The organism is Enterococcus sp. HMSC061C05 (assembly GCF_001814765.1).
Taxonomy (GTDB): Bacteria; Bacillota; Bacilli; order Lactobacillales; family Enterococcaceae; genus Enterococcus_B; species Enterococcus_B lactis.
Genome location: NZ_KV817726.1, coordinates 1 through 44,680, shown reverse-complemented (window position 1 = coordinate 44,680; position 44,680 = coordinate 1). Strand labels below are relative to the sequence as shown.

Here is a 44,680-nt window from a genome sequence, read left to right as displayed (position 1 = left end):
CGAGAAACTGGCTTTTGAACACCGTTTATCTAGAGGTTGTAAGCCTACCGTTTAACTCTAAGTCACAAGAAACGATTTCAAAAAACAGCTTTTCATGTTTTATGAGTAGTGTGACTTGTGACTGAGGAGTTGGTAGGAGAGCGCCGGTTACCCAATAGATAGGCCCTTTATGGTCTATCTATTTTTTTATCCAAAGAACACCGTAATGAAAGAAAATCACTTGTTTTGTTGAAAAAATGGGTCTACTGGGATAAACTGAAATCAGCAAACTATATTTAGGAGTGACGCAGTTGGACGCACGTTATGCAATTATTTTGGCGGCAGGGAAAGGTACCCGCATGAAGTCAAAATTATATAAAGTTTTACATCCCGTCTCTGGTAAACCTATGGTAGAACATATAATCAATCGGGTTAGTGAAACGAAACCAGATGAAGTGATTACCATCGTTGGACACGGAGCAGAACAAGTCAAAGCACAACTAGGAGAGCGCAGTAAATATGCGTTACAGGCGGAGCAATTGGGAACAGGACATGCTGTTTTGCAAGCCGCTTCTTTCTTGGAAGGAAAAAAAGGAACGACGTTAGTTATCAGTGGCGATACACCATTATTGTCTACTGAAACGCTGAACAATCTTTTTGAATATCACCAAGGAAAAAATGCAAGTGCGACGATCTTGACGGCACAAGCAGAAAACCCAACAGGATATGGTCGGATCATTCGTGACCATATTGGGATCGTAGAAAAAATCGTGGAACAAAAAGACGCAACACCAGAAGAAGCACTTGTACAAGAAATCAATACAGGAACATACTGTTTTGACAACGAAGCTTTGTTCGATGCGTTAAGCAAAGTCGGAACAAACAATGCTCAAGGTGAATACTATCTGACAGATATCATCGAAATCTTAAAAGAAGAAGGCAATACAGTTGCTGCTTATCAAACAGATGATTTTGAAGAATCAATGGGAGTCAATGATCGGATCGCGTTAGCTAAAGCAAATGAGATCATGAGAAAGCGGATCAACCAGATGCATATGGTCAATGGCGTAAGCTTTGTCGATTCAGCAACGACATACATCGATGCAGGCGTAGAGATTGGTCCAGACACATTGATCGAAGCAGGTGTACAAATCCAAGGCAATACAGTCATCGGTTCTGATTGTGTCATCGGGGCACATTCAAAAATCGTAGACAGTAGGATTGAGGATCACGTCGTCATTGAAAACTCAGTCATTGAAAGCAGCCATGTCAAGAAACATGCAGATGTGGGACCTTATGCACATTTACGACCAAAAGCTGAAATTGGCGAAAACGTTCATATCGGAAACTTTGTGGAAGTGAAAAATGCTCAAATCGGCAAAGGAACGAAAGTCGGTCACTTGACTTATGTTGGTGATGCTACGTTGGGAGAAGAGATCAATGTCGGATGTGGTGTTGTCTTCGTCAACTATGATGGAAAGAACAAGCATCATACGACTGTCGGCGACCACAGCTTTATTGGTTCTAGCACGAATATCATCGGACCTGTCGAGGTAGCTAAAAACAGTTCGATTGCTGCCGGGTCAACAATTACAGACGATATTCCAGAATATGCGCTGGCAATTGCGAGAGCAAGACAAGTCAATAAAGAAGGATATGCAAAAAAACTCCCTTATCTAAACTAAGACTTTTGCAAAATCACTTGATTTATTTAAAAAATATGACTACTATTTATTAGGTAGAATTCTAGAGTTGTGAAAAAGAAAGTGGAGGTCCCCATGTCAAAACATTACTTTGACCCAAGATTAAAAATTTTTGCGTTAAATTCCAATCGCCCATTAGCAGAGAAAATTGCAGCAGCAGTCGGTGTCGAGTTAGGAAAATCATCTGTTACTCAATTTAGTGATGGAGAAATTCAAGTAAACATTGAAGAAAGTATTCGTGGATCGCATGTCTATGTGATCCAATCAACGAGCAGCCCAGTCAATGATAACTTGATGGAGTTGCTGATCATGATTGATGCACTGAAACGAGCAAGTGCAAAAACAATCAACGTAGTCATGCCTTATTATGGTTATGCGCGTCAAGATCGTAAAGCACGTGCACGGGAACCAATCACAGCGAAATTAGTAGCAAACATGATCCAAAAAGCCGGTGCAACACGAATGCTGACTTTGGACCTTCATGCAGTCCAAATCCAAGGTTTCTTTGATATTCCAGTCGATCATTTGATGGGTGCGCCACTTATTGCTAATTATTTCTTGGAAAAAGGAATCAAAGGCGATGATGTTGTCGTTGTTTCACCAGACCACGGTGGCGTTACACGAGCACGTAAATTAGCGGAATTCTTGAAATCTCCGATTGCGATCATCGACAAACGCCGTCCAAAAGCAAATGTTGCAGAAGTAATGAACATCATTGGACAAGTCAAAGGCAAAACTTGTGTACTGATCGACGATATGATCGATACAGCAGGTACGATCACATTGGCTGCCAATGCTTTGAAAGAAGCTGGTGCAACAAGTGTGTATGCTTCATGTACCCATCCAGTATTATCTGGTCCTGCTTTACAAAGAATAGAAGATTCAGCTATCGAGCGACTAGTTGTCACAGACTCGATCTATCTTCCAGAAGATCGTAAAATCGATAAAATCGATGAAGTAAGTGTTGGCGGACTAATGGGAGATGCAATCAAACGTATCCATGAAAACAAACCAGTTAGTCCATTATTTGAAACAAAAAATAAATAATAAATAAACTCACAAAGGGGAGTCCAATTGGGCTGAGATTGAATCTACTTCTAAACCCTTCGTACCTGTTTCGGTTATGCGAGCGTAGGAATTGTGAAAAAACAGCTGTTTGAAAATTTTCGAAAGCTGCTTCCTCCTTTGTGACTTTTTTATTCAAAGGAGGAAGTTTTTTTATGGGAAAAAATAGAGTTTGGGTAGAAGGAACGATTGTTGCAGCGTTAGCGATGGTCCTGTCATTGATACCAATCCAGATCGGCAGCAGCTTTTCTATTTCATTGGGGCAGATTCCGTTGACGCTTTTTGCGTTAAGAAGAGGGACAAAGGCAGGGATGCTGGCAGGTTTCATTTGGGGGATCTTACACTTTCCGTTGGGACAAGTTTATTATTTAAGTGTCGTTCAAGTGTTGATTGAGTATCCGATTGCTTATACTTTTGCAGGTGCAGCAGGGCTCATGGCTTCAAATGTCCAAAAAAGCTATGCAGATGGAAATACGAAACAAATCAGAAAAAACATAGTGTTTGGTGCATTGATTGGCGCACTTTCCAGATATTTTTGGCATTTTATTGCGGGAGTTGTTTTCTGGGGAGCCTATGCACTATGGGGGATGAATCCTTGGCTCTTTTCTTTCGTAATGAATGGTGCTAGCGGGTTGAGCACAGCGATTGTGACGATGATCGTTTTATTAGGGATCCAACAAACGATTCCATCGCTTTTTGTGCCAGATAAACGACAGAATCTTTAAATAAAAAAGGAAACAAAAAACTTGAGACAGAATCATGTCCTAAGTTCCTTGTTTCCTTTTTGTTTTTCGGTAAGAAATAGATTCACTTCAATGGCAGATAAGAAAGACCGGCATCTTCTACCAATTGCCAGCGCCGATCGTTGACAGAGTAGATTAAAGTAGCGACGACTTCTTCTTCCCGATACCGAGTACCTTTCAATTTCCAAATATAGTCCTCAATCACATAAATAGGAATACGGTATTCGTCATCGATCAAACCAACTTGATCAAAAGAAAAAATGATCCCTTCCTGCATTAAATTACGCATTTCTTTCAATAATTCCACACTGATTTTTTCAACAGGAGTTTCCTTTTTAAAAAAGGATTTTTTTACATTGATCTTATCTGACAGGATAGAACTTAATTTACTAGCAAAAATCCTGTAAAATTCATCTAAATAGCGATAATAAATTCGGTTCAATTGATCGTTCAGATCGAAGTACACGAAATTATTTTGTAGCTTATAAAAAAATGGTGAGTGGAGATGTGTTTTCATATGGCCAAAATATAACAATTCTGAAATTTCTAAAGGTGTCAATTCTTTCAGCATCGTTAAATCAGTAAAGTCGATCCACTTCAATTCATCGAATCCACGCCTGTTTCGAGAAGAGGAAAAGAAACGCTGGATATTTTCTGTACCACGGATTACTTTCAGTCCTGTATGAGATTCGTATTCTCCAGCAGAAGCAGATGGATCAAGCAAGAGCAAGTTTTGAGGAAAATGCACGATACTGTTCGCAAAATCAGTAGCAGTCAGTCCTTTTGTTAAAACAGCATTACTTGTGGTATCAATATGTACATAAACTGACTCAGTCATCATGTTCCTCCTCTTATTTCCTCTTAATCTCTTTTATTTTACAACATTTGCATAAAAAAAGCTTGTTTCTTTTATTTTAAAATTCCATTACAAAATCACGTTTTCATTGAAAATACTCTCATTTTCAATTAATTTTTGTATTTTTTATTTAAAGGCGGTTTTATGAATTGTTTTCTTATGGAATATCCAAAGTCGAATACGATACTCATGAACTTTTTTCGACGTACTGGTATACTTGAAGAAAAAGGAGAAAGCGATGGAGATAAAAAAAGTTTACTTTTCACAGAAAATGTCGCTGTATTCGCGTATCAACCAAGCAAAACAACCTCTTCCGTTTTTTCAAAGCCATCAAGAAAGTAGAGAAGCATTTTGGCGTTCTGCAAAAAAGCAATGTGCCTTTGAAGCAGTATCAAAAAAATATACCATCTATTTTACTATTGATAAAAGTAGAGAAGATGTTATTTTTAATAACTTGCTGATCGAAGGCGAAACTTTTGAATGGCAAAAACTTTTTCAGCATATGGAAGCTTGCGCTCGTTTTTTTATTAAAGAAAACTGTTGTTTTTTATTTCAATCTCCTCTATCAGAAGAATGGTTGCGTATTTTTCATAAAAACGGCTATCAAGGAACCATGCAACTAAATAAAAAGCTGGTCTATCACACAGCACTTGTATTAGGAGGAGGGGGAGCACACGGTGCCTATCAGATTGGTGTATGGCAGGCGCTGAAGGAACATAACATCCAATTTGAAATCATCACTGGGACCTCGGTAGGTGCGCTGAACGGCGCATTGATTTTACAAGGAGACATGGAAAAAGCTGTGGGTTTATGGAAAAAGCTATCAACCAGACAAGTGCTTGCGTTACCAGAAATGGCTGACGTAGAAGACTTGCGTGAACGTTTCTATCAAGAAAGACGCCAAATGACGAAAACGGCACTAGTTGAAGGTGGGGTTTCGTCTGCGCCATTGGAAAAGCTGGTCAAGGAAAATTTAGATTTGTCTTTGCTCAAATACAATTCCAAAATACGTTTATACACGGTGTCTACTAAATTGCCAGAACTAGCAGAAGTAGTGACTGCTATCCAACAAACAAAAACAGAAGAAATACCAGATTGGATACTTGCCTCTGCTTCATTTTATCCTGCTATGGCTTACCGAAAGATCGGAAAAAATAAATATGCAGATGGTGGATATCGTAACAAAATTCCTATTGACATCGCGATTAACGAAGGCGCAACAGAGGCGTTTGTCGTGGATGTGCAAGGACCAGGGCCAGCGAAAAGAATCCGTGTGCCAGATACGTTTATCCATTGGAAATGTCAAACATTGTGGACGCTTGGCAGCTTTCTGCTTTTTGATAGCCAAAGAAACCAATTAAATTTACAATTAGGCTATCTGGAAATGAAAAAACGATTAGGCTGTTACTACGGGAATTGGTATACATTTGATTCTGTCAAACAAGCAGGAACATGCTGGCGTGGATTTTTATCTTACTTAATAAAAGAACTTCAGTTAGAGCTATCTTTTTTCAAAACCATAAAATTTTGGCAAAAACTGCGTAATATATATAAGAACAGGGCCGAACCAGAAACATGCGGACTGGCGATGCTGGAACTTTTAGCAAAAAAACATTTTTTATTGCCAAACAAAGTCTATGAAGTAGATTGGATGTTTCAAATGATCTGCCAACAAGATAGAAAAAGTATGCCAGACGATTTATTAGCACAAGTTGGTCAATTAAGTACAGAAGAATGGCGGAGGTATCGAAAATATCAGCAGAAAATACAAAATGAACGCACGAAAGCCGTTTATTTTGAAAAACTGCTGCAAGAAAAATGTAAGGATCGTTTGCAGCGTGAACTGCTTGAACAGCCAGTTGACACATTACTGATCCTATATTTATATTATCTCAAGGAGGAACAACCATGGCACAAGAATTTTCATATGAAATCGTAGAAGAAATCGCTGTTTTATCAGAAAACAACAAAGGATGGCGTAAAGAGCTGAACTTAGTCAGCTGGAATGGTCGTCCGCCGAAATTCGATCTTCGAGATTGGGCACCCGACCATGAAAAGATGGGGAAAGGGCTGACACTGACGAACGAAGAGTTTGAACAACTGCAAAAAGCAATAGAAAATATGTAATGAGGAAGGACCCTGTCGAATGAAAAGTATGACTGGTTTTGGCAAAGCCATCCGCGAAACAAAAGCATATCAGCTAGATATCGAAATAAAAAGTGTCAATCAGCGTTTTCTAGATGTCCAAATACGAAGTCCTAAAATCCTGAACTTTATTGAAAACGATTTTCGTCAGCTTATCAAACAGCAGTTAAGCCGCGGACGGATCGAGGTATTTGTGAATCTAGCTTATATTGGCAAAAACGAAAAGCAGATCGTCATCAACTGGGAATTGATTGATTCACTTATCACCCAATTGACAGACGGGATTCAACAACGATACGGGAGTCAAAATCAAGTGTCAATTCGTCGGCTGGCGGAACGCTTCGCGCTGGATGAAAACTTCGTAACGGTAGAAGAAAAACCGGAAGAGAGCATGGAAGAATTGGCACAGTTAGCTCTAGATACATTGAAAAGTGCACTTGATTCTATTGAAGCCAGTCGAGAAAAAGAAGGACAAGCCTTAGCTTCAGTGCTGAAAAAGAACACGGAAGAATTCAAACAAGTACTAAAAAAACTCAATAGTTTTGTAGACATCTATGAACAGGAATTTCAATTAAGGTATCAAAAAAAGCTGGAGGAATTTCTTGGAGCGAAAGTGGATGAGCAACGGTTGCTGACGGAGTTGGCTATCTTGCTGGAACGTGGAGATATCCACGAGGAACTGGACCGTTTGGCGATCCATGTCCAAAAACTAGATGAACTTATCGAGGCGCAATGTCCTGTAGGGCGAGAATTAGATTTTTTGATCCAGGAAATGAATCGGGAAATCAACACGATCGGTTCCAAATCTAATGCAATCGAAATTAAAAATCAAGTCGTCCAATCCAAGACGATCTTAGAGAAAATCAGAGAACAGGTCCAAAATATTGAATGACGAAAGAGGTAGAGACAATGAAATACTATGACGTAACGTTCCACGAATTAAGTGGAAAAACTGTTGTTAAACGGGATATCCCTTCTGAAAAAAACGGCTTTGACGTATGGAAAGATGCCTGTGCAGACTATAATGAGAACGAACTGTTTATTTTGATCAACGACGGTGCTTACGTGACGATGAATCGGAAATTTATTGTTCGAATCGACACAGAAGAGGTAGAAGATCCGACAGAAAAAGCACGTTCTCGAAAAGATGAGATCATGGGTGTAGTGAATACTTTGTCCAATATGGGCTTTTAGCAAGGACGTTGAACAAAGAAATACAATAAATAATCAGAATTGCATTTCTACGCTTAGCTTCTTTGCTCTAGGAATACATTTAAAGGTTGTGACAAAATTCGTGTCACAACCTTTTTTTATTTTGAATAAGTGATGTTCAAAAACCATTTTCTCGGTATGAAGCCAAATTTATGCAAAAATGTGAGAAGCCATTTTTATTTGGCTGTTCTTATTACTTGATGCAGGGTAGCTTTTTTGCCAATTTCTAGCTATAATTAAAGATAACCTTGAAAGTTGCAGAAAAAAAGTGCAAAATAAACGATAAGTACAAAAAGACTAGTTGAAAGGACGTCGTCATGTCAGAGCGTGGATTATTAATCGTGTTGTCTGGTCCATCCGGTGTAGGAAAAGGCACAGTACGAAAAGCAATTTTTGAGAGTGAGGATAATGATTTTCAGTATTCAATCTCAATGACTACCCGTAAAATGCGTGAAGGGGAGGTCGAAGGCGTTGATTATTTCTTCCGAAGCAAAGAAGAGTTTGAATCAATGATCGAAGCTGGAGAGATGCTGGAATACGCAGAATATGTCGGGAATTATTATGGAACGCCTTTGTCATATGTCAACAAGACATTGGATGAAGGAAAAGATGTTTTCTTGGAGATTGAAGTCCAAGGAGCAAAACAAGTCAAAGAAAAAGTGCCCGATGGTGTATTTATTTTTTTGACTCCGCCAGATTTAGCGGAATTAAAATCACGGATCGTAGGCCGAGGAACAGATGCAGATGAAGTAATCGAAGAACGAATGAAAGTTGCAAAAGAAGAAATCGAAATGATGGCTCTTTACGACTATGCTGTTGTAAATGATGAAGTGCCGCTAGCAGTTGAACGAATCAAACACATTATTGCCAGTGAACATTTTCGAGTAGATCGCGTAATCGGTAAATATATTAAAATGTTAAAGGAGATGTAGTCTTATGATGTTAAAACCTTCAATTGACTCACTATTAGATCGTGTAAATTCAAAATATTCTCTAGTAATTTTAGCAAGCAAACGCGCGCATGAGTTGGATGCAAGTGCACAACCTACACTAGATTCTTTTGATTCAGTAAAAAGCGTTGGTCAAGCTTTAGAAGAAATCGATGCAGGGAATGTAGTCAATGATCCCCATCCTGAATTAAAACGTGAACGTTTGAAGATGGAAGAAGAGGAACGTCAAGCTCAAAAAGAGCGTGAACAACACGAATTGGAATCACGTATCCGCGAAGAGCAAAAAATGTAATAAAGAAAAGTAGAGCGAGCATCTAAAAAGAAAAGCAAACCCAGCTGTTTCCTTTTCAAACATTCGCCTCTTATTGTCTGGTAGAAAAGGCTGTGTCTGAACTTTTTGACACAGTTCTTTTTTTTCTTATCCGCTGTTAATTTTTTGTTAGGATTTGGCAGAAAATAAGACAAATCCAGCGATCTCTAGTAAAATAGGCAAGGAACTTTTTGTCGCTTGATATGAAAAGACAAAAAAAGGAGGAAACGAACCATGACATTAACAGCTGAAGTCATTGTGGACGTACCTACTATGCAGACCGATCAGCCATTCACCTATCTGGTTCCCTCTGAAATGGAAACAGCTTTGCAAGTCGGGATGCGGGTAGAGGTCCCTTTTGGTAATGGCAATCGTCATGTCCAAGGATTTGTTATGGCTGTCCAAAAATCAGAAGAATCAGCTAACCCATCGTTGAAGGCAGTGATCCGTTTGCTGGACCTTGCCCCAGTGGTCAATGAAGAATTACTTTCATTAGCTGATTATATGAAAAAGATCACTTATGCATTCAAAATCACTTGTCTACAAACGATGCTTCCGAGTGTGATGAAAGCAGAATATGATAAATTGATCTATCCTTTGGCAGATACACCAGAAATTCAGGCATTGTTTGGTCAACGGGAAGTGATTTCCTGGAAAGAAGCAGAAGAAGAAGGCAGCCTTTCTCAGTTGATTCGTTGGCGCCAAGAGCAATTAGTAGATATCAAATACGAAGTCCATACACGAAATAAAGTAAAAACGATTCGTTTGGTCCGTTCCCTATTAACTGAACAACAAATCGAAGAAGAATGGGCAAAATTACGGCAAAATGCCAAGAAACAAAAAGAGCTTCTTTTGTGTTTATCTGAACTGAGCCAAGAAGAACCAATCGCTTATTTCAAAGATAAAGAAATCAGTACTGCTGTCTTGAATCAAGGAAAAGAAAAGGGCTGGCTGGAGTTTGTAGAATCAGAACGTTATCGCGACCCTTATCAGGACCGAGTATTTGACCAAACGACGGCATTGGAACTGAATGCAGAACAAAAAAATGCTGTCGAACAAATCATCACAGCAGGTCAGCAACAAAAAGATCAGGTCTTTTTGCTAGAGGGAATCACCGGTAGTGGAAAAACAGAAGTATATCTTCAATCAATCGCTGATGTTTTGTCAGAAAATAAAACGGCTATAATGTTAGTGCCTGAAATCGCATTGACTCCGCAAATGGTCGAGCGATTCAAAGGACGCTTCGGTGAATCAGTTGCGGTCTTACATAGCGGACTTTCCCAAGGTGAAAAATATGATGAATGGCGCAAGATCGAGCGGGAAGAAGCACAAGTAGTAGTAGGCGCACGCTCTGCTATTTTTGCTCCGCTGAAAAATATAGGATTGATCATTATCGATGAAGAACATGAATCAAGTTATAAACAAGATGAGACGCCGCGTTATCATGCGAGAGATTTAGCTATTTGGCGTAGTAAGTACCATCATTGCCCAATAGTCCTTGGAAGTGCGACACCCTCTTTGGAATCAAGAGCACGAGCTCAAAAAGGCGTTTATCAGTTATTGCAATTGAATCACCGAGCTAAAGTAGCTGCACAACTTCCAGCTATTGAGATCGTAGACATGCGTGAAGAGTTTCAGAATCATCGGACCTCTACTTTTTCTGCTAATTTGCAGGAAAAGATACAAGATCGGTTAGACAAAAAAGAACAAACTGTCCTACTGCTCAATCGTCGAGGATATTCGTCTTTTGTGATGTGCAGAGACTGCGGATTTGTTCTCCCATGCCCTAATTGCGATATCTCTCTTACCTTGCATATGGATACACGTTCGATGCGCTGTCATTATTGCGGACACGAAGAACCTATTCCTAATCGCTGTCCCAATTGTGGGGGCAACAAAATCCGCTACTATGGGACAGGCACCCAAAAAGTAGAAGAGGAACTCCGAGAACTTTATCCGCAAGCTAGGATTTTGCGTATGGATGTAGATACCACCCGAAGAAAAGGGGCACACGAACAGATTTTACAAAAATTCGGTGCAAAAGAAGCAGATATTTTATTAGGGACACAAATGATCGCTAAAGGCTTGGATTTTCCAGAAGTCACATTAGTTGGCGTGTTGAATGCTGATACCTCCCTGAATTTACCGGATTTTCGTTCTAGCGAGCATACATTCCAATTGCTGACCCAAGTTTCAGGACGAGCAGGACGAGCGGAAAAACCAGGCGAAGTCGTGATCCAAACGTTCAATCCTCAGCATTACGCTATAGAATTGGCTAAAAAACAAAACTATGAACAGTTTTATCAGCAGGAAATGCATGTACGGCATCGTGGAGGTTACCCTCCGTATTACTTTACTGTGAAAATAACTGCCAGCCATCCTGAAGAACAAGTGGCGGCAAAGAAAATCTTTCAGATTGCCAATCAGCTAAAAGAAGTATTAAGTCCTCAAAGTTTGTTACTAGGACCAACACCCAGCATGATTTTGAGAGTGAAAAATCGATACTATTATCAACTGATCATCAAATATAAACATGAGCCGAATCTTCCTCATGTTTTGGATGAAATCTTGAATGGAAGCCAGAAAGAACAGCGGCAAGGTCTTTTTGTGGCAATTGACAACGAACCATTAAACTTTATTTAAGAAAGGACCAACTTATGCGCTATCCTATATTGATCCACCCTAATGATAAATTAAAAAGACCTGCTCAGCCAATCGACGTGATCACGGATGAAACGATTGCTTTGTTAGACAACTTATATGAGACGATGATTGCGAATGACGGAATAGGGATTGCTGCTCCTCAAGTAGGAAAAAACAAGAGAATCGCTGTGATCGAAGTAGATGAAGGCGAAAAATTCGAACTGATAAACCCAGAAATCATTGAAGCAAAAGGTGAAAGCATGGACGTAGAAGGCTGTCTCAGTATTCCGCATGTCTATGGAACAGTCAAGCGAGCAGATGAAGTGACTGTACGCTATTATGACCGCGATGGAGAAGAGATAGAAGTGACAGCTTTCGGCTATTTAGCCCGTGCCTTCCAGCATGAAATCGATCACTTAGACGGTATTCTGTTCATTGAGAAAATGGTACAGCAGATCCCGGAAGAAGAACTTGAAGAATATATGGAGGAACATCTTGATGACTAAGTTAGTATTTATGGGCACACCTGCTTTTTCTGTGCCAATTCTTGAAGGGCTGATAGAATCAGGCTACGAGATCCAGGCAGTAGTCACACAGCCCGACCGTCCAGTTGGGCGGAAACGAGTAATTACGCCGACACCGGTAAAAGAAGCTGCTCTAAAGCACGGTATCCGTGTGTTGCAACCAGAGAAAATCTCCGGTTCGCCAGAAATGGAAGAAATCATTGAATTGGCGCCTGATTTGATCGTCACTGCGGCGTTTGGTCAATTCTTGCCTGAAAAGTTATTGCAAGTGCCAAAATTAGGGGCAATCAATGTCCATGCTTCTTTACTTCCTAAATATCGGGGAGGTGCGCCTGTTCATTATGCCATCATGAGCGGGGAGAAAGAAACTGGTGTAACGATCATGGAAATGATCAAAAAAATGGATGCAGGCGGAATCTATGCGCAAGAAAGCATGCCAATCACTAAACAAGATGATGTGGGGACGATGTTTGAAAAGCTCAGCCTTTTAGGAAGAAAGCTATTGCTAGAAACATTGCCTAATATTTTGAATGGACAAAAACCAGTTCCTCAAGACGAGTCAAAAGCCACTTTTTCGCCAAACATCACACGTGAACAAGAAGCGGTCGATTGGCATAAAACTGCAGAAGAAATCGACAACCAAGTACGCGGGATGCGTCCTTGGCCGATTGCATTCACGACCTATGAAGGTACACGCTGGAAATTATTATCGGTTGATGTACTGGCAGAAAGTACAGACGAAGCACCAGGCACGATCATCCGAAAAGACAAAAAAAATCTATGGATTGCTTGCGGTAAACAGACCGTATTAGCCATCAATGAATTACAGCCAGCTGGTAAAGGAAAACAAGCCGTACACGATTTTCTTAACGGAAGCGGTCAGCAAGTTCAGATTGGTCAGCAGGTGAAATAATGAAAAAAATCCCTAAAAAAATGAAAAAATCTGTACGATATATGGCATTACTGACATTAGAGCGAGTGAACAAGGGCGGCGCCTACTCGAATCTTTTGTTGAATGAGATGATCAAACAAAGCGAGCTAAATCAAAAAGATGTGGGTCTATTTACAGAATTGATCTACGGTACGATTAGCCATCAGCGACTATTGGAATTTTACGTTGCACCATTGATCGCTAAAGCAAAAAAAGTGGATGACTGGGTCAAGACGCTTCTTTATCTTTCTGTATATCAATTAGAATTTTTAGATAAAGTCCCTGCACATGCTATTTTAAACGAGGCGGTCGAAATCGCGAAAGTAAAAGGAAATCCTGGGACAGGAAAATTTGTAAATGGTGTTTTGAGGAATTATCAGCGTCAAGGAGCACCAGATCTGCAAGGCATTACTGATCCTATCGAAAGACTTTCTGTCAAAATCAGCCTGCCTCTATGGATGACGAAGCGGTTGGTGGATCAAATCGGTTACGAAGAAACTGAAAAGCTCGGTTTATCGCTATATCAGCCTAGCCATGCTAGTGCCCGAATAGATACACGCCGACTTTCCAGAGATCAGGCCATCACTGTTTTGCAAGAAGAAGAGATCACAGCTGAAAAAAGCCAAGTCAGTCCATACGGTATAGTAGCGAAAAAAGGGCATTTAGCTTCTAGCTCATTGTTCCACGATGGCGTCATGACGATCCAAGATGAAAGTTCGATGCTTGTAGCGCCGTCTATGCAAATCGAGCCTGAACATCATGTCTTAGATGCCTGTGCAGCACCCGGAGGTAAGACGACACATATTGCTTCTTTTTTGGATCCTTCATGTGGTGGGGAAGTGATTGCTTTAGATGTACATGAACACAAAGTCAAACTCATTGAAGAAAATGCAACACGTCTGGGTGTCTCTTCTGCTGTTTACGCTCAAAAGATGGATGCTAGAGAAGTCAGCAAGCAGTTTGAACCAGAGCAGTTCGATCGGATTTTAGTAGACGCGCCTTGTTCAGGTCTAGGGCTCCTTCGGCGAAAACCAGATATCCGTTATAAAAAACAGCCGGATGATTTAGCGAATTTACCAAAAATCCAATTGGAAATTTTAGAAAGCTGCGCACCAGCTTTAAAGTCTTCCGGTATTCTGACTTATAGTACTTGTACGATCTTAAAAGAAGAAAACCAAGACGTTGTTTCTGCTTTCTTGGAAACACACCCTGATTTTGAGAGGATTGATGTTTTGACCGATCCTATGCTACAATCATCAATCGTAGAGAAAATGTTGACTTTGTATCCGCATCAGTTTTACACAGATGGATTTTTCATTTGTTGTTTGCGCAAAAAGTAATGAGGTGAAAAAATGCAGATTGAATATCAATCAGATGTAGGAAGACGACGTAACACCAATCAAGACTATGCCAGTGTATTTACTAGCCGTTCAGGTCTCAAGCTTGCTGTATTAGCAGATGGGATGGGTGGGCACCGTGCTGGAGACATTGCCAGTCAAATGGCGGTAACAAATCTAGGCGAAGCTTGGGAAGAACAAGAAGCTGCCGACGATGAAAAAATCGCCCAGTGGTTCATTCAATCGATTCAAGAGGAAAATGTGCTGATTTATCAGCGAGGACAAGAACAGCCGGAATATAACGGTATGGGAACAACAATCGTAGCGGCAGCTCTGTCAGATGACTGGTTCACGATTGCGAATGTTGGCGACAGCAGAGCGTATTTGATTCGCGAAGATAAAATCATGCAATTGACAGAGGATCATTCTTTAGTTAACGAACTAGTCAAATCAGGGGAAATCAGCGAAGAAATGGCAGTGAACCATCCAAGAAAGAATATTTTAACACGTTCTGTCGGCATGCCAGGAACAGTCGAAGTAGATGTTTCTACTCATCTTTGGCAACTAAAAGATCGCTTGCTGTTATGTTCAGATGGCTTGACGAATATGCTATCTGAAGAAGAAATAGGAACGATCATTAATCAAGAAGGCCCGTTATCCCATAAAGTAACTGAGCTGATTGATCGTGCCAATGAAGCAGGCGGAGCGGATAATATCACCGTTCTTCTTATCGAATATAAGGAGGACAGTGTATGATCGAGTTGGGAAAAAAATTAAATGGCCGTTATCAAATCACGGGGAATATCGGTAGTGGTGGTATGGCTAATGTATTTTTGGCGCACGATTTGATCTTGGATCGAGATGTAGCAGTCAAAGTCTTACGATTCGACTTTCAAAATGATCAAACCGCGATTCGACGATTTCAGCGAGAAGCTTTAGCAGCAACAGAACTCGTTCATCCAAATATTGTCAGTGTTTACGATGTTGGTGAAGAAGACAATATGCAGTACCTAGTGATGGAATACGTCAAAGGAATGGACTTGAAACGATATATCCAAACACATTATCCTGTTCCTTATGAAACAGCAGTAAATATTATGCAGCAGATTCTTTCTGCTATTTCTTTAGCTCATAACCATCAAATCATCCACCGAGATTTGAAACCCCAAAACGTATTGATCGATAACGAAGGTGTAGTAAAAATCACGGATTTCGGGATTGCTATTGCTTTATCTGAAACATCGATCACACAGACGAATACGATGTTGGGATCTGTTCATTACCTATCTCCTGAGCAAGCAAGAGGGAGTATGGCAACGAAGCAGTCAGATATTTATGCTTTAGGGATCATTCTTTATGAGATGCTGACAGGTAGCGTGCCGTTTGACGGTGAATCTGCTGTGACGATTGCTTTAAAACATTTCCAAGATGATCTTCCATCCATAAAGGCACTTGATCCAAATGTACCGCAAGCACTGGAAAATGTGATTTTACGGGCGACGGCTAAAGAACCTGCAGACCGTTACAAGTCAGCCGAAGAAATGTCTGATGATCTTTCTACAGTATTATCACCAGCCCGTGCAAACGAAGAAAAATGGCAACCTCATGCGATGGATAACGAAACAAAAGTTATCACACCGCTTGCGGCAGATACACCAATGCCGGATTCATTCAAATCTATGCCTCTGCCAAAAGACGAACCGAGAAACGAAACATTGCCGGAAGAGGAAGAAGTTCTGCCTGACCCTAAAAAGAAAGGACAGAAAAAATGGTGGCTGATCCTGTTAGCTGTCCTCGCTGTTTTAGGAATCGGAACAGCTGTATTCTTTGCTTCTGGCGGACGGGGAGAAGTTGTTGTTCCTGATGTTTCTGATCTTTCTGAAGCTTCCGCCAGAGAAACACTCGCAAAAGCGAAATTAGAAGTAGCAACAAAAACAGAAGAAATTGCAGATGACAAAATCGAAGAAGGCAATGTGGTGAAGACAGACCCGGCAGCGGGAACGACAGTCAAGCAAAAACGCGAAGTCACTCTTTATATCAGCAGTGGCACGAAAAAAATCAAATTAGATGATTACAGTGGTAAAAGTTATGAAGATGCTGAAGCAAGTTTGAAAGAATTAGGATTTTCTGCTGATTTGATTCAAAAAGAAGAGGAATTCAGTTCAGAGGTAGAAAGCGGAATGATCATTTCGCAATCTCCATCAGAAGATACAGAAGTCGATCCTAAAACAGACACGATTACTTTCACAGTCAGCAAAGGACCAGAAACAGTGACTTTGAGTAGTCATGTAGGAGAAAACTACGAAACTATCCGTAATTGGCTTGTTACACAAGGATTCAATATCAATAACATTAGTGCTACTTATGACTATAGCGACACTGTGCCATCGGGTTCGATTATTAGTCAGGATCCAGCCTCAGGTGAAGTTGTAGCAGAAGAAACTTACATCAGTTTTGTCGTAAGCCAAGGAACAGAACCTAAACTGAATGACATCTCCGGCTATACAAAAAGCGAAGCACAAAGTTATTTGGCTAGTATTGGTGCAGAATATATCGGTCATGAGACTTCTGAATATTCAAGCACGGTGGATAAGGACAAAGTAATCCGTACAGTGCCAGGGGCAGGTACGACGATTACCAAAGGAATGGTTGTAAACGTGATTTACTCTAAAGGACCAGACCCAGCGTCTTCTAGTTCTGAGAAAGATTCTTCAGACAGTTCTAGCAGCTCAAGTAGCTCTAGCAGTACGAGCAGCTCTTCCAAAGAAGAATCTTCCAGCACCACAAGTTCATCAGATAGTACCTCAGAAAGCTCAAAATAAGTTTTTAATAAAATAGAACAAAGAGGTTGTGACAGAAGCTACTTCTGGAACACCGTTTATTCGAAGGGACTGTGTCGCAGTCCCTTTTTTGTGTTTTCTATCCCTTTTGATTAGTTTTCAAGCCTTTTACTTTGAGAAGTTTGCGTGGAACGACACCTACTTTCCTCTTCATATGGTAAAATAAACAAAAACGGAGGTGGCACTTATCAAAGGACAAATCAGAAAAGCAATCAGCGGTTTTTACTATGTATACGCAGACGGAGAGACCTATCAAACAAGAGGAAGAGGGAATTTCCGGAATCGGAAAATCACGCCGCTTGTCGGAGATCAGGTAATCTTTGAGAGTGAAAATCAAACAGACGGCTATCTTCTGGAAATCTTGCCGAGAAAAAATCAATTAGTTCGCCCGCCAGTCACAAATGTTGATCTTGGAATCATTGTCACAAGTATCGTGGAACCTGCATTTTCTTATAATCTGCTTGACCGCTTTCTAGTTACCTTGGAATATGAATCAATCGAACCGCTCATTTTTTTGACGAAGACCGACTTGTCAGACGACCCGAAAACAATCGAAGAAATCAAACAAACCTATACTAAGATAGGCTACCCAGTGATTGTACCCAATCATGCGGGTGACACGACAGAATTGATCCGTTACTTTCCAGAACGGCTATCGGTCTTCATGGGACAGTCTGGAGCAGGAAAATCAACACTACTGAATCAAATATCTCCAGAACTGAATTTAGCAACAGGAGAGATTTCTGATGCACTTGGAAGAGGGCGTCATACAACACGGCATGTGGAGCTGCTCCCTATCTACGGTGGGTTAGTAGCAGACACACCAGGATTCAGCTCGATTGACTTTTTGACTATCGAAGCAGGAGAATTGCCAAGACAATTTCCGGAATTTGTGGAAGCTTCTGCCTATTGCAAATTTAGAGAGTGCATGCATGCTAAAGAACCTGGCTGTGAAGTGAAACATAGAGTAGAAACAGGTGGTATCGCACAGACACGTTACGATAATTATTTGCAATTCTTACAAGAAATCGAGAAAAGAAAACCCATGTATACGAAAAAAGAAGGTAAACGAAAATAGGAGGAACCAAGAATGAAAATAGCACCATCCATTTTGAGCGCAGATTTTGCCAATTTGCAAAGAGATATTGAGTTAGTAGAAAAAGGAGGCGCAGATTACATCCACGTAGATGTCATGGATGGCCAATTTGTCCCAAATATCACGTTAGGGCCAAATATTGTTCAGGCAATCCGACCTGTCACTAAATTACCGCTAGACGTCCATCTGATGATCGTTGATCCGGAAAATTACATTCCAGCATTTGCGAAAGCTGGAGCAGATATCATTACTGTTCATGTAGAAGCAACTCCTCATATCCATCGGGCACTCCAAATGACAAAAAGCTTAGGTGTCAAAGCTGGAGTAGTTATTAATCCAGGGACACCAGTCTCCATGATCAAACATGTTTTGCCTTTGGCTGATCAAGTGCTGGTCATGACTGTCAATCCTGGGTTCGGCGGACAAAGCTTTATTGAAGAAACGGTAGAAAAAATCACAGAACTCGCTGATCTACGTAAAGAGAACACTTGGTCTTATGCAATTGAAGTAGATGGCGGAATCGTTCCAGAAACAGCAAAAATCTGTAAAGATGCAGGGGCGGATGTCTTTGTTGCAGGATCATATATCTATGGAGCCGAAAATCCAGTCGGACAAATCGAACGGTTAAAAGAGGCATTAGATTAAATGAAAATTTTATTAGCTGCTGGAGGTAATCCGGAAAACTGGCCGCAGCCTCTACTGACCAAATACGATGCCTATGTCGGAATAGACCGTGGTGCGCTGTATCTGCTTCAAGCAGGCTACCCAGTAGATCTGGCAGTAGGTGATTTTGATTCATTGTCGAACGAAGAGCAGGAGGAAGTATTTGCAAAAGCCAAAGAGTATGCCCGTTCACCCGCAGAAAAAGACGATACAGATACACAATTGGGGATCTTAAAGACATTTGAACGTTATCCGCAAGCTGAAGTCACTTTGATCGGCGCCACAGGAGGAAGATTGGATCATCTTTTAGCCAATCTCTGGTTAGGTCTGGAACCTCGATTCAAACCGTTTGCCCATCAGCTTATTATTAGAGATCGTCAAAATTATTTGGCTTATTATTTGCCTGGAAAGCATATAGTAAGACAGGTTCCAAGTATGAAGTATCTAGCTTATTGCTGTTTGACGCCCGTCTCGGCTCTTACATTGAAAGGCAGTAAGTATGTATTGGAAAATAAAGCAGTTGAATACCCGACATCTTATGCAAGTAACGAGTTTCTTTCAGATACCGCTGAATTTTCTTTTTCAGATGGTATGATTGCAGTTATTCAAAGCAAAGACTGACCAATGAACAAAAGGAAAAGTTTTGTCTTTCAGGCTAAAAATGACAGAATCTATTATTTACTAAAAAAAAGCTTAAGAGGAGCAACTTGCCTTTTGTTTCCCGGCATTTAGTGATAAAATTGAACACAAGAGTCTAATTAATTCGAGGTGTCTTTGTGAAGAAGTTCAATCCTAATAAAAATATTATTATTACCTTGGTTATTGTTATCATCGTGGTGACGATACTAAGTGTGACCGCTGCACAGCGAGCGAATGAAGGAAAGCCTAATTTCTTCCAATCCATCGTTAATGACAGTGTTGCAATGGTTGATAAAACAATCTCTGCCCCAGTACGGTGGGTGCGAAACGGAGTAGATTCTGTCCATAATCTTTTTTCAACTTATGCCGAAAATGAGCGGCTAAAAGAAAAAATCGATAGCTATGATGACGTTGCACAGCAAAACAAGAATTACGAGAGAGAAATCGAATCTTTGAAAAAAGAACTTGATTTGAACCAGACGCTGACGAGTTACGAAAAAGTAACGGCAAATGTCATTACCCGTTCACCAGATAGCTGGCAGGACATGCTGATCGTAGACAAGGGTTCTAAAGACGGTATCGAAGCAAATATGGCAGTCATGTCGCAAAAAGGATTGATCGGCCGAGTGATCGAAGTCAATACAGCTTCGTCTAAAATCGAATTACTGTCATCCTCTAACGAAAGCTCCAATCATTTTCCAGTACGGGTATCTTCGGCTAATGGCGAAGCATTCGGTTTGCTTAAAAACTATGATGAAAAACTCCATGCATTAGTGGTGACCCAATTGACTGGTGATACGGATATCAAAGAAGGGGATGTTGTTCAGACATCCGGTCTTGGAGGAAATTCTCCAGCTAACTTGCCAATCGGTACGGTTATCAAAACGAAACCAGACAGTTATGGCCTGGATCGGGAAGTTTATGTGAAACCTTATGCAGAAATGTATGATGTGTCAGTTGTGACGATTGTCCAACGGCTAGCGGAGGATTAGTCCATGTTGAAAAAAGAAACAATGAAGTACTATCTGCCAATCGTTCTTTTCTTTTTGATGTTGATAGATGGCCATTTAACAAGAATGCTAGGAGAGTGGTCGAAAGGCAGTTATATGTCAAATGCCCACTTTCTGATCTTGGCATTGTTATGTTGCAGTATGGCATTTGAAAAACGCTATTTGCTAATCACCACGATTGTTCTCGGTGCAGTCTATGATGTTTACTATATCGGTGTTATCGGTATCTATGCCGTAGCTCTCCCTTTGATCGTATGGTTGATGTATGTAATGAAAGATGTCATCCACGTCAACATCTTTACTGAATTTTTCAGTATGATTATCTTTGTCACGGGGTATGAACTGTTTACGATGGTGGTCCAATTGATTTTTAAACTAGCAGTAGTAAATAACACGTATTTTATTACAAGGTTCTTAGGGCCTACACTGCTGTTGAACATGATTATTTTTGTATTATTCATTTTTCCATTTAAGAAATTATTCAGTGATGAATAATTTCTTTTTTTGTTTTTCCTCTGAAAGTAAAAAAGAATTGTTGTTATCTTAAAAAAAGCCCGTCTTAGCATGCCTTTTTCATGATCATTTTCTGAAACGAACAGTTTTGTCATTTTTAGAGGTTGTTTTGAAACATTTTTGTAACATAACTATTATATCGCTGACATACTGCTATGGTACAATTTTTATATCGTTAAGAAAGACTTAAATATATTTAGATATTTATTAAATTAAGCCAGTCGGAGGAATGAAGAGTGAAAAAGAGTTTAATATCAGCAGTAATGGTATGTTCAATGACCTTGACTGCCGTAGCATCACCGATCGCTGCCGCGGCGGACGATTTTGATTCTCAGATACAACAACAAGATCAAAAGATTGCAGACTTGAAAAACCAACAAGCAGATGCACAATCACAAATCGATGCCCTAGAAAGCCAAGTTTCTGAAATCAACACACAAGCACAAGATCTATTAGCAAAACAAGACACATTGCGTCAAGAATCTGCCCAATTAGTAAAAGATATTGCAGATTTACAAGAACGTATTGAAAAACGTGAAGATACAATCCAAAAACAAGCACGTGAAGCACAAGTAAGCAATACAAGCTCAAACTATATTGACGCTGTATTGAATGCTGATTCATTAGCAGATGCTATCGGACGCGTTCAAGCAATGACAACGATGGTAAAAGCAAACAACGACTTGATGGAACAACAAAAACAAGATAAAAAAGCTGTAGAAGACAAAAAAGCTGAAAACGATGCTAAACTAAAAGAATTAGCTGAAAACCAAGCTGCTTTGGAATCTCAAAAAGGCGATCTTTTATCTAAACAAGCTGATTTGAACGTACTGAAAACTTCATTAGCTGCTGAACAAGCAACTGCTGAAGACAAGAAAGCTGACTTGAACCGCCAAAAAGCAGAAGCTGAAGCAGAACAAGCACGCATTCGTGAACAACAACGTCTAGCAGAACAAGCACGTCAACAAGCAGCACAAGAAAAAGCTGAAAAAGAAGCACGCGAACAAGCAGAAGCTGAAGCACAAGCTACTCAAGCTTCATCAGCTGCACAAAGCTCAGCAACAGAAGAATCATCAGCTGCTCAATCTTCAACGACTGAAGAATCATCATCAGCTGCTCAATCTTCAACAACAGAAGAATCAACAACAGCGCCTGAATCTTCAACAACAGAAGAATCAACAACAGTGCCTGAATCTTCAACAACAGAAGAGTCAACAACTGTACCTGAATCTTCAACAGAAGAATCAACAACACCTGCGCCTACAACACCATCAACAGATCAAAGTGTTGATCCTGGGAACAGTACTGGTAGTAATGCAACTAATAACACAACTAATACAACACCAACACCAACGCCTTCTGGAAGTGTGAATGGTGCAGCAATCGTAGCAGAAGCTTACAAATATATCGGTACTCCATATGTTTGGGGCGGTAAAGATCCAAGTGGATTTGACTGCTCAGGATTCACACGCTATGTTTACTTGCAAGTAACTGGTCGTGACATTGGTGGTTGGACAGTTCCTCAAGAATCAGCTGGAACAAAAATCTCAGTTTCTCAAGCAAAAGCTGGAGACTTATTATTCTGGGGTTCACCAGGCGGAACTTACCACGTAGCGATTGCTTTAGGCGGAGGACAATATATCCATGCTCCTCAACCAGGCGAAAGCGTAAAAGTTGGTTCAGTTCAATGGTTTGCACCTGACTTTGCTGTCAGCATGTAAGAATGATTAATCAAAAAGAGTTAGTCCAGAAAAGGGCTAACTCTTTTTTTATTGAGAGAAAATAGAAATCAGATGAATTCTTCTGTCAATTCCATGAACGTTTGGATATCTTCCATCACCATATCGATACCTGCTTGCCAAAAATCTGGTTGAGTGAGATCGACATTCAAATGTTTCTTTGCAAGCTCTTCCGTCGTCATTGAAGCAGTATCACGTAGTAAATGGATATATTCTTCTTCGAAATTTGCCCCTTTTTGATTAGCGTAAGCATAAATGCCTAAACTAAACAGGTAGCCAAAGGTGTATGGGAAGTTATAAAACGGTACGTCATCAATAAAGAAATGTAATTTTGCAGCCCAGAAATATGGATGATAAGTGGCTAAAGCTCCTTGGTAGCCTTCTTTTTGTGCTTCAACCATCATCTCTGTGATCTTATCTTCTGAGACTAATCCTTCTTGCCGTGCTTCATAGAATCGATTCTCAAAAATGAATCGAGAATGGATATTCATGAACATAGCTAAAGCATTTTGCAATTTTGTATCTAGCAAATTGATTTTTTCTTCTTTTGTTTTTGCGGCTTTTAATGTAGCATCGGCTACAATCAGTTCTGCGAATGTACTTGCTGTTTCTGCGACATTCATTGCGTATTCACGATTTAAAGAAGGCAAGTCCCACATCGTGCTGCTATGGAAAGCATGCCCCAATTCATGAGCAAGTGTCGCAACCTCATTAACAGAATTGCTGTAGGTCATAAAGATCCTTGATTCTTTTGTTTCTGGTAACTCAGTACAATAACCACCAGGACGTTTTCCAGGACGATCTTCTGCTTCAATCCAGCTCTTTTCAAAAGCAGATTGTGCGAATTTAGCCATTTTTGGACTGAATTTATTAAAGTTTTCGATAATAAATGCAGCTGCTTCGTCAAAACTAAAGGCTTTTTCTTTCAAATCGCCTAAAATAATAGGTGCATCTTGATCCTGCCATTCCATTTTTTCTTTACCGAAAAGATTGGCTTTTCTAGTCAAGTAATCAACAAGGGGTTGTTTGTTTTTTTGGATCGTCTCCCACATGACAGACAATGTTTCTTTTTTCAAACGGTTGTATTCTAATGGTTTTTGCAGAAAATCTGTGATGCCATGAAGTTCATAGTTAGAAAGTCTGAAACCATCTAAATGATTCAAAGTATCTGTGAAGAGGGGAGCCTTTTCTTTCCATGCTTTTTCCCATGCTGCGAAAAGTGTTTCTCTGACTTTTAGATCTGGATCGCCCATCATCTTATTGAAGGCTTGGCCAGCAGATAATTCGACAACTTGACCATCTTGTTGGAAGGGAATCGAAATGCTGGCTACAATCGTATCATAATGACTGCTCCAGGCATTTAGACCATCTAATGAGAGCGTGTTGATAATGTTCTCTTCAGCTTCTGATAATAATTGTGAACCGTCACGACGGATCTCGTTTAAACGAAACGCGATTGTTTCAAACGAACCATGGGAAAGCATCTGATTCCAATCATTGTCAGATATTTCTGCAAATTTCTTCGACAATACTGTTTCGGCTGATTGTAGACGAGGAAGCAAGGCGTAAAGCTTACCTGATAAGATCTTTGCATCTGAATCATTGACATTGGCAGAAAGCAATGCAGTAATATAGCTGTTGCATTGGGTAAAGCCGTTCGTAATCGTTTCTTGCAATTGAAGAATCGCGTTTAGCTGCTCTGCCTTGTCAGAACTAGGTGACCATTTTGTTACACGTTGATAATATTCGTTCGTTTGGTCTTCCAATTGCTTCATCCGTTGGTTCAAAGCATCAGAATGGCTTCCTCCGGGGAAAATAGAATCTAGATCCCAATTTAATGAATAACTCATGAAAAAACTCCCTTCATATTGTAATACAAAATTAAGTATAGCACTTTTTTATAGAAGAAGTCTCTATGAAAATGATTGTTGTTTCTTCAAAAAAAGTCTAAGATAAATACAGAGGTGACTTATGAATTCTTCAAAAAAACAACTGAAAAACGGAAATATTTATTTAGTGATCGCACTTATAGTCGTTGCCATCTTATTTTACAGTTCTTCTCAAACTTACGGACAGCAATCACAAGTTTCGCGATTAGAAAGCTGGCTTCCTAATCAGCCATTTAAGGACACATTAGCAGGTATACGTTTTAATTATGGTGGAAGTATCGTGAGTATCGACCATCTGGGCTACGCCAAATTTGTAGAGTTCTTTTTAAGAAAAGGCGCACATTTTGCTACTTATTTTGTTTTGGGTGGCAGCTTGTTTTTAGGTGTTTTCCCTAAACTAAAAATTTGGTGGCTGACAGCGATCCTTGCTTGGCTTTCAGCAACAGGATACGCAGGTTTGGACGAATTCCATCAAATGATGACCGGTGGACGAACGCCTATGTTCCAAGATGTCATGTTGGATTCGATCGGTGCTCTGACTGCTGTGGTATTATGTGTGCTTTTTGCGGCATTCAAGAAGCGTTTATAGATTGGCTGTGGCTTTGTTTTTTTGTGAAATAGTACTAGAATAGAAGTGTATTCTCAAAAGAACAAGGGAGGAAAAATCATGTCAGGACATAGTAAGTGGCATAATATCCAAGGAAGAAAAAATGCCCAAGATGCGAAACGAGGAAAAGTCTTTCAGAAACTTTCTCGTGAAATCTATATGGCAGCTAAAGCAGGCGGTCCTGATCCATCCATGAACCCAGCTCTGCGGCTTGTTGTGGACAAAGCAAAAGCTGCAAATATGCCAAACGACAATGTAGAACGGGCGATTAAAAAGGCTACTAGCGCCGTAGATGAAACGAATTACGATGAAATCACGTATGAAGGATACGGCCCGGGTGGAGTAGGAATCTTAGTCCATGCATTGACGGATAATCGTAATCGGACAGCGACAAATGTCCGAGTAGCTTTTACTCGAAACGGCGGGTCACTGGGAGAAACGGGTTCAGTCAGTTACTTGTTTGATCGTAAAGGGTATATCGTCATTGAACGCGATGGGTTGGCTGTTGATGAAGAGACGATGTTTGAAGATGTATTAGAGGCGGGGGCAGAAGATCTGCAAACTTCTCCTGAAGTGTTCGAGATTTATACTGCACCAGAAGATTTTGCTGCTGTACGAGATGAGCTGGAAAAAGAGTTCACTTTAGCGCAAGCAGAATTGACGATGATCCCACAAACGACGATCGATTTAAATGAGGAACAACGGGAGCAATTGGAACGTCTAGTAGATAAGCTAGAAGACGATGATGATGTCTCAGAAGTCTTTACTGCTGCTGAAATGTAAGCAAGCGCCTAGTTGAGATAATAAGTAAGAACGCACCTGTACGATTCGTACAGGTGCGTTCTTTTTATCAATTCTTTTTTGTTAGAAGACCAATACAGGTGTTCCTTTTTCGACCATCCCGAATAATTCCTTCATTACACTTGGCGGAGTGTTGATACAGCCATGTGAACCGCGGGTTTTCCATAAATCTCCGCCGTATTCAGGTTGCCAGTCAGAATCGTGGATACCAACACCTGTCCAGTCAATCGGCATCCAGTAATTTACTGGACTCTCGTAAGGCGTTCCGTCGTCATTTGTTCCTTTTAAAGTTGCATCTTCTTCTTTATTCCAAACATAGAAGACCCCAGCAGGTGTAGGTGTAGATGGCTTTCCGGAAACGATATCTGTTTCAAGGGCTACTTTTCCGTCTTTATAATACCACATATGCTGGTTCTCTAGATCAACTTCGATATACGTATCTTCGATCAATGGATGATCAGCGGTTGTGCCACCTTGCACAATCGGAGAACGAGTAAAGTCTTGGCCTGTCAGAATAGCTTTTTTCAACGCTTCTGTCTCGCTATCTGTTTGGATCGTCCAGCTGTAAGTGCCAACTGGGACCGTAACTTCTCCTCTTTTTGTACTTTTAAATTTTGTGTCATTCGTACTTGTGTTATACTTTGTGCCTAAATCTGTTACATATTGACGTACTTGTTCTGTATCTAAATCGACTTTTCCGTCGTAGGTCAGCCAGCTCATGATATCACTTGATGGAATCTGGAAAGTCTCACCGTTTATACTGTAAGTAGCTTTTACTTTTGCGATAGCATTCATGGATTCGAGTTGTTCTTTCAGTGAACTGTCTCCGGAGGTTACTTTTGGTTTTTCTTTGAACTCAGTTAATTCAATCGTATCTTTACCGGAATTTACTGCACTTTTTATTTGTTTGACCGCAGCATCGACGTTGATGGTATTTCCATTGACTTCAGGCTTGATAACAAAAGAGTCGCCTGATTTTTCAATTGTTGCATCAGTTGTAGGTGTCCGGTCTTTATTCAGATCAGTCAGTTTAGTTGTCAATGTCTGAACGGTAGTATCCAGTTTCTGGTGGTCTTGACTGATAGGATCGATTTCTTGTTTTTCCGCTGCTGAAACATAAGTCATTCCCCAAGTCCATCCGTTTTGTTCATTTAGGATCGGAGAAAGCTCAGAAGTGAAATCATCTTTATAGCCGAGCTCAGATTTTGGTACTTCCTGCCAGACTTTTCCATCTTCTTTAATAGCTAATTTTTTATCGGAATAAGCTTCTTTTAATTTTTCATTTGCTTTTTCGACTGTTAGATCGCTGACATTTATTCCGTTGATTTCCGTATTCGGCAAAAAATGTTTTGTGTAGTATGTACTGCGATAGGTATAAAAGCTAATCAGCACTAAGAGAACACCAAGAGCTGAAAGCAAAGCAACATGTTTCGATTTTTTTCGATGCGAAGATCTTGTCATATCGACAACTCCTTAAGTAAAAGTTTAGGGTGGAACGGTCTCATGATAGCATAATTTAGACGAAAAGACGAAGGTTATCTCTTCTTTATGAAAAAATTTAGAAACCAGAAGAGTGATAAAATAAAAAAACGGAAAACACCGTTTAGATGTTTTCCGTCATATTCAAAAATTATTCAGCGTCTAGTTTAGCAAAAGCTTCATCTAGAATTTCTTTTAATTGTTTAGCAGAAGCAGCCATGCGGTCTTGTTCGCTGTCGCTTAAAGGAATTTCGATTACTTTTTGGATACCTTGACGGTTGATAACAGCAGGTGCACCAATGTAGATGTCGTTCAATCCATATTCGCCATTCATGAAGACTGATAAAGGAAGAACAGCATTTTCATCATCTAAGATGGCACGAGTGATACGTGCTAATGCTACTGCGATACCATAGAAAGTAGCGCCTTTTTTCTCGATAATTGTGTAAGCAGCGTCACGTACGCCGAAGAATAGGTTAACCATAGCTTCTTCATCGATTTCAGGGTTGTTTTTCACCCATTCATAGATTTGCAAGCCGGCAACATTTGCATGTGACCAAACTGGGAATTCTGAATCTCCGTGTTCACCTAAGATGTAAGCATGGACATTACGTGCATCAACGTCAACTAATTCCGCAAGTGCTTGACGGAAACGAGCAGAGTCAAGAGACGTACCTGAACCGATAACGCGTTCTTTAGGGAAACCTGAGAATTTCCAAGTTGAGTAAGTCAAAATATCTACTGGGTTAGCGGCAACTAAAAAGATACCGTTAAATCCTGATTCAACGATTTGTGTGACAACATCGCGGTTGATTTTTAAGTTTTTGTTTACTAAGTCTAAACGAGTTTCACCTGGTTTTTGTGGTGCGCCAGCTGTAATAACAACTAAGTCAGCATCATGTGCGTCTGCGTAAGTAGCAGAGTAGATTTTTTTAGGTGAAGTAAATGCCAAAGCGTGAGACAAGTCAATTGCGTCTCCTTCAGTTTTAGCAGTATTGATATCCACGATACCTACTTCTTGAGCAATATTTTGAGTAACTAGAGCAAAGGCATAGCTAGAACCTACGGCGCCGTCTCCAACAAGAATAACTTTTTGATGATCTTTTTTTTCTGCAGCTGCAGTCATTTAGTATCAATCCTTCCATTGATTTGTTTTTTCCCATGCTTATGCTAACATTTCTCAAGCCCCATGTCACGCTATTTGGCTATAAAATATAACAGATAACAAGGTTGTATTATATGTAAAAGCTTACATGTGCGTTATTTCACTATTTTTATAAATCAATTATTTCATTAAACTTTGAAGAAATTTTTAATTTCTTTATCATTTATTAACGATTCTCTTTTAGCCGAAACGCTTTGTTTTGTGGTATACTATACATTGACAGTATAAAAAAGAAAAAAAGCTCGATGGACTGGACCGCTAATTAGCAGTCCAGCCTTTTGTGCTGTTTTTAGAATTAGGTGGAAAAACAAAAATGAAAATGATCGTCGGGTTAGGAAACCCAGGTACCAAATACCAATATACTAAACACAATATCGGCTTTATGGTCGTGGATCAAATTGCACGCGAACATCAAGCTACTTTCAAAAGAAATCCATTCGAAGCAGAAGTTGCCGAATTTTTTCATAATGGAGAAAAGATCTTTCTAGTCAAACCACAGACATTTATGAATGAATCTGGTCGTGCAGTCGGACCGTTAATGACTTATTTTGGGATTTATCCAGAAGAATTAGTCGTCATCTACGATGATTTGGATCTGGCAGTAGGAAAGATCCGGCTCCGTCAAAAGGGGAGTGCCGGCGGGCATAATGGTATCAAAAGTATCATTTCCCATTTGAATACGAATGTCTTTGATCGAATCAAGGTGGGAATCGGCAGACCAGAAGGAAAAAAAACAGTGGTCCAACATGTGCTTAGTCCTTTCAGCAAAGAAAACCAGCCTTTGATAGAAGAAAGCATATTTCAATCTGTTAAAGCAGTCGAATATCTCATAGAAGGGCATTCGTTCGTGGATGCGATGAATCAATTCAATTGAGAAAGGAGGAAAAGGAATGGATATCATTCAATTAGTCGGAAAAGATCCGCAAGTAAAAGAATGGATCAGCAATTTAGAAGAAAAAATGCCTAGACAACTAATCACAGGATTAGCTGGCTCAGCGAAGACGCTTCTATTTGCTCGAGCATTTAAGAAAACAAATAAAAATATGATCATTCTGATGCCAAATTTGTATTATGCCAATCAGTTAGCAGAAGATCTGCAACATGTGATTCCGCAGGATCAGATCCATTTATTTCCAGTGGATGAAGTGCTTTCTGCTGAAATGGCCTTTTCTTCTCCAGAAGCGCGAGGCGAGAGAGTCGCAACGCTCAACGCACTTCAAGAAAAAAAAGCAGGTATCTATTTGTTGCCAGTCGCAGCTTTGCACAAGCGGCTGCCGAATAAGAAAACTTGGCTACAGGCGCAATTGAATTGGCATGTTGGTGATGAGATAGATGTGGAAAATCTTCCTCGCCAATTGACTTTGATGGGCTATGTACGAGAAGAAATGGTCGCAAAACCCGGAGAATTCAGTATTCGAGGAAGCATCGTCGATATTTACCCATTAACAACAAACTATCCTATTCGTGTAGAATTATTTGATGTAGAGATAGATTCTATGCGGTATTTTGAAGCAGAAACACAACGTTCAATCGAAAAAACGGAAGAAATCTGGGTTTCTCCAACGAGTGAACAAGTCTATGGACCAGAGGATCTGGAACATGGAATAGAGCAAATGCAAAAAATGTTAGAAAAACGGCTTGCTGCGACCACAGAAGAAGCAGACCGCGAGTTTTTACAAGATTACTTCGGTCAGATGACTTCAAGTTGGCAAGCAGGTATCCCAACAGAAGAAGCAAAATTCTACTCAGATCTTCTTTACCAAGAATTTGTAACGATCTTGGATTATTTTCCTTCAAATAGTTTACTAGTCGTTGATGATTACCAGCGGATCATGGAAACAAATCGGGAAATCGAAAGGGAAGCGGCAGAATGGCATACTCAAAAAATCAGCGAATTGCGGGTTTTTTCTGAGCAGTCATTTTCAGCAGATGTACAAAGAATCGTTCAAAAGGAAAAATTTACTACAACCTTTTTCTCACTCTTCCAAAAAGGGATGGGAAATCTTCGTTTCCAAGCAATCCATAATTTTCAATATCGGACGATGCAACAGTTCTTCGGACAAATGCCATTGCTGAAAACAGAAATGGATCGTTGGCGCAAGCAAAAACAGACTGTTGTGATCTTTATTCCGACAAAGGACAGAATACGTAAAGCAGAACAAATGCTTCGAGATGAAGATATATTAGTAGTAGAAACAGAAAAAAATGCATTGATCAGAGGACAGGTACAATTAGTTGAAGGAGCTTTGCAGGCTGGTTTTGAACTTCCTCAAGAAAAAATAGTAGCTATCACAGAAAAAGAAATTTTCCAAAAAACGACGAAAAAACAAACGAGACGACAAACAGTAACAAACGCAGAGCGATTGAAAAGCTATAATGAGTTAAAAGCAGGAGATTACGTTGTCCATGCCAATCATGGTATCGGGAAATACATTGGGATGGAAACGCTAGAAGTAGATGGCGTTCACCAAGACTATATGACTATTTTGTATCAAAACGACGACAAACTGTTTATTCCTGTTACTCAACTGAATCTGATCCAAAAATATGTCGCCTCGGAAGCCAAAGCACCTCGCATCAATAAGTTAGGCGGAAGTGAATGGACGAAAACTAAACGAAAAGTATCTTCGAAAATCGAAGATATCGCTGACGATTTAATCAAACTATACGCAGCAAGAGAATCAGAAAAAGGATATGCTTTTGGTCCTGATGACGCCTACCAAAAAGAATTTGAAAATGCGTTCCCTTATTCTGAAACAGATGACCAGTTGAGAAGTGCAGCGGAGATCAAGCGGGATATGGAAAAAGAAAAACCAATGGATCGACTACTCGTAGGTGATGTTGGTTATGGGAAAACAGAAGTAGCGCTTCGAGCGGCCTTTAAAGCGATAAAGGAAAGCAAACAAGTAGCCTTTTTAGTTCCAACAACGATCTTGGCACAGCAGCACTATGAAACGATGCTGGAAAGATTTGAAGGTTTCCCCGTAAATATCGGGCTATTAAGTCGTTTCAGAACAAGAAAGCAACAAAAAGAGACCATCGAACAACTGCGCACAGGTCAAGTTGATATTGTTGTAGGAACCCATCGAATCTTGTCAAAAGATATTGAATTTAGCGATTTGGGTCTATTGATCATTGACGAAGAACAACGTTTTGGTGTAAAACATAAAGAACGATTGAAACAGTTACGTGCACAAGTGGATGTTTTGACTCTGACAGCAACACCGATTCCGAGAACTTTGCATATGTCGATGCTAGGCGTGCGGGATCTTTCAGTAATCGAAACACCGCCTGCGAATCGTTATCCGATCCAAACATATGTTATGGAAAAAAATCCTGGGGCTATCCGCGAAGCAATCCATCGAGAAATGGGACGAGGTGGACAAGTATTCTATTTATATAATCGAGTAGAAACGATCGAACAAAAAGTAGAAGAAATCCAAGAACTCGTTCCGGAAGCGCGGATCGGCTATGCTCATGGACAAATGACAGAGGCGCAATTAGAAAATACGCTCTTTGAATTTATTGAAGGTCAGTATGATGTTCTTGTCACTACGACCATCATTGAAACAGGAGTGGATATCCCGAACGCAAATACATTGTTTGTTGAGAACGCTGATTATATGGGTTTATCCACGTTATATCAATTACGCGGACGGGTAGGAAGAAGTAGCCGTGTCGCATATGCTTACTTTATGTATGAGCAGCAGAAGATCCTTAATGAAGTCAGTGAAAAACGTCTTCAGGCAATCAAAGATTTTACAGAACTGGGATCTGGATTCAAAATTGCGATGCGTGATCTTTCCATTCGCGGTGCAGGTAATCTCTTAGGTGCTCAGCAACATGGATTTATTGATGCAGTCGGTTTCGATATGTATTCTCAAATGCTGAGCGAAGCAGTGTCTCGTAAACAAGGAAAGAATAGTCAAGTGGAGAAGACCACTGTTGAGATCGACCTCGGTGTTGACGCGTATCTACCTGAAACATACGTGGCAGATCAGCGGCAGAAAATCGAGATCTATAAACGAATTCGTGAACTTGATTCGCAAGAAATGCTAGATGAATTGGAAGATGATCTGCTCGACCGTTTTGGAGAATACCCAGAAGAAGTAGCACATCTCCTGACAATCGGACAGATTAAAATGGATGGCGATCGAGCGCTCTTGGAAACGATAAGGAAACAGGAGCCGCATATCGTCTTTACTCTAAGCAAAGTTGGAACGAAACGCTACAGCGTGGAACAATTATTCGAAGCGCTAACGGCGACGAAACTAAAAGCCAGTCTAGGCGTTGAAAAAGAACAGATGGTGATACGCTTGACGATTCCAAACCAAATGGAAGAAGCAGTGTGGCTTCAGGAAATCCAAAAGTTTGTCAAAGCATTGCGTGAGCAAAAATATCTGTCAGCGTAGGAAGGAGCAACGATTTGGATCATAAAGAAATGCGGCGCGTCATGCAAGGAGCATTTGTACTGACGATTGCTTCTTTCATAGCAAAAGTATTAAGTGCCCTTTACCGAATTCCTCTCCAAAACTTAGTCGGCGACGAAGGTTTTTATGTTTATCAGCAAGTTTATCCAATTTATGGGATAGCAATGACTTTAGCTTTATCAGGTCTTCCGCAGTTCATATCAAAGTACGTTGCAGAAAGAAAGAATCCTTTCGAGCGAAAGCAAGCTTTGCAAAGTCTTTATCCCTTGGTGTTTTGGACAGGCGTCTTTCTGTGGCTGTTTGTCTTTTCATTTAGCAGTTGGATTGCTTGGATGATGGGGGATATACAATTGAAACCACTGATCCAAGTAGTTTCTTTTACCTTTTTGCTGATGCCTGGTTTATCTTTTTATCGAGGGAATTTTCAAGGAAGATTTTTGATGGAACCAACGGCAGTTTCTCAAGTAGTTGAGCAGTTCGTTCGTGTTTCTGTAATCGTCTGTAGTGCATTTGCTTTTAGAAAGCTCGGATGGACGGTGTACCAAACGGGGACGGCAGCGATGAGTGGAGCAGTTTTTGGCGGGTTATGCGCATATGGGATCCTTCACTACTATGAACAAAAGATTCATGGAGGAGTATTAAGCTTCCGCCGGTTCCCATTATTCAAACAGCCACCAAAATCTTTGATCCGGCGCTTTCTAGTAGAAGGCGGTCTGGTTTCGATTTATAGCGGATTACTCATCTTTTTTCAGCTAATCGACTCTTTCTTTGTAAAAAATGCTTTGGAAGTTTACGGTCTATCGGAATATGGTGCGAAGATAGCAAAAGGGGTCTATGATCGAGGGCAGCCTTTGGTTCAATTAGGTTTAGTGATTGCCACCGCATTAAGTGCGACATTTCTGCCTGCATTGACCCGTCATTTGACCAATCGGATCTATCGTCAGTTTTTGCAGACAGCCAAAATTTATCTTAGATTGACGACCGCTTTGGCATTAGCTGCATCTTTGGGATTGGCCTTACTGCTTCCTTATATCAATTATGCGTTGTTTAAAGATTATGCAGGAAATGCAGCGCTTGTATTGTTTGTTTTTTCCATTGCTTTTACTGCAGTCATCCAAGCCTATCAAAGTATTGCTCAAAGCAAGAACTCTTTTCGCCCTTCTTTAAAAGGAGCAGGATGGGGGCTCTTGGTAAAAGGATTGACTACTTCTTTTCTAACTGGTTTATTAGGAACAGCCGGAGCAAGCCTGTCTACCCTTTTAGGATTAGGTGTGACGCTTTGGTATTTTGTCCGAATCGAAACAAAAGAGCTAAATGCTTTTTGGAAAGAACGACATTTTGGGCGGAAGTTGATTATCAGCCTTCTTTGTATGACAGCAGTCCTGCTGCTGTATTATGGTGTATTGAATATAGTGTTTGGTCCTGTAACTCATCGTTCCACTGCTTTTTTTGTCAGTGTGATAGGCGTTGGGGTTGGCGCATCTGTGTTCATTTATGCAGTGATTCGTCTCCGTCTGTTTACAGTAAGAGAGTGGCTCATGTTGCCATTTGGTAAGAAAATTCTACGATTAAACAAAAAAATCAAAAAGTGAGGAATAAGATATGCGATTAGACAAATTTTTAAAAATATCCCGAATCATCAAAAGACGATCAGTAGCAAAAGAAGTGGCTGATAAAGGAAGGATCCAAATCAACGGAAAATTGGCGAAATCTTCCAGTGATGTCAAAGTAGGCGACATTTTGAAAGTCCAGTTCGGCAACAAAACATTGGAAGTGAAAATTACGGAATTACATGAATCGACCAAAAAAGAAGATGCACAAAAAATGTACGAAATTATTTCTGAAAATCGCACAGAAACACTAGAGAAATAGATTAGACAAGCTTTCATGATATTGGTATAATGAGAAAGACAATCAAAAAAGATTGGAGCGAATCCAAGTGACGAAAAAAAGCAATAAAATCGCTGCGCTAGATACGGAATATGCAAAGAAAAAGTATGCTGAATTTCAGCAACAACAACGACAACTGATTTTTCGAAGACGCAGACTGGCTGCAATTTTTGTTGGTGCTTTGGTCATTTTCGCGATAATAGGTGTGCAGATTTTCCATGATATGCAAAGGATGCATCAATTGAACGAATTGAGAGTCGAAGCAAATACTGAAATGAAAGAAGTCAACGCAGACGTTGATCAGCTGCACCAAGATGTTTCATTGCTGAAAGATGATGAATATGTAGCTAAACTTGCCAGAAGTAAATTCTTTTACTCAAAAGACGGTGAAAAAGTTTATCCTATATTAGAATCAAATACAGACAGCTCGACAAATGAAACAGATCAATCAACTAGTTCTACAACTGCAAAATAAGCAGGAATATAAAAAAGGGAAATAATTAGGAGGAACATTTTTTTTATGTCAATCGAGGTAGGAGCAAAACTGCAAGGAAAAGTATCAGGAATTACAAATTTTGGTGCGTTTATTGATCTAGGTGCTGGAAAAACGGGTCTAGTTCATATTAGCGAAGTGTCAAATGGATATGTAAAAGACATCCATGATGTTTTAAGTGTAGGAGATGAAGTAACAGTCAAAGTTATTTCAGTAAATGATGATGGGAAAATCGGACTATCTATCCGCAAAGCGCAGGAACAACCTGTAGAATCTGGAGAAGAAAGCCGTCCTAAAAAATTTCAACAAAAAGATTCCCGTGACAACCGCAATCGTCCAGCACAGAAAAAATCTTTTTCTCGCAGTCAGCCTTCAGCTCAAAAAGAAGACTTCGATTCATTGATGAGTTCATTTTTGAAAGATAGCGATGACCGCTTATCTTCATTGAAGCGAAACACAGAAGGAAAACGCGGTGGTCGTGGCGGACGCCGCAGCTAATAAAGCTGAAAATAATGATGATGCGACTATTTTAGTCAGAGTATCAACAGAGGGCAGGTTAATTGTCGTTTTAGACGTTTTCCCGCTCTCTTTTTTTAGGAAGAAAGGGTGTGGAAAGAATGAGCGTTGAAAAAGACGGTAAAAAAGTACCGCTATTGCAGCAGTCATTTATTCGGCACGGGAATGAACAAAGATTCTGGCAAAAAGAATCAAGGATTTTAGCAGCGGTATCAGGTGGGGTTGATTCGATGGTTTTGCTCCATTTGCTTTTGCAAGCGCAACGCCAAATCGGTTTTTCTTTGGGCGTCGTCCATATCAATCACCAATTGAGAGAAGAATCAGCAGAAGAAGCTGCTTATCTTCGCTCATATTGTGAAAAGAAGAATCTCCCTTTATATGTAAGTGTTTGGGAAGATCCGGCCAAAACGGCCATAGAAACAGCAGCCCGTAACTTTCGTTATCAAGCATTCACTCGCGTGATGGAAGAAGAACAATATGATACGTTGATGACTGCTCATCATGGAGATGATCAAATCGAGACGGTGTTGATGAAAATCATTCGTGGAGGACAGTTAAGTACTTTTTCTGGAATCAAAGAAGTACAACCATTTGCTACGGGCAGGCTTGTTCGTCCATTGCTGAGTTTCAGTAAAGAAGAATTATATGCTTATGCAGCAGAATCACAGCTTGTTTACTTTGAGGATCAGACGAACCAATTATTAGATGTCCAAAGAAATCGGCTTCGCCATTTGGTTGTTCCTCAGTTAAAACAAGAAAACACCCAGGTGATGAGACATTTTCAGCAGTTTTCGCAACAGATCCAATGGGCAGACCAAGTCATTCAAAAATGTATGGGGCAGTTAATCGAAAAGGAAGTCGAACAGTTAAAGGATCGATTTCAATTTTCAGCAGAAATGATAGAAAAAATGGAAGAAGCGGAACGATACTATTTTTTCCACTCCTTCTTCGACAAAGTATTCTCAGAAACAGGGGTCATTTTGAAAGAGCAGCAAATGACATCGATTTTAGAGCAGTGGCAACAGAAAAAAAGTCAATGGCAGCTTAGCATCGGCAGCAACTGGGTACTGAAAAGAGAGTACCATTTTGTTGTACTCGCTAAAAAAGAAAAACAAGCCACTGCTCAGACAGAAGATCAGCGCTTGTTGCTTATTCCAGAACAAGGGATACAGTTGAACGAAACAGAATGGATTGGTCTGCTCAAACCTGAACATTCAGAGGACATCAAAGCAACAGATTCATGTTCTCTGTTTTCTCATGACATTTGGGTTCCCGCCGATGTGCAACTATATGTCGAAAAAAGAAAAGCAGGAGACCGTATTCAATTAACGGAGAAACTTACAAAAAAAGTATCTAGATATTTTATCGATCAGAAAGTACCTAATTCACAAAGGCAGCATGCTTGGATCATTACAGATGCCAAAAGAAATATATATAGCTTGATACCTTTTGCCTTTTCATATTTGAGTATTCGTGAAGAAACTGATAAAATACACTACATACTTCTTTACAAATATCAAAAAGAAGCAATTGGAAGGAGAACCTGATGTTGGAAAAGGATATTGAGAGAATTTTGATCTCACAAGAAGAGATACAAGTTCGTTGCAAAGAACTAGGCAAAGAGTTAACAGAAATTTACCAAAACACCAATCCCCTAGTAGTAGGTGTCTTAAAAGGAGCGGTACCATTCATGGCAGATATCGTTCGTTCTATCGATACGTATTTGGAATTGGATTTCATGGATGTTTCAAGCTACGGGAATGCAACAGTCTCGTCAGGGGAAGTAAAAATCGTCAAAGACTTGGATACAAATGTAGAAGGTCGCGATCTGTTGATCGTTGAAGATATCATTGACAGCGGAAGAACACTTGCTTATTTAGTGGATCTTTTCAAATACCGCAAAGCTAAATCAGTCAAAATCGTTACACTACTTGACAAACCCGAAGGAAGAGTAGTAAACATCGAAGCAGATTATGTTGGGTTCAACGTACCAAATGAATTTGTTGTCGGTTATGGCCTGGATTATGCAGAAGCATATCGTAACCTTCCGTACATCGGTGTATTGAAACCTAGTGTTTATCAATCAAATTAATGCTGTATCTCAATTAAATTATGGTACAATAGAATGGTCAGGATTGATAAAAAACTGTTAAATTAAATTGACGCTTAGGGAGGGCAACTATGAACAAAAAGAACAATGGCATGATGAAAAATGCCTTGTATTATGTCCTCGTAATCTTAGCGATGGTAATGGTCGTTTATTTCATTTTTGGTAATAACGGCCAGCGATCGTCAGATATCGAGTACTCAAAATTCACAGAACAACTACAAGCAGGCAAAATCAAAGAGTTTGAAGTGCAGCCTGCAAATGGTGTATATAAGATCACTGGTGAATACAAGGAACAGCAGACAGTCGCTAACAGCGGCGGGTTAGCTATCTTGGGTTCAACAGATACGACTACTACCCATTTCACAACAATCATTTTGCCAAATGATACAACATTGAGCCAAGTAACAGAACTGGCAAAAGAAAACAAAGTTGCTACAACAGTAAAAGAAGAATCAAGCAGCGGCGTATGGGTTTCGTTATTGCTTAGCTTCTTGCCGATCGTGATCATCATCTTTTTCTTCTACATGATGATGGGACAACAAGGCGGCGGTGGTGGCGGTGGCGGCCGTGTCATGAACTTTGGTAAATCAAAAGCCAAAGAAGCAGACAAAAAAGCTAATCGCGTACGTTTTTCTGATGTAGCGGGTGCGGAAGAAGAAAAACAAGAACTAGTTGAAGTTGTTGAATTTCTGAAAGATCCTCGCCGATTTGTTGAATTAGGTGCCCGTATCCCGGCAGGTGTACTTTTAGAAGGACCTCCAGGAACAGGTAAAACCTTGTTAGCAAAAGCTGTTGCCGGAGAAGCTGGCGTACCATTTTATTCGATCTCAGGTTCTGATTTCGTAGAAATGTTTGTCGGTGTCGGGGCAAGCCGTGTTCGTGATTTGTTTGAAACAGCGAAGAAAAACGCACCGGCTATCATTTTCATCGATGAAATTGATGCAGTAGGTCGTCAACGTGGTGCCGGTATGGGCGGCGGACATGATGAACGCGAACAAACATTGAACCAATTGCTTGTAGAAATGGATGGTTTCGACGGAAATGAAGGAGTAATCGTCATTGCTGCAACTAACCGTTCTGACGTACTAGATCCAGCGTTACTACGTCCCGGACGTTTTGACCGTCAAATTTTAGTTGGCCGTCCAGATGTAAAAGGACGTGAAGCAATCTTACGTGTCCATGCACGGAATAAACCGATGGCCGATGATGTTGACTTGAAAGTTGTTGCTCAACAGACTCCAGGGTTTGCCGGAGCAGATTTGGAAAACGTCTTGAACGAAGCGGCGCTAGTAGCTGCTAGAAGAAATAAAAAGAAAATCGATGCTTCTGATATCGATGAAGCGGAAGATCGCGTGATTGCAGGTCCAGCTAAAAAAGATCGTGTAATCAGCAAAAAAGAACGCGAAATGGTTGCTTATCACGAAGCTGGTCATACGATTGTCGGATTAGTGTTAAGTCGCGCTCGGGTCGTCCACAAAGTAACGATTATCCCTCGCGGACGCGCCGGTGGATATATGATCGCTTTGCCAAAAGAAGATCAGTTCTTGATGACAAAAGAAGATATGTTTGAACAAATCGTAGGCTTGCTTGGTGGACGTACAGCTGAAGAAATCATCTTCAATGTCCAATCAACTGGTGCCTCCAATGACTTTGAACAAGCGACAGCTTTAGCACGAAGCATGGTAACAGAATATGGAATGAGCGATCGTTTAGGTCCCGTTCAATATGAAGGCAATCATCAAGTGTTCGTTGGCCGCGACTACGGTCAAACAAAAGCTTACTCTGAACAAGTTGCTTTCGAAATTGATCAAGAAGTACGCAAGATTTTGATGGAAGCTCATGCCAAAGCTCATGAAATCATCGAAGCTCATCGTGCACAGCATAAATTGATTGCTGAAAAACTTCTGGAATTCGAAACATTGGATGCCAAAGCAATCAAATCGTTATTCGAACACGGTGTGATGCCTGAAGGTACTGAGTCAAATGATTATCCAAGCGAAAAAGAAGCGAAAACTTTTGAAGAAGCAAAACGTGCTTTGGAAGAAAAAGACGCTGAAAAACAAGCAGAAGAAAAACGTGATTTTGAAGAAGCAAAACATGAACTGCATGAGGAAAATAAAGCAGAACATGATTCAGATTCTCAACAATCAGAAGATAATCATTCAGACGATCAATACAAATAAAAAAATATAGGTCAATTGATCTGATAGGACTCCCGAAAACCGGAACAAAAACCGGTTTTCGGGAGATTTCTTTATTTAAGATGTAAATAGGATGATGTCCTGTTTTCTAGATGATTCTGAATTATTTTTAAAAGAAGCATTCCAAAGTTGAAAAAAGCAGGAGTTGCTAGTATGATTCACTATGAGTTTAAAAACGGAAAAAGGAGTACATAACAAATGAAAGATTATCTGGTTAAGGCACTTGCTCACGACGGATTCGTACGAGCATACGCCGTTCAAGCAACAAATACTGTAGCGGAGGCACAAAGACGTCATGATACTTGGCATACGTCCTCAGCTGCTTTAGGACGAACATTAGTGGGCAGTCTGCTGCTTGGTGCAACACTTAAAGGAGAAGATAAACTAACTGTTCGAATCCAAGGCGATGGTCCAGCAGCGGGAATCGTAGTAGATGCAAATGGGAAGGGAGATGTGAAAGGCTACATCAAAAATCCGCATCTCAGTCTTCCTTTGAATAGTGAAGGTAAAATCGATGTGCGAGGAGCAGTTGGGACACAAGGGATGTTTACTGTCACAAAAGATTTAGGATTAAAAGAACCTTTTTCTGGACAAACGCCAATTGTTTCTGGAGAAATCGCTGAAGATTTTACTTACTATCTCGCTATCTCAGAACAAATCCCTTCAGCTGTTGGACTAAGTGTACTGGTCAATACTGATGACAGTATCAAGACAGCGGGTGGATTCATGATTCAAATCATGCCAGGTGCCGATGAAGAAACAATCAGTAAGATTGAGGAACAATTAAAAACAACACCAAGAATCTCCACTCTCTTAGATGAAGGACAAACACCAGAAGAAATATTGAAGGGATTGCTTGATACAGAAGAGCTGAACGTTTTAGAAAAAATGCCTGTTCAATTCAAATGTGACTGTTCGAAAGAAAAATTTGCAGAAGCAATTATCGCGCTAGGTGCAGAAGAAATCCAAGCAATGATAGATGAAGATCATGGAGCAGAAGCGGTATGCTCTTTCTGTAACAATAAATACAAGTATAGTGAAGAAGAATTAGCTGGATTGAAGAAAGAAGCCTTAGGAGGAATTTAAGTGGAACACAAATGGAAAATCGGCAATGTTGAAATCCCTAATCGTGTCGTTGTTGCGCCGATGGCTGGAATAACAAATTCAGCATTTCGAGTCACTGTCAAAGAATTTGGTGCAGGCTTAGTCGTATGTGAAATGATCAGTGACCAAGGTATCCATTTCAGAAACAAAAAAACTTTAGAGATGCTCCACATTGAAGAAACAGAACATCCATTAAGTTTACAGATATTTGGCGGGAACAAAGACAGCCTACTTGAAGCTGCTCAATTTGTCGAAAAAAACACAGCTGCAGATATAATAGACATCAATATGGGCTGTCCAGTAAACAAAGTGATCAAAGCAGAAGCAGGGGCAAAGTGGCTTTTAGATCCTGAGAAAGTATACGAAATGGTTAAAGCTGTTTCTTCAGCAGTAGATATCCCTGTAACGGTCAAGATGCGTATCGGTTGGGATGAAGAACACGTCTTTGCTGTAGAAAATGCATTAGCAGCACAATCAGCTGGAGCAAGTGCCATCGCTATGCACGGGCGTACACGGGTTCAGATGTATGAGGGAAAAGCAGATTGGGAAATATTAAAAGAAGTAAAAAAACATCTCACCATCCCATTTATGGGGAACGGGGATGTCAAAACACCCGAAGATGCAAAACGGATGCTTGATTATGTTGGTGCAGACGGTGTGATGATTGGCCGGGCAGCTTTGGGAAACCCATGGATGATTCATCGTACACAGCATTATCTAGAAACAGGAGAACTGATTCCTGAACCAACACCAGCCGAAAAGATTGCTACAGCTAAACTTCATTTACAACGCTTAGCAGATCTCAAAGGAGAAAAAGTAGCATGTAGAGAATTCAGAACACATGCGGCTTATTATTTAAAAGGGATTCCTCGAGCAGCAAAAGTGAAAGTAGCAATCAATCAGACAGAAAATCAGCAAGAAATCAATGATCTGCTGGATCAATTTGTAGAAAAAGCAGAAAAAGTACTATTGAAACAAACGTTGTGATTTCTAAGTTTTTCGTGAATTTTCAAGCCGAAATTCCAAGTTCGGCTTGCTTTTTTTGTGTTTCATTGGCATTATAGGAAAGAGATTAACATGAGAATGGAGGAACTTTTGTGACACAGGAACAACAACATCAAGTAGAAGATTTAAATGATCAAATGCTTGTACGTCGTCAAAAAATGGAACAATTGCGTGAAGATGGAATCGATCCATTTGGAAAAAGATTTGAACGCACACACAACTCAGAAGAATTGCATGAACTATTTGATCCAAGAACAAAAGAAGAACTAGCAGAGATGGGATTGACCGCTAGTGTAGCTGGTCGTATGATGACTCGCCGAGGAAAAGGAAAAGCTGGATTTGCGCATCTACAAGATCGTGAAGGCCAAATTCAAATTTATGTGAGAAAAGACCAAGTAGGTGATGAAGCCTATGAAGTATTCAAACATGCAGACCTTGGAGATTTCTTTGGTGTAACTGGACAAATCATGAAAACAGACACAGGCGAAGTTTCTATCAAAGCTTCAGAAATCACGATTTTGTCAAAAGCACTTCGTCCACTGCCAGATAAATACCATGGCTTGACGAATATTGAACAACGCTACAGACAACGCTACTTGGATTTGATCAGTAATCGCGAAAGCTTTGACCGATTTATGAAACGAAGCCAAATTATCAGCGAGATCCGTCGTTATTTAGATGGCAATGGCTATATCGAAGTAGAAACGCCAGTATTGCATAATGAGGCAGGTGGAGCCGCTGCTCGTCCGTTCATCACGCACCATAATGCACTGGATATTGATTTATATTTGCGTATCGCGTTGGAGCTTCATTTGAAACGACTAATTGTCGGCGGAATGGAAAAAGTTTATGAAATCGGTCGTGTTTTCCGTAATGAAGGGATTGACACTACGCATAATCCAGAATTTACGATGTTAGAAGCATACACAGCATATACTGATTTCAATGATGTAATGAATCTGACAGAAGGTATTATCCGTAACGCAGCTCAAAAAGTACTAGGGACAGCGAAAATCACATATGATGGACAAGCTGTTGACTTAGAAAGCGACTTTAAACGTATCCATATGGTAGATGCGATCAAAGAACAAACTGGTGTAGATTTCTGGAAAGAAATGACATTGGAAGAAGCATTAGCCTTAGCTGAAAAGCATAACGTAGAAGTAACAGAAGCGATGGGAGTCGGACATGTTATCAATGAATTCTTTGAAACGTTTGTTGAAGAAACGTTGACACAACCGACATTTGTTTACGGACATCCAGTCGAAGTTTCGCCTTTAGCGAAGAAAAATCCAGAAGATCCTCGATTCACAGACCGATTCGAACTATTTATCGTAGGACGCGAATTTGCTAATGCCTTTACAGAACTAAACGATCCAATTGATCAAAGAGAACGATTTGAAGCACAAGAAAAAGAACGTGAACTAGGGAACGATGAAGCTCACGGTGTAGACGAAGACTTCTTGGAAGCATTAGAATACGGTATGCCGCCAACTGGTGGTCTAGGTATCGGGATTGACAGATTAGTGATGCTGCTAACTGACGCTCAATCCATTCGGGATGTTCTACTATTCCCAACAATGAGATAATCAAATAAAAGCTGTCTAAGGGACTCCTTAGGCAGCTTTTGCTATGTAGAAAGCAACAAACAATAACGAATGTTCAAAAGCTGTTATCAAATATTGCAGACATTAATGGAGCCGAAAGCGAACGATGAAGAAAGAAAAGTAGTAAATAATCGCTTATTGAAAAAAACTTGAAAAAATACAAAAAATTCGTTGACCAAGATAAATTTAGTTGGTATATTATTACTTGTCCAAAAGACAGAAGGAAATATTTCTTCAAAAACATAACAAAAAAGTTATTGACATGTTGCTAACGACATGATAAGATAACTAAGTCGTTAAAAAAGAACAGCTTGCGAAGCTTGATTCTATCGAAAAAAACTTCAAAAAAGTTCTTGACAAATAACAAACGATAAGTTATGATAAATGAGTTGCTGAAAGATTTCGAAAAATGAAATCAAAAAAACTTTTAAAAAAGAGTTGACAACCACTTGTCACTCTGATATGATATAAAAGTTGCTACGGCA

At 40.1% G+C, this 44,680-nt stretch carries 39 protein-coding genes and 1 riboswitch; of the genes, 35 read left to right on the top strand and 4 right to left on the bottom strand.

Annotation, left to right across the window (positions count from 1 at the left end):
- The first annotated feature begins 290 nt into the window (after nucleotides 1-290).
- From glmU to thiT, 3 genes are all read left to right on the top strand, one after another.
- The gene (glmU, locus tag HMPREF2988_RS02795) at nucleotides 291-1,664 is read left to right on the top strand and encodes a bifunctional UDP-N-acetylglucosamine diphosphorylase/glucosamine-1-phosphate N-acetyltransferase GlmU (RefSeq protein ID WP_070769962.1); all 1,374 of its coding nucleotides are present in this window, start codon (nucleotides 291-293) and stop codon (nucleotides 1,662-1,664) included.
- Between the two features lie 93 nt (nucleotides 1,665-1,757).
- Nucleotides 1,758-2,729: a ribose-phosphate diphosphokinase gene (locus HMPREF2988_RS02790; protein WP_002287347.1), complete on the top strand. Its 972-nt coding sequence runs from the start codon at nucleotides 1,758-1,760 to the stop codon at nucleotides 2,727-2,729.
- A 5-nt stretch (nucleotides 2,730-2,734) separates the two neighbouring features.
- Nucleotides 2,735-2,837, top strand: a riboswitch (TPP riboswitch).
- Nucleotides 2,838-2,902: 65 nt separating this feature from the next.
- Entirely contained in the window at nucleotides 2,903-3,472 is a 570-nt protein-coding gene (thiT, locus tag HMPREF2988_RS02785) for an energy-coupled thiamine transporter ThiT (protein WP_002293068.1), read from the top strand.
- A gap of 82 nt (nucleotides 3,473-3,554) precedes the next feature.
- Here thiT and HMPREF2988_RS02780 read toward each other — a convergent pair whose 3' ends face one another.
- Complete coding sequence (locus tag HMPREF2988_RS02780; RefSeq protein WP_002293067.1) at nucleotides 3,555-4,328, bottom strand: hypothetical protein; 774 nt, start codon at nucleotides 4,326-4,328, stop codon at nucleotides 3,555-3,557.
- Between the two features lie 256 nt (nucleotides 4,329-4,584).
- On the opposite strand from HMPREF2988_RS02780, the gene HMPREF2988_RS02775 reads away from it, so the two are divergent.
- From HMPREF2988_RS02775 to HMPREF2988_RS02690, 18 genes are all read left to right on the top strand, one after another.
- Nucleotides 4,585-6,285 carry a patatin-like phospholipase family protein gene (locus HMPREF2988_RS02775; RefSeq protein WP_070769961.1) on the top strand — a complete coding sequence of 567 codons (1,701 nt, stop codon included), beginning with the start codon at nucleotides 4,585-4,587 and terminating at the stop codon, nucleotides 6,283-6,285.
- Complete coding sequence (locus tag HMPREF2988_RS02770) at nucleotides 6,255-6,473, top strand: YdbC family protein (RefSeq protein ID WP_002293064.1); 219 nt, start codon at nucleotides 6,255-6,257, stop codon at nucleotides 6,471-6,473. Before HMPREF2988_RS02775 ends, HMPREF2988_RS02770 begins: the two co-directional genes overlap by 31 nt.
- A gap of 19 nt (nucleotides 6,474-6,492) precedes the next feature.
- Nucleotides 6,493-7,383 (top strand): YicC/YloC family endoribonuclease, encoded by an 891-nt coding sequence (locus tag HMPREF2988_RS02765; RefSeq protein WP_002315890.1) that lies wholly within the window; start codon nucleotides 6,493-6,495, stop codon nucleotides 7,381-7,383.
- Between the two features lie 17 nt (nucleotides 7,384-7,400).
- On the top strand, nucleotides 7,401-7,685 hold the full coding sequence (locus HMPREF2988_RS02760) for a hypothetical protein (protein WP_002287356.1): 285 nt from the start codon (nucleotides 7,401-7,403) through the stop codon (nucleotides 7,683-7,685).
- 335 nt (nucleotides 7,686-8,020) lie between these two features.
- Nucleotides 8,021-8,635 (top strand): guanylate kinase, encoded by a 615-nt coding sequence (gmk, locus tag HMPREF2988_RS02755; RefSeq protein ID WP_002293062.1) that lies wholly within the window; start codon nucleotides 8,021-8,023, stop codon nucleotides 8,633-8,635.
- 4 nt (nucleotides 8,636-8,639) lie between these two features.
- On the top strand, nucleotides 8,640-8,945 hold the full coding sequence (gene rpoZ / locus HMPREF2988_RS02750) for a DNA-directed RNA polymerase subunit omega (RefSeq protein WP_002287365.1): 306 nt from the start codon (nucleotides 8,640-8,642) through the stop codon (nucleotides 8,943-8,945).
- A 252-nt stretch (nucleotides 8,946-9,197) separates the two neighbouring features.
- A complete protein-coding gene (priA, locus tag HMPREF2988_RS02745; RefSeq protein ID WP_070769960.1) occupies nucleotides 9,198-11,606 on the top strand; it encodes a primosomal protein N' in 2,409 nt (802 codons plus the stop codon).
- A 14-nt stretch (nucleotides 11,607-11,620) separates the two neighbouring features.
- Entirely contained in the window at nucleotides 11,621-12,112 is a 492-nt protein-coding gene (gene def / locus HMPREF2988_RS02740; protein ID WP_002315893.1) for a peptide deformylase, read from the top strand.
- Nucleotides 12,105-13,043, top strand: coding sequence for a methionyl-tRNA formyltransferase (gene fmt / locus HMPREF2988_RS02735; protein ID WP_070769959.1), 939 nt, complete (start codon nucleotides 12,105-12,107; stop codon nucleotides 13,041-13,043). The genes def and fmt overlap by 8 nt, the downstream gene beginning before the upstream one ends.
- The gene (gene rsmB / locus HMPREF2988_RS02730; protein WP_070769958.1) at nucleotides 13,043-14,401 is read left to right on the top strand and encodes a 16S rRNA (cytosine(967)-C(5))-methyltransferase RsmB; all 1,359 of its coding nucleotides are present in this window, start codon (nucleotides 13,043-13,045) and stop codon (nucleotides 14,399-14,401) included. The genes fmt and rsmB overlap by 1 nt, the downstream gene beginning before the upstream one ends.
- A gap of 12 nt (nucleotides 14,402-14,413) precedes the next feature.
- A complete protein-coding gene (locus tag HMPREF2988_RS02725; protein ID WP_002315895.1) occupies nucleotides 14,414-15,154 on the top strand; it encodes a Stp1/IreP family PP2C-type Ser/Thr phosphatase in 741 nt (246 codons plus the stop codon).
- Nucleotides 15,151-17,220 carry a Stk1 family PASTA domain-containing Ser/Thr kinase gene (gene pknB / locus HMPREF2988_RS02720; RefSeq protein WP_070769957.1) on the top strand — a complete coding sequence of 690 codons (2,070 nt, stop codon included), beginning with the start codon at nucleotides 15,151-15,153 and terminating at the stop codon, nucleotides 17,218-17,220. The genes HMPREF2988_RS02725 and pknB overlap by 4 nt, the downstream gene beginning before the upstream one ends.
- A gap of 196 nt (nucleotides 17,221-17,416) precedes the next feature.
- Nucleotides 17,417-18,316 carry a ribosome small subunit-dependent GTPase A gene (gene rsgA / locus HMPREF2988_RS02715; protein WP_070769956.1) on the top strand — a complete coding sequence of 300 codons (900 nt, stop codon included), beginning with the start codon at nucleotides 17,417-17,419 and terminating at the stop codon, nucleotides 18,314-18,316.
- A gap of 12 nt (nucleotides 18,317-18,328) precedes the next feature.
- On the top strand, nucleotides 18,329-18,979 hold the full coding sequence (rpe, locus tag HMPREF2988_RS02710; protein WP_070769955.1) for a ribulose-phosphate 3-epimerase: 651 nt from the start codon (nucleotides 18,329-18,331) through the stop codon (nucleotides 18,977-18,979).
- Nucleotides 18,980-19,618 carry a thiamine diphosphokinase gene (locus tag HMPREF2988_RS02705; RefSeq protein WP_002293052.1) on the top strand — a complete coding sequence of 213 codons (639 nt, stop codon included), beginning with the start codon at nucleotides 18,980-18,982 and terminating at the stop codon, nucleotides 19,616-19,618.
- Nucleotides 19,619-19,773: 155 nt separating this feature from the next.
- The gene (gene mreC / locus HMPREF2988_RS02700; protein WP_002293051.1) at nucleotides 19,774-20,628 is read left to right on the top strand and encodes a rod shape-determining protein MreC; all 855 of its coding nucleotides are present in this window, start codon (nucleotides 19,774-19,776) and stop codon (nucleotides 20,626-20,628) included.
- A gap of 3 nt (nucleotides 20,629-20,631) precedes the next feature.
- Nucleotides 20,632-21,141 (top strand): rod shape-determining protein MreD, encoded by a 510-nt coding sequence (mreD, locus tag HMPREF2988_RS02695; protein ID WP_002315901.1) that lies wholly within the window; start codon nucleotides 20,632-20,634, stop codon nucleotides 21,139-21,141.
- A 254-nt stretch (nucleotides 21,142-21,395) separates the two neighbouring features.
- On the top strand, nucleotides 21,396-22,880 hold the full coding sequence (locus HMPREF2988_RS02690; protein WP_070769954.1) for a C40 family peptidase: 1,485 nt from the start codon (nucleotides 21,396-21,398) through the stop codon (nucleotides 22,878-22,880).
- 68 nt (nucleotides 22,881-22,948) lie between these two features.
- On the opposite strand, the gene HMPREF2988_RS02685 is transcribed toward HMPREF2988_RS02690, so the two are convergent.
- Nucleotides 22,949-24,748 (bottom strand): M3 family oligoendopeptidase, encoded by a 1,800-nt coding sequence (locus HMPREF2988_RS02685; protein WP_070769953.1) that lies wholly within the window; start codon nucleotides 24,746-24,748, stop codon nucleotides 22,949-22,951.
- A gap of 121 nt (nucleotides 24,749-24,869) precedes the next feature.
- Between HMPREF2988_RS02685 and HMPREF2988_RS02680 the strand changes: the two genes are divergently transcribed.
- Nucleotides 24,870-25,376 (top strand): VanZ family protein, encoded by a 507-nt coding sequence (locus tag HMPREF2988_RS02680; protein WP_024635044.1) that lies wholly within the window; start codon nucleotides 24,870-24,872, stop codon nucleotides 25,374-25,376.
- A 78-nt stretch (nucleotides 25,377-25,454) separates the two neighbouring features.
- Entirely contained in the window at nucleotides 25,455-26,177 is a 723-nt protein-coding gene (locus HMPREF2988_RS02675) for a YebC/PmpR family DNA-binding transcriptional regulator (protein ID WP_002290927.1), read from the top strand.
- An 81-nt stretch (nucleotides 26,178-26,258) separates the two neighbouring features.
- Here the strand turns inward: HMPREF2988_RS02675 and HMPREF2988_RS02670 are convergent, their stop codons facing one another.
- Together HMPREF2988_RS02670 and HMPREF2988_RS02665 are read right to left on the bottom strand one after the other, a co-directional pair.
- Entirely contained in the window at nucleotides 26,259-27,656 is a 1,398-nt protein-coding gene (locus HMPREF2988_RS02670) for a L,D-transpeptidase family protein (RefSeq protein ID WP_002329834.1), read from the bottom strand.
- 169 nt (nucleotides 27,657-27,825) lie between these two features.
- Nucleotides 27,826-28,800: an L-lactate dehydrogenase gene (locus HMPREF2988_RS02665; protein ID WP_002287399.1), complete on the bottom strand. Its 975-nt coding sequence runs from the start codon at nucleotides 28,798-28,800 to the stop codon at nucleotides 27,826-27,828.
- A 352-nt stretch (nucleotides 28,801-29,152) separates the two neighbouring features.
- On the opposite strand from HMPREF2988_RS02665, the gene pth reads away from it, so the two are divergent.
- The 12 genes from pth (at nucleotide 29,153) to lysS (ending at nucleotide 44,177) form a co-directional block, all read left to right on the top strand.
- Entirely contained in the window at nucleotides 29,153-29,713 is a 561-nt protein-coding gene (pth, locus tag HMPREF2988_RS02660; RefSeq protein WP_070769952.1) for an aminoacyl-tRNA hydrolase, read from the top strand.
- A gap of 16 nt (nucleotides 29,714-29,729) precedes the next feature.
- Nucleotides 29,730-33,251: a transcription-repair coupling factor gene (gene mfd, locus HMPREF2988_RS02655; protein WP_070704638.1), complete on the top strand. Its 3,522-nt coding sequence runs from the start codon at nucleotides 29,730-29,732 to the stop codon at nucleotides 33,249-33,251.
- A gap of 14 nt (nucleotides 33,252-33,265) precedes the next feature.
- Nucleotides 33,266-34,861 carry a putative polysaccharide biosynthesis protein gene (locus HMPREF2988_RS02650; RefSeq protein WP_002290933.1) on the top strand — a complete coding sequence of 532 codons (1,596 nt, stop codon included), beginning with the start codon at nucleotides 33,266-33,268 and terminating at the stop codon, nucleotides 34,859-34,861.
- Nucleotides 34,862-34,871: 10 nt separating this feature from the next.
- Entirely contained in the window at nucleotides 34,872-35,141 is a 270-nt protein-coding gene (locus HMPREF2988_RS02645) for an RNA-binding S4 domain-containing protein (RefSeq protein WP_002287407.1), read from the top strand.
- Between the two features lie 67 nt (nucleotides 35,142-35,208).
- Nucleotides 35,209-35,634 carry an FtsB family cell division protein gene (locus tag HMPREF2988_RS02640; protein ID WP_002287409.1) on the top strand — a complete coding sequence of 142 codons (426 nt, stop codon included), beginning with the start codon at nucleotides 35,209-35,211 and terminating at the stop codon, nucleotides 35,632-35,634.
- Between the two features lie 45 nt (nucleotides 35,635-35,679).
- On the top strand, nucleotides 35,680-36,150 hold the full coding sequence (locus tag HMPREF2988_RS02635) for a S1 domain-containing RNA-binding protein (RefSeq protein ID WP_002290937.1): 471 nt from the start codon (nucleotides 35,680-35,682) through the stop codon (nucleotides 36,148-36,150).
- 119 nt (nucleotides 36,151-36,269) lie between these two features.
- Nucleotides 36,270-37,715, top strand: coding sequence for a tRNA lysidine(34) synthetase TilS (tilS, locus tag HMPREF2988_RS02630; protein ID WP_070769968.1), 1,446 nt, complete (start codon nucleotides 36,270-36,272; stop codon nucleotides 37,713-37,715).
- The gene (gene hpt / locus HMPREF2988_RS02625) at nucleotides 37,715-38,260 is read left to right on the top strand and encodes a hypoxanthine phosphoribosyltransferase (RefSeq protein WP_002287415.1); all 546 of its coding nucleotides are present in this window, start codon (nucleotides 37,715-37,717) and stop codon (nucleotides 38,258-38,260) included. The genes tilS and hpt overlap by 1 nt, the downstream gene beginning before the upstream one ends.
- An 89-nt stretch (nucleotides 38,261-38,349) precedes the next feature.
- Nucleotides 38,350-40,461, top strand: a complete 2,112-nt coding sequence (gene ftsH, locus HMPREF2988_RS02620) for an ATP-dependent zinc metalloprotease FtsH (protein WP_070769951.1) — start codon at nucleotides 38,350-38,352, stop codon at nucleotides 40,459-40,461.
- A gap of 216 nt (nucleotides 40,462-40,677) precedes the next feature.
- Nucleotides 40,678-41,565 carry an Hsp33 family molecular chaperone HslO gene (gene hslO / locus HMPREF2988_RS02615; protein WP_002310401.1) on the top strand — a complete coding sequence of 296 codons (888 nt, stop codon included), beginning with the start codon at nucleotides 40,678-40,680 and terminating at the stop codon, nucleotides 41,563-41,565.
- Complete coding sequence (dusB, locus tag HMPREF2988_RS02610) at nucleotides 41,566-42,570, top strand: tRNA dihydrouridine synthase DusB (protein ID WP_070769950.1); 1,005 nt, start codon at nucleotides 41,566-41,568, stop codon at nucleotides 42,568-42,570.
- Nucleotides 42,571-42,680: 110 nt separating this feature from the next.
- Entirely contained in the window at nucleotides 42,681-44,177 is a 1,497-nt protein-coding gene (gene lysS, locus HMPREF2988_RS02605) for a lysine--tRNA ligase (RefSeq protein ID WP_002290948.1), read from the top strand.
- The last annotated feature ends 503 nt before the right edge of the window (nucleotides 44,178-44,680 follow it).

Coding starts and splice junctions, on each gene's coding strand:
- HMPREF2988_RS02780 (WP_002293067.1), bottom strand. CDS start 4,328: ATGACTGAGTCAGTTTATGTACATATTGATACCACAAGTAATGCTGTT.
- mfd (WP_070704638.1), top strand. CDS start 29,730: ATGGATATCATTCAATTAGTCGGAAAAGATCCGCAAGTAAAAGAATGG.
- pknB (WP_070769957.1), top strand. CDS start 15,151: ATGATCGAGTTGGGAAAAAAATTAAATGGCCGTTATCAAATCACGGGG.
- mreD (WP_002315901.1), top strand. CDS start 20,632: ATGTTGAAAAAAGAAACAATGAAGTACTATCTGCCAATCGTTCTTTTC.
- priA (WP_070769960.1), top strand. CDS start 9,198: ATGACATTAACAGCTGAAGTCATTGTGGACGTACCTACTATGCAGACC.
- HMPREF2988_RS02765 (WP_002315890.1), top strand. CDS start 6,493: ATGAAAAGTATGACTGGTTTTGGCAAAGCCATCCGCGAAACAAAAGCA.
- HMPREF2988_RS02760 (WP_002287356.1), top strand. CDS start 7,401: ATGAAATACTATGACGTAACGTTCCACGAATTAAGTGGAAAAACTGTT.
- HMPREF2988_RS02685 (WP_070769953.1), bottom strand. CDS start 24,748: ATGAGTTATTCATTAAATTGGGATCTAGATTCTATTTTCCCCGGAGGA.
- tilS (WP_070769968.1), top strand. CDS start 36,270: ATGAGCGTTGAAAAAGACGGTAAAAAAGTACCGCTATTGCAGCAGTCA.
- rpe (WP_070769955.1), top strand. CDS start 18,329: ATGAAAATAGCACCATCCATTTTGAGCGCAGATTTTGCCAATTTGCAA.
- HMPREF2988_RS02775 (WP_070769961.1), top strand. CDS start 4,585: ATGGAGATAAAAAAAGTTTACTTTTCACAGAAAATGTCGCTGTATTCG.
- HMPREF2988_RS02675 (WP_002290927.1), top strand. CDS start 25,455: ATGTCAGGACATAGTAAGTGGCATAATATCCAAGGAAGAAAAAATGCC.
- rsmB (WP_070769958.1), top strand. CDS start 13,043: ATGAAAAAAATCCCTAAAAAAATGAAAAAATCTGTACGATATATGGCA.
- hpt (WP_002287415.1), top strand. CDS start 37,715: ATGTTGGAAAAGGATATTGAGAGAATTTTGATCTCACAAGAAGAGATA.
- def (WP_002315893.1), top strand. CDS start 11,621: ATGCGCTATCCTATATTGATCCACCCTAATGATAAATTAAAAAGACCT.
- gmk (WP_002293062.1), top strand. CDS start 8,021: ATGTCAGAGCGTGGATTATTAATCGTGTTGTCTGGTCCATCCGGTGTA.
- HMPREF2988_RS02705 (WP_002293052.1), top strand. CDS start 18,980: ATGAAAATTTTATTAGCTGCTGGAGGTAATCCGGAAAACTGGCCGCAG.
- HMPREF2988_RS02725 (WP_002315895.1), top strand. CDS start 14,414: ATGCAGATTGAATATCAATCAGATGTAGGAAGACGACGTAACACCAAT.
- HMPREF2988_RS02670 (WP_002329834.1), bottom strand. CDS start 27,656: ATGACAAGATCTTCGCATCGAAAAAAATCGAAACATGTTGCTTTGCTT.
- pth (WP_070769952.1), top strand. CDS start 29,153: ATGAAAATGATCGTCGGGTTAGGAAACCCAGGTACCAAATACCAATAT.
- HMPREF2988_RS02770 (WP_002293064.1), top strand. CDS start 6,255: ATGGCACAAGAATTTTCATATGAAATCGTAGAAGAAATCGCTGTTTTA.
- HMPREF2988_RS02645 (WP_002287407.1), top strand. CDS start 34,872: ATGCGATTAGACAAATTTTTAAAAATATCCCGAATCATCAAAAGACGA.
- thiT (WP_002293068.1), top strand. CDS start 2,903: ATGGGAAAAAATAGAGTTTGGGTAGAAGGAACGATTGTTGCAGCGTTA.
- ftsH (WP_070769951.1), top strand. CDS start 38,350: ATGAACAAAAAGAACAATGGCATGATGAAAAATGCCTTGTATTATGTC.
- fmt (WP_070769959.1), top strand. CDS start 12,105: ATGACTAAGTTAGTATTTATGGGCACACCTGCTTTTTCTGTGCCAATT.
- HMPREF2988_RS02680 (WP_024635044.1), top strand. CDS start 24,870: ATGAATTCTTCAAAAAAACAACTGAAAAACGGAAATATTTATTTAGTG.
- hslO (WP_002310401.1), top strand. CDS start 40,678: ATGAAAGATTATCTGGTTAAGGCACTTGCTCACGACGGATTCGTACGA.
- HMPREF2988_RS02635 (WP_002290937.1), top strand. CDS start 35,680: ATGTCAATCGAGGTAGGAGCAAAACTGCAAGGAAAAGTATCAGGAATT.
- HMPREF2988_RS02665 (WP_002287399.1), bottom strand. CDS start 28,800: ATGACTGCAGCTGCAGAAAAAAAAGATCATCAAAAAGTTATTCTTGTT.
- HMPREF2988_RS02790 (WP_002287347.1), top strand. CDS start 1,758: ATGTCAAAACATTACTTTGACCCAAGATTAAAAATTTTTGCGTTAAAT.
- rpoZ (WP_002287365.1), top strand. CDS start 8,640: ATGATGTTAAAACCTTCAATTGACTCACTATTAGATCGTGTAAATTCA.